Origin of the sequence: Advenella kashmirensis W13003 (assembly GCF_000506985.1) — a bacterium.
GTDB classification, from domain to species: Bacteria; Pseudomonadota; Gammaproteobacteria; order Burkholderiales; family Burkholderiaceae_B; genus Advenella; species Advenella kashmirensis_A.
Genome location: NZ_KI650979.1, coordinates 288,358 through 346,028 on the forward strand (window position 1 = coordinate 288,358; position 57,671 = coordinate 346,028).

Annotated in this window: 45 protein-coding genes, 1 tRNA gene, 3 pseudogenes and 2 riboswitches (2 of these 51 only partly in view); of the genes and pseudogenes, 31 read left to right on the plus strand and 18 right to left on the minus strand. The window is 54.8% G+C overall.

Annotation, left to right across the window (positions count from 1 at the left end):
* The 3 genes from gcvP to gcvT all read right to left on the minus strand — a co-directional run.
* Positions 1–825 carry the 5' end (the start) of an aminomethyl-transferring glycine dehydrogenase gene (gene gcvP / locus W822_RS25565; protein WP_024003340.1) on the minus strand. 2,052 nt of this gene lie to the left of the window's left edge, so 825 of the gene's 2,877 nt are visible here — the first part of the coding sequence; its start codon is at positions 823–825; its stop codon lies beyond the left edge, outside the window.
* A 94-nt stretch (positions 826–919) separates the two neighbouring features.
* Positions 920–1,291 (minus strand): glycine cleavage system protein GcvH, encoded by a 372-nt coding sequence (gene gcvH / locus W822_RS25570; RefSeq protein ID WP_024003341.1) that lies wholly within the window; start codon positions 1,289–1,291, stop codon positions 920–922.
* Between the two features lie 73 nt (positions 1,292–1,364).
* On the minus strand, positions 1,365–2,528 hold the full coding sequence (gene gcvT / locus W822_RS25575) for a glycine cleavage system aminomethyltransferase GcvT (RefSeq protein WP_024003342.1): 1,164 nt from the start codon (positions 2,526–2,528) through the stop codon (positions 1,365–1,367).
* A 64-nt stretch (positions 2,529–2,592) separates the two neighbouring features.
* Positions 2,593–2,742: riboswitch (glycine riboswitch) on the minus strand.
* A 10-nt stretch (positions 2,743–2,752) separates the two neighbouring features.
* Positions 2,753–2,857: riboswitch (glycine riboswitch) on the minus strand.
* A gap of 455 nt (positions 2,858–3,312) precedes the next feature.
* On the opposite strand from gcvT, the gene W822_RS25580 reads away from it, so the two are divergent.
* Entirely contained in the window at positions 3,313–3,645 is a 333-nt protein-coding gene (locus W822_RS25580) for a GrlR family regulatory protein (RefSeq protein WP_024003344.1), read from the plus strand.
* A gap of 220 nt (positions 3,646–3,865) precedes the next feature.
* Here W822_RS25580 and W822_RS25585 read toward each other — a convergent pair whose 3' ends face one another.
* The 7 genes from W822_RS25585 to apbC all read right to left on the minus strand — a co-directional run bounded on the left by W822_RS25585 (position 3,866) and on the right by apbC (position 19,282).
* A complete protein-coding gene (locus W822_RS25585) occupies positions 3,866–5,485 on the minus strand; it encodes a Fic family protein (RefSeq protein WP_024003346.1) in 1,620 nt (539 codons plus the stop codon).
* A gap of 368 nt (positions 5,486–5,853) precedes the next feature.
* Positions 5,854–7,056, minus strand: coding sequence for a BaiN/RdsA family NAD(P)/FAD-dependent oxidoreductase (locus W822_RS25590; protein WP_024003347.1), 1,203 nt, complete (start codon positions 7,054–7,056; stop codon positions 5,854–5,856).
* On the minus strand, positions 7,049–9,313 hold the full coding sequence (locus W822_RS25595) for an arginine/lysine/ornithine decarboxylase (protein WP_024003348.1): 2,265 nt from the start codon (positions 9,311–9,313) through the stop codon (positions 7,049–7,051). Before W822_RS25595 ends, W822_RS25590 begins: the two co-directional genes overlap by 8 nt.
* 36 nt (positions 9,314–9,349) lie before the next feature.
* Entirely contained in the window at positions 9,350–9,913 is a 564-nt protein-coding gene (gene dcd, locus W822_RS25600) for a dCTP deaminase (RefSeq protein ID WP_024003349.1), read from the minus strand.
* Positions 9,914–9,997: 84 nt separating this feature from the next.
* On the minus strand, positions 9,998–16,372 hold the full coding sequence (locus W822_RS25605; protein ID WP_024003350.1) for a translocation/assembly module TamB domain-containing protein: 6,375 nt from the start codon (positions 16,370–16,372) through the stop codon (positions 9,998–10,000).
* On the minus strand, positions 16,372–18,156 hold the full coding sequence (locus W822_RS25610) for an autotransporter assembly complex protein TamA (RefSeq protein ID WP_024003351.1): 1,785 nt from the start codon (positions 18,154–18,156) through the stop codon (positions 16,372–16,374). The genes W822_RS25605 and W822_RS25610 overlap by 1 nt, the downstream gene beginning before the upstream one ends.
* A gap of 31 nt (positions 18,157–18,187) precedes the next feature.
* Positions 18,188–19,282 carry an iron-sulfur cluster carrier protein ApbC gene (apbC, locus tag W822_RS25615; protein WP_024003352.1) on the minus strand — a complete coding sequence of 365 codons (1,095 nt, stop codon included), beginning with the start codon at positions 19,280–19,282 and terminating at the stop codon, positions 18,188–18,190.
* A 347-nt stretch (positions 19,283–19,629) separates the two neighbouring features.
* Between apbC and W822_RS25620 the strand changes: the two genes are divergently transcribed.
* Positions 19,630–19,917 carry a hypothetical protein gene (locus W822_RS25620; protein ID WP_024003354.1) on the plus strand — a complete coding sequence of 96 codons (288 nt, stop codon included), beginning with the start codon at positions 19,630–19,632 and terminating at the stop codon, positions 19,915–19,917.
* A 200-nt stretch (positions 19,918–20,117) separates the two neighbouring features.
* On the plus strand, positions 20,118–21,224 hold the full coding sequence (locus W822_RS25625; RefSeq protein WP_024003355.1) for an NADH:flavin oxidoreductase/NADH oxidase: 1,107 nt from the start codon (positions 20,118–20,120) through the stop codon (positions 21,222–21,224).
* Here W822_RS25625 and W822_RS25630 read toward each other — a convergent pair.
* On the minus strand, positions 21,203–22,150 hold the full coding sequence (locus W822_RS25630; protein ID WP_024003356.1) for a LysR family transcriptional regulator: 948 nt from the start codon (positions 22,148–22,150) through the stop codon (positions 21,203–21,205). The two genes, W822_RS25625 and W822_RS25630, sit on opposite strands and share 22 nt — an antisense overlap.
* A gap of 155 nt (positions 22,151–22,305) precedes the next feature.
* On the opposite strand from W822_RS25630, the gene W822_RS25635 reads away from it, so the two are divergent.
* The 8 genes from W822_RS25635 to lysM all read left to right on the plus strand — a co-directional run bounded on the left by W822_RS25635 (position 22,306) and on the right by lysM (position 30,450).
* The gene (locus W822_RS25635; RefSeq protein ID WP_253272211.1) at positions 22,306–23,706 is read left to right on the plus strand and encodes an MFS transporter; all 1,401 of its coding nucleotides are present in this window, start codon (positions 22,306–22,308) and stop codon (positions 23,704–23,706) included.
* A gap of 48 nt (positions 23,707–23,754) precedes the next feature.
* Positions 23,755–24,342 (plus strand): chromate transporter, encoded by a 588-nt coding sequence (locus tag W822_RS25640; RefSeq protein WP_051401572.1) that lies wholly within the window; start codon positions 23,755–23,757, stop codon positions 24,340–24,342.
* On the plus strand, positions 24,339–24,872 hold the full coding sequence (locus tag W822_RS25645) for a chromate transporter (protein ID WP_024003359.1): 534 nt from the start codon (positions 24,339–24,341) through the stop codon (positions 24,870–24,872). Before W822_RS25640 ends, W822_RS25645 begins: the two co-directional genes overlap by 4 nt.
* A 137-nt stretch (positions 24,873–25,009) precedes the next feature.
* A complete protein-coding gene (gene metG, locus W822_RS25650; protein ID WP_024003360.1) occupies positions 25,010–27,109 on the plus strand; it encodes a methionine--tRNA ligase in 2,100 nt (699 codons plus the stop codon).
* A 75-nt stretch (positions 27,110–27,184) separates the two neighbouring features.
* On the plus strand, positions 27,185–27,793 hold the full coding sequence (locus tag W822_RS25655) for a class I SAM-dependent methyltransferase (RefSeq protein ID WP_024003361.1): 609 nt from the start codon (positions 27,185–27,187) through the stop codon (positions 27,791–27,793).
* Between the two features lie 108 nt (positions 27,794–27,901).
* A complete protein-coding gene (gene trmB / locus W822_RS25660; protein WP_024003362.1) occupies positions 27,902–28,708 on the plus strand; it encodes a tRNA (guanosine(46)-N7)-methyltransferase TrmB in 807 nt (268 codons plus the stop codon).
* A 21-nt stretch (positions 28,709–28,729) separates the two neighbouring features.
* Positions 28,730–29,668, plus strand: a complete 939-nt coding sequence (pip, locus tag W822_RS25665; protein ID WP_024003363.1) for a prolyl aminopeptidase — start codon at positions 28,730–28,732, stop codon at positions 29,666–29,668.
* 347 nt (positions 29,669–30,015) lie between these two features.
* Positions 30,016–30,450: a peptidoglycan-binding protein LysM gene (lysM, locus tag W822_RS25670; RefSeq protein WP_024003364.1), complete on the plus strand. Its 435-nt coding sequence runs from the start codon at positions 30,016–30,018 to the stop codon at positions 30,448–30,450.
* A gap of 90 nt (positions 30,451–30,540) precedes the next feature.
* On the opposite strand, the gene W822_RS0123080 is transcribed toward lysM, so the two are convergent.
* Both W822_RS0123080 and ffh read right to left on the minus strand, forming a co-directional pair.
* Positions 30,541–31,263 (minus strand): methyltransferase family protein, encoded by a 723-nt coding sequence (locus W822_RS0123080; RefSeq protein WP_024003365.1) that lies wholly within the window; start codon positions 31,261–31,263, stop codon positions 30,541–30,543.
* A 137-nt stretch (positions 31,264–31,400) separates the two neighbouring features.
* Positions 31,401–32,825: a signal recognition particle protein gene (gene ffh, locus W822_RS25675; protein ID WP_024003366.1), complete on the minus strand. Its 1,425-nt coding sequence runs from the start codon at positions 32,823–32,825 to the stop codon at positions 31,401–31,403.
* A 115-nt stretch (positions 32,826–32,940) separates the two neighbouring features.
* Between ffh and W822_RS25680 the strand changes: the two genes are divergently transcribed.
* The 3 genes from W822_RS25680 to ampD are packed head-to-tail and all read left to right on the plus strand — an operon-like array spanning position 32,941 to position 34,701.
* Positions 32,941–33,792 (plus strand): cytochrome C assembly family protein, encoded by an 852-nt coding sequence (locus W822_RS25680; protein ID WP_024003367.1) that lies wholly within the window; start codon positions 32,941–32,943, stop codon positions 33,790–33,792.
* Complete coding sequence (locus tag W822_RS25685; RefSeq protein ID WP_024003368.1) at positions 33,792–34,052, plus strand: PP0621 family protein; 261 nt, start codon at positions 33,792–33,794, stop codon at positions 34,050–34,052. The genes W822_RS25680 and W822_RS25685 overlap by 1 nt, the downstream gene beginning before the upstream one ends.
* A 25-nt stretch (positions 34,053–34,077) precedes the next feature.
* Positions 34,078–34,701 carry a 1,6-anhydro-N-acetylmuramyl-L-alanine amidase AmpD gene (gene ampD, locus W822_RS25690; protein WP_034279707.1) on the plus strand — a complete coding sequence of 208 codons (624 nt, stop codon included), beginning with the start codon at positions 34,078–34,080 and terminating at the stop codon, positions 34,699–34,701.
* A gap of 113 nt (positions 34,702–34,814) precedes the next feature.
* Here the strand turns inward: ampD and htpG are convergent, their stop codons facing one another.
* Positions 34,815–36,728: a molecular chaperone HtpG gene (gene htpG, locus W822_RS25695; protein WP_024003370.1), complete on the minus strand. Its 1,914-nt coding sequence runs from the start codon at positions 36,726–36,728 to the stop codon at positions 34,815–34,817.
* 238 nt (positions 36,729–36,966) lie between these two features.
* Here htpG and W822_RS25700 point away from each other — a divergent pair.
* Positions 36,967–37,051, plus strand: a tRNA-Leu gene (locus W822_RS25700).
* Between the two features lie 68 nt (positions 37,052–37,119).
* On the opposite strand, the gene W822_RS46275 is transcribed toward W822_RS25700, so the two are convergent.
* The gene (locus W822_RS46275) at positions 37,120–37,518 is read right to left on the minus strand and encodes a transposase (RefSeq protein WP_081724248.1); all 399 of its coding nucleotides are present in this window, start codon (positions 37,516–37,518) and stop codon (positions 37,120–37,122) included.
* A 354-nt stretch (positions 37,519–37,872) separates the two neighbouring features.
* On the opposite strand from W822_RS46275, the gene W822_RS25705 reads away from it, so the two are divergent.
* The 5 genes from W822_RS25705 (at position 37,873) to W822_RS46280 (ending at position 42,291) form a co-directional block, all read left to right on the plus strand.
* Positions 37,873–38,097 carry an antitoxin VbhA family protein gene (locus W822_RS25705; RefSeq protein ID WP_024003371.1) on the plus strand — a complete coding sequence of 75 codons (225 nt, stop codon included), beginning with the start codon at positions 37,873–37,875 and terminating at the stop codon, positions 38,095–38,097.
* A gap of 149 nt (positions 38,098–38,246) precedes the next feature.
* Positions 38,247–39,290 (plus strand): SIR2 family protein, encoded by a 1,044-nt coding sequence (locus W822_RS25710; protein WP_024003372.1) that lies wholly within the window; start codon positions 38,247–38,249, stop codon positions 39,288–39,290.
* Positions 39,287–41,038 (plus strand): ATP-binding protein, encoded by a 1,752-nt coding sequence (locus W822_RS25715; RefSeq protein ID WP_024003373.1) that lies wholly within the window; start codon positions 39,287–39,289, stop codon positions 41,036–41,038. The genes W822_RS25710 and W822_RS25715 overlap by 4 nt, the downstream gene beginning before the upstream one ends.
* Positions 41,039–41,203: 165 nt before the next feature.
* On the plus strand, positions 41,204–41,875 hold the full coding sequence (locus W822_RS25720) for an HNH endonuclease signature motif containing protein (protein ID WP_024003374.1): 672 nt from the start codon (positions 41,204–41,206) through the stop codon (positions 41,873–41,875).
* Complete coding sequence (locus W822_RS46280) at positions 41,872–42,291, plus strand: hypothetical protein (RefSeq protein ID WP_155848064.1); 420 nt, start codon at positions 41,872–41,874, stop codon at positions 42,289–42,291. Before W822_RS25720 ends, W822_RS46280 begins: the two co-directional genes overlap by 4 nt.
* Before the next feature lie 642 nt (positions 42,292–42,933).
* On the opposite strand, the pseudogene W822_RS46770 reads toward W822_RS46280, so the two are convergent.
* Positions 42,934–43,068 (minus strand): annotated as a pseudogene (locus tag W822_RS46770) (transposase); the annotation flags it as partial.
* Between W822_RS46770 and W822_RS46580 the strand changes: the two are divergent.
* The 10 genes and pseudogenes from W822_RS46580 to W822_RS46285 all read left to right on the plus strand — a co-directional run.
* Positions 43,048–43,197: a hypothetical protein gene (locus tag W822_RS46580; RefSeq protein ID WP_024003376.1), complete on the plus strand. Its 150-nt coding sequence runs from the start codon at positions 43,048–43,050 to the stop codon at positions 43,195–43,197. The pseudogene W822_RS46770 and the gene W822_RS46580 sit on opposite strands and share 21 nt — an antisense overlap.
* A gap of 66 nt (positions 43,198–43,263) precedes the next feature.
* On the plus strand, positions 43,264–43,545 hold the full coding sequence (locus W822_RS46655) for a hypothetical protein (RefSeq protein WP_031242012.1): 282 nt from the start codon (positions 43,264–43,266) through the stop codon (positions 43,543–43,545).
* Positions 43,546–43,932: 387 nt separating this feature from the next.
* Positions 43,933–44,328 carry a nucleotidyltransferase family protein gene (locus W822_RS25730; RefSeq protein WP_024003378.1) on the plus strand — a complete coding sequence of 132 codons (396 nt, stop codon included), beginning with the start codon at positions 43,933–43,935 and terminating at the stop codon, positions 44,326–44,328.
* Positions 44,318–45,415: an ABC-three component system protein gene (locus W822_RS25735; protein ID WP_024003379.1), complete on the plus strand. Its 1,098-nt coding sequence runs from the start codon at positions 44,318–44,320 to the stop codon at positions 45,413–45,415. Before W822_RS25730 ends, W822_RS25735 begins: the two co-directional genes overlap by 11 nt.
* Positions 45,408–45,899: an ABC-three component system middle component 2 gene (locus tag W822_RS25740; protein WP_024003380.1), complete on the plus strand. Its 492-nt coding sequence runs from the start codon at positions 45,408–45,410 to the stop codon at positions 45,897–45,899. The genes W822_RS25735 and W822_RS25740 overlap by 8 nt, the downstream gene beginning before the upstream one ends.
* On the plus strand, positions 45,896–47,728 hold the full coding sequence (locus W822_RS25745; protein ID WP_024003381.1) for an SMC family protein: 1,833 nt from the start codon (positions 45,896–45,898) through the stop codon (positions 47,726–47,728). The genes W822_RS25740 and W822_RS25745 overlap by 4 nt, the downstream gene beginning before the upstream one ends.
* A gap of 143 nt (positions 47,729–47,871) precedes the next feature.
* Positions 47,872–48,270, plus strand: a pseudogene (locus W822_RS25750) (helix-turn-helix domain-containing protein); the annotation flags it as partial.
* A 92-nt stretch (positions 48,271–48,362) separates the two neighbouring features.
* Positions 48,363–49,400, plus strand: coding sequence for an IS21 family transposase (gene istA, locus W822_RS25755; protein ID WP_024003383.1), 1,038 nt, complete (start codon positions 48,363–48,365; stop codon positions 49,398–49,400).
* Positions 49,397–50,179, plus strand: a complete 783-nt coding sequence (istB, locus tag W822_RS25760; RefSeq protein ID WP_024003384.1) for an IS21-like element helper ATPase IstB — start codon at positions 49,397–49,399, stop codon at positions 50,177–50,179. The genes istA and istB overlap by 4 nt, the downstream gene beginning before the upstream one ends.
* A 77-nt stretch (positions 50,180–50,256) precedes the next feature.
* Positions 50,257–50,361, plus strand: a pseudogene (locus tag W822_RS46285) (IS21 family transposase); the annotation flags it as partial.
* Positions 50,362–50,837: 476 nt separating this feature from the next.
* Here the strand turns inward: W822_RS46285 and W822_RS25765 are convergent.
* Together W822_RS25765 and W822_RS25770 are read right to left on the minus strand one after the other, a co-directional pair.
* The gene (locus W822_RS25765; RefSeq protein ID WP_024003386.1) at positions 50,838–53,765 is read right to left on the minus strand and encodes a TIR domain-containing protein; all 2,928 of its coding nucleotides are present in this window, start codon (positions 53,763–53,765) and stop codon (positions 50,838–50,840) included.
* Positions 53,766–55,532: 1,767 nt separating this feature from the next.
* A complete protein-coding gene (locus W822_RS25770; RefSeq protein ID WP_081724249.1) occupies positions 55,533–56,435 on the minus strand; it encodes a LysR family transcriptional regulator in 903 nt (300 codons plus the stop codon).
* A gap of 168 nt (positions 56,436–56,603) precedes the next feature.
* On the opposite strand from W822_RS25770, the gene W822_RS25775 reads away from it, so the two are divergent.
* On the plus strand, positions 56,604–57,671 hold the 5' portion of the coding sequence (locus W822_RS25775; protein ID WP_024003388.1) for a multidrug effflux MFS transporter. The gene runs 138 nt beyond the window's last position; the window shows 1,068 of its 1,206 coding nt (coding positions 1–1,068); the start codon lies at positions 56,604–56,606; its stop codon lies off the right edge, out of view.

The window sequence follows — 57,671 nt, forward strand, 5'->3', positions numbered from 1 at the left end:
ACCAAAGCCCAGCGGCACGCCAAAGCGCTGCGCAGAGCCCACGGCAATGTCGGCACCCCATTCGCCGGGGGCCTTCATGATGGCCAGGGCCAGCAGATCGGTGGCCACCGCCACCACGGCACCCGCCGCGTGCGCGTCTGCTGTCAGTTGCGTATAGTCACTGACGCCGCCCAGGCTGTGCGGATACTGCAGCAACACGCCAAAGCATTCGGGCAGGCCTTCGGCTTCATCGGCCACCTGCACCTTGATGCCCAGGCCTTCAGCCCGGGTTTTTACCACTTCGATGGTTTGCGGATGGCAATGCGAAGAGACAAAAAAGACATCGCTTTTGGACTTTGCAGAGCGGCGTGCCAGCGTCATGGCTTCAGCTGCGGCCGTGCCTTCATCCAGCAAAGAGGCGTTGGCAATATCCAGCGCCGTCAGATCGGCAACCATGGTCTGGAAATTGAGCAGCGCCTCCAGGCGACCCTGGGAAATCTCGGGCTGATACGGCGTGTAGGCGGTGTACCAGGCCGGGTTTTCAAGGATATTGCGCAAAATCACATTGGGCGTGAGGGTACCGTAATAGCCCTGGCCAATGTAATTGCGATAGAGCGCATTTTTTTGCGCAATGGCGCGCAACGACGCCAGCATATCGGCTTCGCTGCGAGGGCCGTCCAGCGCCAGTGGCGCCGCATTGCGAATGCGGGAAGGAACAATCTCGTTAATCAGTTCATCAAGGCTTTCTGCGCCAATCACAGACAGCATTTCTGCCTGCTCGGCCTCAGACGGCCCGATATGGCGTCCGACAAATTCCTGGGACGCCGCTTCGTGTGTGTGCAACATAATCTGGGTAATCCGGTGGTAATCAATCGTGCCGGCGTTGCCGCCCTTCTCAGGCCCGCGCGGGGCCGCCATGGCGGACAACGTTGGCGGGTTGTCAGGCCTGCGCTTCGTAGCCGGCCGCGTCCATCAGCTTGTCTGCATCGGCAGCATTGGCCGGCTTGATCTTGAAAATCCAGTTGGTATAGGAATCTTCATTGACCAGATCGGGCTGCCCTTCAAGCACGTCGTTGAATGCCACGATCTCGCCGTCGACCGGCGCATAAATATCGGAAGCCGCCTTGACGGATTCAACAACTCCGGCGGTATCGCCCGCCTTCAGTTGCGCGCCCACCTGGACATCGCCCACGTAGACCAGATCGCCCAGTTGCTCCTGGGCATTATCAGTGATGCCGACAACGAACACGTCGCCTTCGGCCAGGACCCACTCATGCGAGGAGGTATATTTACGATCGGTAGGTAATTTCATTCAAGACTCCTGGAAGAGGAAAATAACCATGTTGCACACGGTCATATAGTATCAAGGTTTATGTGACGGTTTTCTATTTCTGTGACGGCGGGGCTGGCTTGGCGGTCACGGGCTTGCCGTGGCGCACAAACGGCAACGCCGTGACGACAGCAGGCACCCACTTGCCACGAATCTCGACTTCGGCGGACTCGCCTGCGGCCACGCCTTCAGGCAGACGCGCGAATGCGACCGACACACCCAGCGTTGGCGACATGGTGCCGCTGGTAATTTCCCCTTCGCCGCGGGCCGTGCGCACCTTCATGTGCGCGCGCATCACGCCGCGATCACCGAGCGTGAGGCCGATAAAGGTATTTTTGCGCGGTTCGGTTTCAATCGCCTGGCGCCCGATGAATTGGCGCTGGGGATCGTTCAGGTTGACCGTCCAGGTCAGTCCTGCCTGGGCGGGCTGGATCTGTTCGTCCATATCCTGCCCGTACAGGTTCATGCCGGCTTCCAGACGCAGGGTGTCGCGCGCGCCCAGACCGCAAGGGGTCACGCCGGCGGCAAGCAGCTGGTTCCACAGCGTTTCGGCCTGCGCGGCAGGCAGCACGATTTCGAACCCGTCTTCACCGGTATAGCCGGTGCGGGCCACCAGCGTGTCCTGTGCCACACTGGCTGCGAAAAAGGCTTTGAGCGCTTCGGTGGCGCCCTGCCATTCAGGATGCACCTGCCACACCAGCTCACGGGCCTGCGGGCCCTGCACGGCAATCATGGCCAGGTCGCGCCGGGCGTTGAGTTTGACATCCAGCTTGTGTTCGTCGATCACGCCCTGCATCCAGGCCAGATCTTTATCGGCGCAGCCGGCATTGACCACCACGCGCCAACGGTCGTCATCAAAAAAGTACACGATCAGATCGTCAATCACCCCGCCTTGCGGATTGAGCATGCAGCTATAGAGCGCCTTGCCGGAAATGGCCAGCCGGGCCACGTCGTTGGCCAGCAGCAGGCTCAGAAAGCGGCGGGCCTGCAGGCCGGTGACATCGACATTGAGCATATGCGACACATCGAACATGCCTGCTTTCTGGCGTACCGCGTGGTGTTCAGCCAGTTGCGAACCGTAGGAAATAGGCATTTCCCAGCCGCCGAAATCAACCATTTTGGCGCCTGCCGCCTGATGCGCGGCAAAAAGAGACGTACGGTGAAGAGCGGCGGCGGGAGCACTGCCGGAGGGAGTCTGGGGAGTTGCCTGAGTAGACATGCTTGCACCTGTTTGAGCGGGATTGAAGGGTCGCAGCACGCAGGCTTCACCATGAAACCGGCGCGTTTCGCCCTCTGTCCTTTTGCCTGAGAGTTACAGCGCGCATGCCGGTTCAAACAATTGGCGAGTGACTGCATTCGCCGCCAACCCCTTGCGAACCAAGCGCGTTTCCCCTTCGGCGCCTTATTGAAAAGGTCTCTCCAGAGTGCCTTACCGGCAGGGCCGGTGATTGTGCGGTACATGGACCTGAGCGATTCCGGGCGAATTGCGCCTTCGGTGGCAACACGACGACCCGGCGGGTGCCTGCTGCTCTCTCCCACGACAATTTAAAAGCATGCGAAAGGATACATGCAAACGGCAAAAAAATCCATTCGGGCAACCCCGCCAGGCATTTTTCGCGTCATTGCCCGCCAGCCAGCGGCAGGCGTGCACTGCTTCTTTTCACACCTTGCGCGTTAGCCGGAGATAGCGTTATTTATTACCTGTTAGCGCGACAATACGAACTGTTACATATTATTGTTTCAACTAAATAATTCTTCCGAAAAGAGATAGAATACACTTGACGACAAGCAGTACATCGTCTGTGACCAACCCTCACATAAATGTCATCATGCTGCAGTACACTGGCTAACCGCTGATGAACGACAGCATGAAATAATATCAATACCAGATCTGAATAAACGTTTTTCATCAACAGATTCAATGTCTGCCGACATGATCCAATGGCGGCGGACAATGTAGTCAGCATCAAGCGCCTAGCGGCAACTATATAAGGAGTACTATTATGGATAACGGTTTCTACGCAACAGTGATCGCAGATTCCAAAGCCCACGCCGGAGTGACGGTCGTCGAAGACAACAAGGTCCGGGGGGGCGATGCCCATTACCTGTATTCAGGCACGATCCAGGCCGACGGCAACGAGGAAATCGTCGCCAACCTGAAAATCAAGGCATACACTGCAGTTGACCAGTCTTTCGGCACCGACGAAAACAGTTTTGAACTGTCCCTGATGGGCGGCAAAACCGATTCCGGCTTTCGCCTGACCGGCTACTCACCCAGCGGCCGTGAAATCGTGATCGATGCCCGCAAAATCGCCAATATCGACCTGGGCTTCTAAGCCGGTAGTCCAGGGCTGACCGGTTCGGCATTCTCATTTTTATAATTTATATCGCGGCCGCCATGGATGGCCGCCACCCGAACCGGCACCAACGCCCCGTCACACATGACCTCTTGCCAGGAAACATCAGCTGGCCCAACTCCTCAACATTTGCAGCCCCTTAATTTTGCATTCAGCCCTGGTCACCCGAGCAGCCTTCGCCTGTGATCGCGCGCTGCGCTTAAACGGAACCACCGGCCGGTCGTGTGGGATGATAGCGTTCGAGGACATGACGATCAACGGGTGGATCTTCCTGAAACGCCTGTAAAACGGCCTCAGTGATTTGATTCCACACATCGGCTTCGCGTAATACCGGCATCTCCTTCGCCAGAGCATTGCTCAGTTCACCCCGATTTTGTTCAATGGAACGCAACACACGATCTGCCTGCTGATCAGGCATTTCAACAATTTCTTTGAGCGCCTGGCGCGCGCGCCCGAGACTGCGCAGATACCGGGATTGTTCGCGCATCTGTTCTGTCAGCGTGCGCATGACTATATTGGACAGAAAAATGACGTGAGGCCCCAGATCAGGATAACGCCAGACAGGATACGCCTGCTCGACACCGTCGAACTCGAAGTTGGATACAACCCCGTCGGGATAGGTCACTTGCGTGGATTTGAATGTGATATGTTCTCGCACCACGTGCATTAAGGGTTTGGAAACCTCGTCGAGCACCCGATCATAACTGCGGCGCTCTCCCGCGTCGTCCGTGATGACCGCTGACACGGGCAAAATGACAGGCTCCGGTACTACCCCATCACGTCTCAATATGTCATTGATCAGAAAGCGGTGAACCCGGCCATTGCCATCAGCCAGCGGATGAATATACACAAAACCGAAAGCCGCAACCGCGCTGCGCATCACGGACGACTGACCCCGTGTTCGTTCAAGAAAAACCTGCAGACCTTCCAGCATCACCGCCACATCCTCGGCCGGCGGCGCCACGTAATGCACGATATCTTGATAGTGGACCGTTTCTCCGACAAAAACAGGTGAGCTGCGCAGTCCCAGACGGGTGAGCGAAGTGCGCTTACCGAGTATCTCACCCTGCAATTGTGCCAGCGTTACATCAGTCAAAGGACAGTCTCCCTGTCCGGTACGACGCGCCATGACATCAGCAAATCGCTCAATACGATTGGCGCGGTCCGCTTCGCCCTCGATTTTAAATGTCGCCTTGCTTTCCCGTAACGTCATCCAGACCGCTGCCCGACGCAACAGATCTTCACCGAACTCGGCAGTGAGATTCTGGAATAACTGCGGCACATCCAGGTCGATGGCCTTATCCAGCGCGTCGGTCTTAACAAGCGTCGGACAAAAGTAGCGAGTGCCCGGCAGATTGTCCTTAATGCGCCAACGAGGCACTTTAATCACATGATCGCCTGAGGCGGCCACAAGCTTGGCGTCGTCGATCGCATCGACATAATTGCCTCCAATACGCTCTGGCACCTGCAATGCGTCTTCAGTCAGCCATTCATACAGAAAGGCTGACCGGCGGGCGTATTGCCCGGTAGGCTCTGCATCCACCCAGGCCTGAATAAACCCCGGGCCCGTCCTTGCAAACAGACGGGACAAAAATTCCAGTTGTGGCACTTCGTGACGCAGGTGGAACTGAAGATGCGCTGCCGGTTCATCTGCCGGGCGCATTGACTCCGGGTACGTTTCCAACCTATCGCCATCCACGATTTCGGTGGTCCGCCGGCTACCGATTCGGCTGTGGACCGGCAAGCGGCTGATCGGACACACCTCATACCGCTGCTCAAGCCACGCGGCGCCAATAGGATCATTCAGCAGATTACTCATAAAGTAGGTCCGGAGGTGTCGCGAAGGGATATAAAGGGACTTAGAATCAGCGTATATTGCATAAAATCAATTACGCATGAACAAAATCAATTAGAAATTGGATAATTGGTATAAATTCAATTATGACCGTGAAAGAAGGAAGCGTCAATTATCGCCATTTTTAGTAGCGGCTATAGCATAAATCAGGCTGCAAGGCCTGATATCCCATGGAGACATGGATGGTCATATCAATTTCGATTATGCATAGCATGATTTGCGCAAAATCGATTACGATTGAACAAAAACAACTAAAAATAGTTTATTTTGAATAAAATCGATTAGAAATAACAGTTACTGCATAAATTCGATTTCAACTGCGCTGTCTGGCGCTATGCCGACAGCGCCCGCCCGCAGGCCACGGCCGACGCCCAGGCCCATTGAAAGTTATAGCCGCCCAGCCAGCCGGTCACATCCACGACTTCACCAATAAAATACAGCCTGGGCATTGCGCGTGCCTGCATGGTTTTCTGGTCCAGCTCACGGGTATCGACCCCGCCGCGCATCACTTCCGCCTTCTTGTAGCCGACCGTACCGGACGGGGTCAGCGTCCAGGGCTGCGCCCCGTCTGCCAATTGTGTCAAGTGCCGGTCTGCGGTGTCGGCCAGGCGCTGTTCTGGTGGTATACCGCGGTCCTGCAGCCAGTTTTCAGCCAGCCGTCGCGGCCAGACTTCACCAAGCGCGGTCACCAAGTTCTGGCGGCTGCCCTGCTTGCGCTGCACCAGTTCCTGCGCCAGGCGACGCCCGGGCAGCAGATCAATGCGGATCGGCGTGGCCGGCTCCCAGTAACTGGAAATCTGCAATATGCCCGGCCCCGACAGGCCGCGATGGGTAAACAGCAGGTCTTCGTCGAACACGCCACGCCGCTTGCCATCGCCGGTTTCCAGACGCACGGGCACGGCCAGACCGGACAGCTCGGCAAACGGCTTCCAGCCGGCCTGATCAAAAGTCAGGGGAACCAGCGCAGGGCGGGGTTCGATAATCTTGAGGCCAAACTGGCGCGCCGCCTTCAGACCGAAATCCGTCGCGCCCAGCTGGGGAATGGCCATGCCGCCCGTGGCAATGACCAGCTTGTCGGCATGCAGGGTTCCCGCTTGCGTATCAACCGCATAGCGCCCGCCGTCCTGGCGCAGGGCAAGCACCTGCGCCTGCATGCGCCGTTTGACGCGGCCCTTGTCGCACTCGGCCACCAGCATGTCGATAATCTGTTCGCTGCTGTCGTCGCAAAACAATTGCCCCTTGTGCTTTTCATGCCAGGCAATACCATGACTGCGCACCAGGGTCAGAAAATCGTCGGGCGTGTAGTTGGCCAGCGCAGAGCGGCAGAAAGCCGGGTTGGCCGACAGAAACTGCTGCCAGGTGGTGCCGATATTGGTGAAATTGCAGCGGCCGCCGCCGGAGATCCGGATTTTTTCTGCCAGACGGCTGGCATGATCGAGCAAGACCACGCGCTGTCCCCGCTGACCGGCCACCGCCGCGCACATCAGGCCAGCCGCGCCGGCCCCGATGACGACGACATCAACAGACTCACTCATCCAGTTTCAGGCAGTCCACATAGAAGAAATCACGACCGTCATCATCCACCACATGACCCAGCCCGTGAATAAAGGTTTCAAAGCCCGGGAATTTTGCATTGAAGTCATTCGCAAACAGCAGATATTCCGCGATGGTCTTGTTAAAGCGCTCCCCCGGAATCAACAGCGGGATACCGGGTGGATAGGGTGTCAGCAGCACGCCGGTCACCCGACCCTCCAGCTGATCCAGCGGCACGCGTTCCACTTCACGATGCGCCATTTTGGCAAAAGCGTCCGATGGCTTGAGCGCCGGCTCCATATCCGACAAATACACCTCGGTCGTCAGGCGCGCTACATCATGCTCGCTGTAGGCCTCGTGGATCCGCTGGCACAGGTCGCGCAGTCCCATGCGCTCATACTGCCGGAAGTCCGCGCAGAACTCGGGCAGGATGCGCCACAGAGGCGCGTTGCGATCGTAATCATCTTTGAACTGCTGCAGCGCCGTCACCAGCGTGTTCCAGCGGCCCTTGGTAATGCCGATGGAAAACAGAATAAAGAAAGAATACAGGCCGGTTTTTTCCACCACAATCCCGTGCTCGGCCAGATACTTGCTGACCAGCGCGGCGGGAATGCCGCTCTCGGCAAAATTGCCGTCAATATCCAGTCCGGGCGTGATAATGGTCGCCTTGATCGGATCCAACATATTGAAGTTCTCGGCCAGGTCGCCGAAACCATGCCACTCATCGCCCGATTCCAGTACCCAGTCTTCCTGCACGCCGATGCCTTCCGACACCAGGCGGTTGGGCCCCCAGACCTTGAACCACCAGTCGTTGCGGCCATACTCAGAGGCCACCTTGCGCATGGCGCGACGAAAATCCAGGGCTTCGCGAATACTCTCTTCCACCAGCGCAGTGCCGCCGGGCGGCTCCATCATGGCAGCCGACACATCGCAGGACGCGATAATCGCGTACTGGGGCGAGGTCGAGGTATGCATGAGAAATGCTTCGTTGAAAATATTACGGTCCAGCTTGCGGGTCTCGGATTCCTGCACGACAATCTGCGAGGCCTGTGAAATGCCCGCCAGCAGCTTGTGCGTGGAGTGCGTGGCAAACACAATCGCGTCCTGGCTGCGCGGCCGGTCCGGGCCGATCGCATGCATGTTCGTATAGAACTCATGAAACGCGGCATGGGGCAGCCATGCTTCGTCAAAGTGCAGGGTATCGACAATACTGCCCAGCTTTTCCTTGATCATCTCGACGTTATAGATCACGCCGTCATACGTGCTCTGGGTCAGCGTCAGAATGCGCGGCGTCTTGTTCTTGAGTTCGCGGGCAAACGGGTTGGCTTCGATCTTCTTCTGAATGCTTTCGGGGTCGAACTCTTCCAGCGGAATCGGACCGATAATGCCCAGATGGTTGCGGGTCGGCCGCAGAAAAACCGGAATGGCCCCGGTCATGGTAATCGCATGCAAAATCGATTTATGACAATTGCGATCAACCACCACCACGTCATCGTTCGCCACGTTGGCGTGCCAGACCACCTTGTTGGAGGTCGACGTACCGTTGGTCACGAAATAGCAGTGATCCGCATGGAAAATGCGCGCCGCGTTACGCTCGGACTCGGCTACAGGCCCGGTATGGTCCAGCAGCTGGCCCAGCTCTTCCACCGCATTGCAGACGTCTGCACGCAGCATGTTTTCGCCGAAGAACTGGTGGAACATTTGCCCCACCGGGCTCTTCAGAAACGCCACGCCGCCGGAGTGACCAGGGCAGTGCCAGGAGTAGGAACCATCCTGAGCATACTTGACCAGCTCGCGGAAAAACGGGGGCGACAGCCCGTCCAGATAACTCTTGGCTTCGCGGATGATATGGCGCGCCACAAACTCGGGCGTATCCTCGAACATATGAATGAACCCATGCAGTTCGCGCAGAATGTCATTCGGAATATGCTCGGATGTGCGAGTCTCGCCGTACAGGTAAATCGGGATGTCTTCGTTACGGAAACGCAGTTCGCCGATAAACGTTCGTAAATTGCGAATGGCATGAGCCACGTCCTCGCGCGAGTCTACATCGAACTCTTCATCGTCGATGGACAGAATAAACGCACTGGCGCGGCTTTGCTGCTGGGCAAAGGAGCTCAGGTCACCGTAACTGGTCACGCCGAGCACTTCCACGCCCTCGGCCTTGATGGCATCGGCAAGCGCCCGGATGCCAAATCCGGACGCACTCTCCGAGCGAAAATCTTCGTCGATGATGACGATAGGGAAACGAAATTTCATCCGGTACTCCTGGCAGGCTGATTCAAACAGCCCTGATTATGTTCTTGGAAGTGTGACGCCTTGTTGACCTTGATATTTCCCGCCACGATCGCGATACGAGGTTTCGCACACTTCGTCGCCCTGCAGGAAAAGGAATTGGGCACATCCCTCGCCGGCATAGATTTTGGCCGGCAGCGGCGTAGTATTGGAAAACTCCAGGGTCACATGCCCTTCCCACTCCGGCTCCAGCGGCGTCACATTGACGATGATACCGCAGCGCGCATAGGTGCTTTTGCCCAGGCAGATCGTGAGCACTTCACGCGGGATGCGGAAATACTCGACCGTGCGCGCCAGCGCAAATGAGTTGGGCGGAATGATGCAGACATCGCCCTTGAAATCCACGAACGACTTTTCATCGAACTGCTTGGGATCGACAATCGTGGAATTGATATTGGTAAAAATCTTGAATTCGTCTGCGCAACGCACATCATAGCCGTAGCTGCTGGTGCCGTAACTGACAATTCTGCGGCCGTCCACTTCACGTACCTGACCCGCCTCGAAAGGGCTGATCATGCCATCCTGCGCCGCCTGTCGAATCCACCGGTCATTCTTGATACTCATAGACTGTGTCTCTCTGCTGGGTCTGCCCCGAAGGGAAAAGCGCCATTGTAGCCCCTGCAGCTGCAGGGGACTACGCATTTCTCATCAGTCCCGGAAAAAGCGGCGATAGATCAGTTCCAGCCCGTTGACCGTTCCGGCCTTGATATCGGCCGACAGATTCCTGAACAGCCGGTAACTGCCCCGCACTACGGTGCCGGTGCCGGCCATGGCCTGCTCCACACTGACGGTCATGCCGTTTTCAAACTTCTTGCTGGCGACAAAAAACTGCTGCGCCAGATCGCTGGACGATTCCTGGTTCACGCTCGACGCCACCGATTTCTCGGGCAGGATCGTACCCGATTCACCGATATTGCCCGAGCGGATGGAAATATCATCCAGCCCCAGTTTGCGATAAAACGGCTGGCCGCCGCCTACAATGGACGAACCCACCGAGAACAGCAGTGCGGCATCGCTGCCGCTGCTGTCCGGACCCCGTCCCATCAGCAGCCACGACAGTTTTTCCACTTCGCTGACATCGGGGTAAGAAACCAGATCGATTTTCGGCTTTTTAGCCGTACCGACCACCTTGACGCCGGCTTCCACATCGAGGCCGGTGCGCAGCGCTTCGATGTCCAGGATCGGATTGGCCAGATTACCCTGGAAGGTAATGCGGCCGCGCCGGATCTGCAGGCGCTGTCCATAGGCCTCGATCGCGCCGCCCCGTGTCCGGAACGCGCCCACACCCGTGAGCTGATTCTTTTCCTGGATCACATTCAGCGAGCCGACCAGACCAGAGTCCAGTCCCAGGCCCACGATATAGAACCGCTTGCCCAGATCGACCGTAAAGTCCAGCGTCAGATCAAGCGGCGACTCTTCCTGTACCACCTTGGTCTGCCCCGGCTTGAGCACGATCACATCGCCATCGACCGCCGGCACGCTGCCCAGAATATCCACACTGGCCCAGCCGGCATCGGCCGTGACCTTGCCCTTGATATCCACCTTCGGCAGCGGCGCATCAATATTCACGTCACCACTGATCATCACAAACCGGTCCGAACGCTGAATAATCGGGTAGTGATCGAACAGCACCCGGAAATCGCCCTTGCTGGTATTCAGATTCCATTTACCTGTAATGCCCAGCGAACCATTTTGCGCTTCGACATTGTCATCGATCCATTTCTTGGTGCGCCATTCATTGGCCTTGATGCGAATGACCGAAGGGAAACGCAGCGTGTTGATGACCACCTGATTGTCGCGCAGCGTAGCTTCCAGCGTGCCATCCAGCAAACGGATGCCATTGTCGATTTCCACAATCTTGACCTTGGACCCGGAAATCTTTCCGCTGGTAGTCCACTGACCATTGGCACGCGATTGCGCGGTCACATTCAAGGCAAGCGCCCCGCCCAGATCCAGCATATCGCCGGTCAGCGGTCCCATCCAGCTGATATCGGCCAGGTTGCCGTTCAGCGTGATTTTCGAACCGCCATTCAGATTCGGCGCCAGACCATTGAAGGCAATGGCGCCGGTGCCTTTCAGATTACCCTTGTTCTGCGTGTCAAACGCCAGATTCAGATTGGCCGTGCTCGTCGTGGCCCCGGTCTTGTTGAAATTGGCGGCAACCAGCATATTGGTCAGCCCCAGCGGGATCGGGGTGGCAGCCGGAATCATGAAATCGCCGCTGACCCGCTTGAGCGCCGTTTTACCGGTGAGCGCCCCGTCAAACGCCAGATCCCAGTCAAAATCCAGCACCAGCGACGTTTCCTGCGGCACTTTCTTTGTCCGGTCGATAATGCCGGCATTGGCATTCTGCGTCGCCTTGGCCGTGGGATCGGCCAGCGCCTGCATGTCACGGATAAACGTCGGACTCAACACAAAGCGCCGGATACCGCCTTTGGTCTGCCATTTGCCATTGCTGCCTTTGGTGCCTTCCTGGTTGATCACAATCGTATGCTTGCCCGGCAGGCCGATATTAATGGCCGAGGGCCCGGCTTCCCACGCGGGCTGTCCGCCTTCGGCAGAAGGCGCGAAGGCCAGCGACCAGGGCTTGTCCTGTTTGACCGAAATCCCGGCGTGCTGCACATCAAGCACCGAGAGCGTACCGCGCCAGCCTTCTGCGCCCTGCTCGTTCTTGCCCCAGGATCCGTCGGCAGCCAGATGAAAATCAACCGGCGCCTTGCCCAGTTCCTTCGATTTGCCCTGGGAGAACATGCCCTTGATGTCCACCGCATGCTTGCTGACCATGCCCTTGACCGAGCCGTCCACCGTCACGCTGCCCGGCAGCCCCGGCCAGAAAGAAGACAGAGCCGGCGCATTCACGTCCAGGGTCAGCACGCTGTCGGCTTCGCCGAACGATCCCTTGCTGCGAATTTTATTGCTGCCCAGAACCAGGTCGATATTGGCGGCAGGCACGCGAAAGGCGTTCAGATCAATCCCGGCGCTGCCCTGCCCACCCAGGGTCAGGTCACGCACCGCCAGATCAAGCGAACCGGCCAGAGGATGATCGTTCCAGACACTGCCCTTGTCAAACTTGCCTTTGATCGTAGCGGACTTGATCGCGGTCGGCGAGAACATATCGACATCCGCTGTCAGATCGGTCGTGAGCAAGGTTTTCGGAATGCTGTCTGCCATCAGCTTGCTCACGGGCAAGGCCCTGGAGTTGACCTGCACATGAATACGATCGGACTCCTGCTCGCCGCCTTTGGGCGAGACCTGTGCCTGAAGCGCCAGCGTTGAGCCGTCGCGCAGCGCCACATCGGCGGTGGCATCGCGCAGCAGCAGCGGGGTCGCCATATCCAGTTTCACGTCTGCTTTCAGATGAGACTTTTCACCCGTGGCAGAGGCCTTGAGCGCATAACCATCTTTGACCTCGGCGGTCTGCTGCGGCACGATATCGAACGCAATCGTGTCAAAATCCATCGGCACCGGTGTCTTGAAGGGCAGCACGCCCGTGCCGTCGGTACGACGGATATGCGCCGAACCGGTCAGCATCTGGTTGAAGGCCAGATCCCAGTCGGCATCCAGAGTAATGTCTGCGTCGGCCACTGCTTTTTGCGGCGCCTGTTTCCCGGCGACTTTGCCTTTACCCTTACCATCGGCTTTTTTCGCGATCGCAGCAGCCTCATCCAGCGCTTTGCCTGCGGCCCTGGCTGCGGCTGTGGCGGCAGCCGGATCGTCCGCCGTAAAGGCTTTCTGCAGATTCATCAGATACTGCGGATTGATCACCAGATCCTTGATCTGTCCTTTGGTTTGCCACTGCGAACCATCACCGCTGGATTCACCCGGCAGGATCTGGGCGCTGCGGTTTTCCGGCAAGTCCAGCAGGAAGCGGGATGCCGTCGTGGCCCACTGCATCGGGTGCTGACCATCGTCCGGCAAGAAGGACAAGGACAAGGGGCTTTGCTGGCCCAGCCGCAAGTCAGTGTGGCGCAAATTCAGATCGTTCAGAACGCCAACCCAGCCTTCCTGGCCGGCATTGACCTTGTCCCATGCACCCTGGATATCCAGCCCGAACACGACGGGCGCCTTGCCCAGCGCGCGACTGACCTCTTTGGCGTACATGCCGTAAAGCTGAGCATGGTGGTTGGTCACACGACCATCCACCACCGCGTTCAGCAAAACACTGCCCGGCAGTGAAGGCCAGAAACTATCCAGTGCCGGCGCGTTCACATCCAGGTAAAGCTGGCTGGCGTCCTCACCAAAACCACCGTGAGCCGTGATCCGGTTATTCCCCAGTTGCAGATCAATATCCGTGTCGCTGACACGCAGCTTATCCAGATTGGGCTTAATCGAGTGGTCCGCCTGCTCTTCTTCGGTCTGCTTATCGAATATGCCCGCAATATGCACCTTGCTGCGAATCGCACCGCGCAGCGCCTTGTCATTCCAGGTACTGCCCTGGGTAAATTGCGCGTTCACATCAATATCGGACAGTTCGCGTTTGCGCGGCAGCGTATCGGCCACCAGCGCGATTTTGCCCGTGAGCAGGGATGCAGGCGTGGCGCCGCCCGACAGCGCCTGCACATTCAGCGACTGCAGACCGATGTTGGCTGTGAGCCTGTCGGTTCCCTCGGCAACGCCCCGCGTCGTTTCAAAATCCGCATCCACGCCCGAGCCGTCGGTCAGCTTCATCTGCAGATCGCCGTCCTGTACCGGAATCACATTTGCCATATTCAGGTTCAAACGGGTATTCAGGCTGGACTTGGGTCCCTGTCCCTGCGCGGCAATGGCCAGAACAGAACTGTTTTCGTTCTTGCGCGTTTCGTTCAGATCGATGCTGAGCGTCTCGAAATCTACCGGAATTTTCTGCGCCAGCGGCACAAACCGGTCGCCCGACGTACGTCGCAGGTTGATCTTGCCTTTCAGGCCGCTCCCGGTACTCAGATTCCAGTCGCCTTCATAGCCGATATCGGGAAACGTGCCGGCGATCTTTGCCGCCAGCGCCTGGGCCGCCGCCTTTTTGTCGGCGGGGCTGGCCGGCGTGTTCGCGTCGCCCGCGTTGGCCGCCGGCGCATCGGCTGCACTCAGCCTGGCAATATCATCCATCAACCGGTCGCTGATAACCAGGTTGCTGAACGACCCCGTCGTTGCAATGCCCTGTGCATTGCCGCGGGCCGCGTCCAGCTTGAACAGCGTTTCGGATTCACCCGGTAACGTGACGCCCAGCGCACCCGGTCCGGCAGACCACGCGGTCTGCACGCCGGTAGCGTTCGGATTGAATAATAACGGCAAGGCATCCTGATTGCGCAATCGGATGCCCGCATGCGTGAGATTTAACGCAGCCAGATCGCCTTCCCAGCCATCAGTGTCATCAGTCAGCCTGTGCCACTGGCCGTTGACCTTGAGCGACAGATCCAGCGGCGCCTTGCCCAGTGACTTGAACTTGCCCTGGTCGACCTTGCCGCTGATATCCAGTACATGCGAGGCGATGGTACCGGCCAGCGTACCCGACACTTTGGCCGTTCCATTGACGCCGTCGGCCAGTTCTGCCAGTTTCGGCGCGTCGACGCTCAGCCGCAACAGGCTTTCCTGCTGGCCGAAACTGCCCGATGTGGTGATCCTGTTTTCACCCAGTTTCAAATCCACATCCGCCTTGCGAATGTTCAGGCGATTCAGATCGACCGTACTCACGGTCGTGCGAATGGCATCTGAATTTGCGGCGTCCTGTTGCGCTTTTTCCAGCGCATCCTCGCCGCTGCGCGTCAGCACGGTCTTGCCTTCTGCCTGCGCCTTGCGGGCCGCTGCCGCTTTGATATTGTCGCGTACCGCCTCACCCATCTGCTCGCCGTCTACCACCTCACGCTGGGTGATAACGCCTTGCGAGTCAATATCCAGATCCAGATCAGCCGACAACGGTTTGCCCTGGAAACGACTGGCACCATCGACCGTTCCTTTCAGTTGCAGGCCCTGCAGATTGGACATCCCCTTCACATCGGCCACAAAGCTCAGATCCGAAGTCAACGTGGAATCGGCCGCGCCGCCCTGCCCCTTGAGCGTCAGACCCTGGCTGGCAAACGAACCGGACAGGCGATCAGACTGGCCCGCGCCCTGTTTTTCCTGTTTATCGGCCTTCAACTGCAAGCCGGCGTCTGCGCCCAGCTTCAGATTCACATCGGCGTGGTTCAATGGCAGGCCATCGCCCATCAGGCCCAGATTCAGGTCTGCGTCGACCTGTGCGCCCTGCCCACTGCCTTTGAGCACCACGCCCAGTTTTTCCAGGTCGCCCGCGACCTGCGTATTCAGATCAAACGTACAATCGCGCTGTTGCAGCGCGCCGGTCAGCACACCACCGATCTGCACAAACTGGCTCAGGCACACCGGCGATTGCCGGTTCTGCGTAGCCAGCTTCGCATTCAGATCCAGCTTCATGGGGTACGGGCTTTTGATGGATTCAATTTCCAGCGTACCGGCCAGATCGACCTCGGTCTGCGGATGGGACACATGCAGACTCTTGAGCGTGCCCTTGGCATGCTGGTCAATAATCAGCAAATCCGCCAGACTGAAGTTGCTCAGTCCCACCGGCAAGCCGGATCCATCGGGCATCAGCAGCGCAAAATTGCCTACATCCAGCCGGTCCACCTGGATGCCAACCGGAATACCGGGCATTTCAAATGGCTTGGATTCGGCTGGCGAGGGCTCGGGGGTTTCCAGCGGCAACAGCTTGACATCCAGGTCAGCCACACTCATCTGCTCCACGCGCAGCGTGCGCTTGAACAGTTTGAGCCAGTCTACTTTCAGGACGGCTTCCTTGCCCGTAATCTTGATCTCGGGCGTATCGATCAGCAGACGATCCAGCTTGATCCCGCTCCACAGCGTGCCCTGCACGTGCGTCAGTTCACCGCCCACCTGGCCGATGACCGTATTGAGCAGCCAGCGGCTGCCCGGATTGGTTCCCATGAACCAGAAAACAAAGGCGCACAATCCGATCAGGATCGTCAGGACAATCGGTTTCCAGCGAAGATACCAGCGCAAATATTTCATTTTCATCAGAACGCCACTCCCAATGAAAAGTGCAGCCGGATACTGCGATCGCGTTGTCCATAGGCCAGGTCAAGAAACAGCGGACCGGCAGGCGTCTTGATTCGCGCCCCAACGCCATAGCCGACGTTCAGTTTCATATCGCCGAAAGACTCTGCTGCATCACCGGCATCAATAAACACGCCCATGCCGAAACGATCATCAAAATAACGCATATATTCAACACTCACCACGGCCAGCGACCGGTCTCCGACCACCGCGTCATCGCCTACGGTCTTGCCGATCGCATTGTATTTATAGCCCCGAATCGAACGTGCCCCGCCGGTGCGGTAGCCGAAATCATCCGGAATACGCATGCCGCTGGAGCCAAACACCTGCCCCACTTCACCGCGCATCGTAAACACATCGCGCCGTCCGACTGGCCACCACTGCTGAGCACGCAGTCCGACGCGACTGAAGGGCTCGCCCTTGTCCAGGGTCACCCCTGCGCCCAAACCCAGCGCAATCAGATTGCCTTCGCGCGGATCATATTTGCTGTCGACATCCCGGCGCAGAAAATCCCAGGTGGCCACCAGCGAAGGCAGCCGATAGCGGTCCTCGCCCTCGCGCTTGACCGAATCATAGGCCGCCAGCACCCCCCAGTTCGACTCGTAATCGACCCGGCTCGATTCGTCCAGCTTGAACTCCAGTCTGCGCTTCCAGCCCAGGGCATAGCGCATGACATCTTCTTTCTGAATGTCCGAATGACGGAACATCACCCCCACGCTGTCCTTGCTGCCATCCAGGTTCGGCGGCAGGTGGTAGTCCAGAAAGGCGCGCTGAATCTTGGAGTTGACCGCCGCACCCGTTTCCATGATCAGCGGCTGGCCAAACACCACATTCTGCTTGTAAAGAATCTCGGCGCCCGGCCCGACCGCATCATCAATCCCCAGCGAACCGGACAAAGAACGTGCCGGTGCTTCGGACACCCGCACCGCCACAGGCAATTCCACTGCATCCTGCGCGTAGACTTCATCGCCTGGCGGTTTTTTCAGCGTCACAAAGGCGCCGCGAAAGAAATTGGTCGACTGGATCTGCTGCTGCCAGGTATCGAGCTGGTCCTGGGAAAAGCGCTGGCCTGGCGTGTACTTGATATAGCGACGGATCAGGCTGTCGGGAACGCGGCGCAGCCCCACCACTTCTGTATGACCCAGCGTCACCGCCGGGCCGCTGTCTACCGTCGTTTCGGTCTCTACCGTCGCGGTTTCAGGATTGACCACCGCCTGCGAATGCGTCATGCGCGCCAGATAGAAATCATGGGCAGCCACACCCTCAAGCATGGCTGATTTGGCGTTGCTCCACTGCTCGTTCAGAAAATCCTTGTCTACCGGCAAGCCCCAATCTTTGCGCAACTGGGTAACGCGATCGTTAAAGCGCGGTGTCGCAATACTGCCGGTAAAGTTATTGGTAACCGATTTGACTTTGGAAACGCGCCCCGGATCAACTGAAATATCCCAGGTTTCGCCCCCGATGTCCTCGCCGATTTCCAGCGTCACATCGGGTGCAAAGTAACCACGCGTTGCCAGGGCAGACATGACCGCCTCACGCCCCTTGCGGCGGATACGATCGGCTTCGCCAGAGTCCTGGTCATCGGCCATGCGCACGACGGCGGAAATGCCCTTGTTTACAGCGTCCAGCGCTTCAGGCCCCAGTCCGCTGGGGTCGATAATCACTTCCGGCTTCTGTGCCGACACCTGGCCGATACCGGCCAGCAAGATAACAGTTGTAAGAAAACAAACCTTCTTCAATCGCATCGGTCCACTTGCTCATTTATATTGTGGGCGTTTATTTCTTCAGATTTTCCACCACGACGGAAGGAAAACGGCCCGCCATATCTTTGGGTAACGCCGCCACGCCCATGGCCACCCGATAAGCCAGCTCATGATAAAGCCGAGCCGCCTCGCTGTCCGGGTCCGAAGCCACTGTGGGCGAACCCGAATCGGTCTGTTCGCGAATGCTTTTGGCCAGCGGCAAGGCGCCCAGCCAGGGCACATTCAATTCACTCGCCATCCGCTTGCCGCCATCCTCGCCAAAAATGGCTTCGGCATGACCGCAGTTCGAACAAATATGCATGGCCATGTTTTCAACGACGCCCAGAATGGGGATATTCATTTTCTCGAACATGCGCAGGCCCTTGCGCGCATCCAGCAGCGCGATGTCCTGTGGCGTGGTCACAATAATCGCACCCACGACCGGCACCTTCTGCGCCAGCGTCAGGGCAATGTCCCCGGTGCCGGGCGGCATATCCACAATCAGATAATCCAGGTCAGGCCAATTGGTCTGGCGCAGCAACTGCTCCAGTGCCTGCGTGACCATGGGGCCGCGCCAGATGGCCGGCGAATCGGCCTCGATCAGAAAGCCGATGGAGTTGACCGTAATGCCATGCGCCCGCAAAGGTTCCATGGTTTTGCCGTCATTGGACACCGGTTTGCCCGACACGCCCATAATCAGCGGCTGGCTTGGACCGTAGATGTCCGCGTCCAGAATACCGACGCGCGCACCGCTTTGTGCCAGCGCAATCGCCAGATTGGCGCTGGTCGTGCTTTTGCCGACCCCGCCCTTGCCGGACGCGACGGCAATAATATTTTTGACCGACGCAATGGGCTTCAGGCCACTTTGCACGGCATGCGCCCGGATCGTATCGTTCAATTGCAGCGTGACCTGCTGCGCGCCTGCACCTTTGGCCGCGGCTTCAATTTGTGCGGCCAGCGCCTTGCGGCCTGCCGCATCGGTCAGATAGCCCGGCTCAGCGCGGATAGTGACCGCATCGCCCGTGACCGTGAGATCAGATTCTTTCAACACCGGCAACACAGGCAGGGCGGTAACCGGATCCGTCACACTACGTAACGCATCCAACAGGTCTTTTGACGACAGACTCATTTCAACTCGCTGTAATTCATACTATTCATAGAGGTAATGCGCACAATGATAACGTTTAATGGGCCTTCTGATTGTTAAAATCTGTGTGGAGCCGGGATATCGCTACCTGTTTCGCACGGTTTCAAAAGAAAAGCCGGCCTCGCCTTCAGCCCTGCAGCGGCGTCCGCGGCCTGTGGCAGCGGCTCCAGGTGGCATCCGCTGCCACTGAACACGGCACCCCGGCTCTTGAAATTTTGACAAAAGCCCTTAAGATAGAAAAAACAAATCAAGCAAAATCAATTGCTTGTGTACAATAGACTGCACTGGGCTTCTATTGTCATTGCCCTCTTACAAGGACTGCATCCCTTATGAACGATTTTCTGGACCGGTTTTTCAAAGCGCTGCTTTTTGGTGTCATCACCATCGCCGGGCTTGTCATGGCCGCCGTCTTCCTGGTCTCTGCCGCCATCGCGGTCGGGCTGTTCTACATTATCGCGAAAGTGCGCGGCAAGCCGTTTGTCGCCCGCGAATACTGGAAAACCACCTCAACCCGCGCCCGTCAAACCCATACCGAGTTTTCCGAGAAGTTCAAAAAACCCGGCAATTTTTCACGCAAACCCGATGTCACTGATGTCGAAATGCGAGAAATCAAATAACACAGCAGGCGCCATCCGGCGCAGCCAATAACGCTGTCATTCCTCGCCCCTGCCCGACAATGGTCCGGCAGGGGTTTTTATTTCATCCTGATATCACAAAAAATGATAATTAAAATAAAAATATAGCATTTGAATTATTTGATGCGCAGCATCATAATCTTCTCACAGCAGTTTTCACGCACACCAACAAGAGATTGAACATGCCCAACCTGTTTTCTCCTTTCACCCTGAAAGACGTCTCCCTGCGCAATCGCATCGCAATTCCGCCCATGTGCCAGTACAGCGCCCAGGACGGCCTGAGCAATGACTGGCACCAGATTCACTATGCCGGTCTGGCACGCGGCGGTGCGGGCCTGGTCATTGTCGAAGCCACGGCCGTATCACCCGAAGGACGGATCTCGCCGGAGGATCTGGGCTTGTGGAGCGACGACCATATTGAAGGACTGGCGCGCATTGCAGCCTCCATCAAGGCCGCCGGCGCCGTGCCCGGTATCCAGATCGCCCATGCAGGACGCAAAGCCAGCGCCAACCGTCCCTGGGATGGCGATGACCATATCCCCGAAAGCGACCCCCGCGGCTGGCAAACCATTGCGCCGTCGGCCATTGCGTATGGCGAGAACCTGTCCAGAGTGCCCAGGGCCATGACCCTGGCCGATATTGAACGCGTCAAGGCCGATTTTGCCGCCGCCGCACGACGCGCCCGGCAGGCCGGTTTCGAATGGCTTGAACTGCATTACGCCCATGGTTACCTTGCACAGAGCTTTTTCTCTGCTCACTCCAACCAGCGCGACGACCAATATGGCGGCAGCCTGGAAGGACGCAGCCGCTTTCCATTGGAAACCCTCGCAGCCGTACGCGAAGTATGGCCCGAGAACCTGCCCCTGACGGCACGGTTCGGCGTCATCGAATATGACGGTCGTGATGAAGACACCGTAGCCGAGTCCATTGAACTGATCCGGAACATGCGCAAGGGTGGCCTCGACCTGCTCAATGTCAGCGCGAACTTTGTGATTCCGGATGTCAACATCCCGTGGGCCACGCCAGCCTTTCTGGCGCCGCTGGCCGAGCGTGTACGCCGTGAAGCCGGCCTGCCCGTGGCCTCCGCCTGGGGCATTGACGATCCGCAGATTGCCAACCGCGTTGTGGAAGATGAGCAAATGGACCTGGTCATGATCGGGCGTGCCCACCTTGCCGATCCGCACTACACCTTCTCGCTTGCCAAAACCCTTGAGCAGCCCCGCCCGACCTGGATACTGCCTGCGCCTTACGCGCACTGGCTGGAGCGCTACCGCGGCGCAGCGGCATAATCCTGCGCGGCATGGCCTGGCGGACAGTCGAAGCAGATATCGAACAGCAACTGCCGCAACCAGCGCTGGGCCGGGTCGCGGTGGGTGCGTTCGTGCCAGGCGGCCATATTGGTATAACCAGGAATGCTGACGGGCGGCTCGAAAACCGCCAGTCCTTCCAGGCCCGTCACCAGGCGGCTGGGTAACACAGACACCATATCGCTGGCGCGCAGCAGATCAAGCACAATCAGAAAGCTCTTGATCGATACCGTGACCCGGCGCTGCCTGCCCAGTTTTTCCAGCGCCTCGTCGGTGGCCCCGCGAAAGCCGCCGCCCGTGTAGGACACCAATCCATGGTCCAGTTCGCAAAAACGGTCCAGCGTCAGATCAGCCTGCTCGCGCACCAGCGGATGCCCTTCACGCAAAACACAAACGTAATGTTCATCGAACAGTTTGCGCGCGTGCAGATCAGGACAGGTATATTCGGGCGACACCAGCGCCAGATCAATCACACCGCGCTCCAGCTGCGTCAGCATTTGCGTGTCGTTCACCAGCAGCAGCGCCACCTGAATGTTCGGCGCCAGGCGCTTGAGGGTTGACAGAAACGGCAAGGCAATGGCGCGCATGGCGTAATCGGTCGAGGCCATGGTAAAGCGCTGGGTAGCCGTGGCCGGATCAAACACCGGCGGCTGCAGCAAGGTTTGCACTTCGCCCAATACCTGCTTGAGCGGAATGGCCAGCGCCAGCGCCCTCTCGGTCGGTTCAATGCCGCGCTGCGCCCGCACAAACAGGGGATCGTCAAACGTATCGCGCAGGCGCGTCAGCATGCCGCTCATGGCCGGCTGCGTCACGCCCAGGCGTGCTGCGGCCCGCGTTACGTTGCGCTGGTCCAGCAAGGCGTCCAGCGCCTTCAGCAGATTAAGATCCAGGCTTTTGATATCTTTCATGGTTATATCACGTACGTCATAGATTGCATTTGTCTTATATCTTTATAGCATTCCTGCGCCATCTCATAAATAAAAAACACAAGCGGCGCCAGCACCGTTGACCTTAAGTTTACTTGAGGTCTTATGATGAAAGTATTCCGGTCAACAAGGCAGTCATGAAACCCCGTCCGCAACATAAGCCCAATGCACCTGACGCAACCGTATTGTCAGGCACGCCCGAGGTCTCCGATACTCCCGTCGCTTCAGATCAATCCGACAGATCAGCTACGTCAGGCGTGGTACATGCGCCGGTCGCAAGCGATACAATGCATCCGTTCGAGGCTTCTGCAAAGACCGCTGCCATGAGCCCGCGATCGCTGGTCGCCCGAAAGCTGGTCCTGCTGCTGGTGGCCACACTGACCATCATGGCCGGCATCATCATCGCTCCCTCGCTGCCTGCCATTGCGGTGCACTTTGCAGATAACGAACAGATCGACCTGTTAAGTCGCATGGTGCTCACGCTACCTTCCCTGTTTGTCGCCCTGTCGGCCCCGTTTGCAGGCATGCTCGCTGACCGTTACGGGCGCAAGCGCCTGCTGGTTACCGCCATTGTGCTTTACGGCGTGTCCGGGGCATCAGGGCTCATGGCCGACAGCCTGCCTGCGCTGCTGGCCGGCCGCGCGGCACTGGGCATTGCCATCGGCGGCATCATTACACTGAGCATGGCCCTGGTCGGCGATTATTTCTCGGGCGCCGAACGGGAACGCTACCTTGGCCTGCAACAGGCCTTTGTGCAATTGGGCGGGGTGATATTTGTCATGTCAGGCGGGTTGCTGGCCGAAGTGCACTGGCGCATGCCATTTGTCATATACGGGGCGGCGCTGGTATTGGTACCCGCCGTTATGCTCTTCTTGACTGAACCCGTGCGATACCGGCCCCGCCATGATGCAGCCGGCCTGACGACGGCTGCCGGCATGAACTGGCCGGTGGTTGCGGTTGTCTGCCTGCTGGCATTTTTGATCAATGTTTCGTTCTATACCGTGCCATCACAATTGCAATTCCATATGGAAGCGCTGGGCATTTATAACGCCAGCGGATTCGGCCTTGTCCTGGGCTCCTTCAATCTGGCCGGTGGCGCCATTGCACTGTGCTTCGGCTGGTTCAAGCGGCGTTTCACAACCCAGGCCATTTTTCTGATCGGCTTTACCCTGATGACGGGCGGCTTTGTTCTGTTGTCTGTCTCCTCGGGCTATGGCGCAATGATTGCCGCCAATATCACCCTGGGGGCAGGCCTGGGCATTGTCATGCCCAATGTCATGTCCACCGCCATCGGCCATTCCGCCCCCTTGCTGAGGGGCCGCATTTCGGGCATGGTGGCCACCTCCATTTTTATCGGCCAGTTCGTCTCGCCATTCGTCAGCCAATACTGGGTTCGCCTGGCAGGCTACGCCGATATGTTCCGCAATGTCGGCATGATCATGGCTGCGCTTGCCGTTTTATCAGTACTGGCTGCTTTACACAGCCGCCGGGGCGCCCGAAACGAACAGAAAAATAATGCAAACCCGCGCTCATATTGAGAGTACAATTCAAGTCTTATATAAGACTTGAATTGTACTGTGTGCAGCATGACCACCTCCACTCCCTCCCTGCCTGACGCCGATCCCCCCGTTGCGACCTTCACCGCCCTGTTTCGCGGTTTTGCAAAAATCGGCCTGCTCGGCTTTGGCGGCGTCGGCCCGATTGCGCGCCATGTCATTGTGCGCGAACAGAAGTGGCTGAGTGAAAAGGACTATGCCACCCTCCTGGGCGTCGGCAAAGTGCTGCCCGGGGCGAACACCGTCAACGTGGCCGTCATGCTGGGAGATCGCTATCACGGCATGCGCGGGTCCATCGTCGCCGTCAGTGGTCTGCTGGTGCTGCCGATGCTGGTACTGATTGTGCTGGCGGTGCTATACCAGTTCCTGGACCAGAACCCCTATTTCAACGCCGCGCTGCAGGGCTCGGCCTGCGCTGCGGCTGGCATGGTCATAGGCATGGGCCTGAAAATGGCCAGCAAAATCGACCTGCAGGCCCATCACATCGTGGCGGGCCTGGCCACGATTGCCCTGGTGGTGTGGCTGAAATTTTCCCTGCTGCAGGTCGTTGCAGTCATGATGCCGCTGGCCATTGTGGCCAATTTCATCCTGGCACGCCGTCACGGACACACATCATGACGACGCTGCTCGATCTGTTTTTGACCTTCGCGCGCATTTCGCTGATTGCCATTGGCGGCGCCAACGCAGCCATACCGGAAATCCGCCACGCGGCAGTCGACGTGCATCAGTGGATGAATACCGATACATTCACCCACCTGTTTGCCGTTGCGCAATCGGCGCCCGGCCCCAATGTGCTGATCGCCAGCATCATCGGCTGGCATGTCGCAGGCCTGGCCGGCCTGCTGGTCGCGACGATCGCCATGGTACTGCCGGCCTCGGTCCTGGCCTTTGCCGTGGGCCGCCTCATCAGCCACTTTACTCACCGGCGCGAATACAAACTGGTGCAGGATGCCGTGGTGCCCGTCGCCATCGGGCTGATTATTGCAAGCGGCATTGAGCTGTCGCTGTACTCGGCCTTTGATGTGCTGACCTGGAGCATGGTGATCGGCACGCTGGTCTTTGTGTACTTCACCGAAGCCAACCCCATGTGGGCGTTGCTGGTCTGCGCCATCGGCGGTGTGATTGCCTATCAGACCGGCGTGTTCTGAGCACGGGCGTTGCAACTGCCCTCCACGTCAAATACCCGCCATGCTAAGTGCGCGCCAACCCACACAAAACCGCGGTGTGCCGCAATATTCGTCTAAAATCAATCTTTTCCCTCTTTTTTGATCTGAAACAGCATCTTATGTCTCGCACGATTTTTGTTACCACGGCTCTTCCCTACGCTAACGGTTCGTTCCACATTGGCCACATCATGGAGTACATCCAGGCCGACATCTGGGTACGAAGCATGCGAATGGCCGGACATACCGTGCACTTTGTCGGCGCAGACGACGCGCACGGCGCGCCCATCATGCTCAAGGCCGAAAAAGAAGGCATTGCCCCGCGCGATCTGGTGGCCCGTTATGCGCAGGAGCGCCCGCGCTACCTGAACGGCTTTCATATCAAATTCGACCACTGGCACAGCACCGACAGCGAAGAAAACATCGAGCTGTCCCAGGCAATCTATCGCCAGCTCAAGGGCGCGGGCTTTATCAGCACCAAAACCATCGAACAGTTCTATGACCCGGTCAAGGGCATGTTCCTGCCCGATCGTTACATCAAGGGCGAATGCCCCAAATGTCATGCGAAAGATCAGTACGGCGATTCCTGCGAAGTGTGTGGCGCCGTCTATGCACCCACCGACCTGATCAATCCGTATTCCACATTGACCAACGCCACGCCGGTCATGAAGTCGTCCGAACACTTCTTCTTCAAGCTGTCCGACCCGCGCTGCGTGTCCTTCCTGCAGGAATGGACCACCGGCACCAACGCACAGGGCAACAAGCGCCTGCAATCGGAAGTGCTGGCCAAGACCCGCGAATGGCTGGGCAATGAAGAAGGCCAGGAAAGCAACCTGAACGACTGGGACATTTCGCGCGACGAGCCGTATTTCGGCATTGAAATCCCCGATGCGCCCGGCAAATACTTTTATGTGTGGCTCGATGCCCCTGTCGGCTACCTGGCATCCCTGAAGGCCTACTGCAAACTCAAGGGCATGGATTTTGACGCCCTGCTGGCACCGGACAGCAGCACCGAACAGGTTCACTTTATCGGCAAAGACATTGTGTATTTCCACGCCCTGTTCTGGCCGGCCATGCTCAAGTTCTCAGGCCGCAAAGTACCGGACGCGTTGAATGTTCACGGCTTCATTACCGTGAGCGGCGAAAAAATGTCCAAAAGCCGCGGCACGGGCATCTCCCCGGTCAAATACCTGGACATCGGCATGAACGCCGAGTGGCTGCGCTATTACATCGCGGCCAAGCTCAACGCGCGCGTGGAAGACATCGATTTCAATCCTGATGATTTCATTGCCCGCGTCAATAGCGACCTGATCGGCAAATACATCAACATCGCCAGCCGCGCCGCCACCTTCATTACCCGGCACTTCGACGGCAAGCTGGAATATGCAGGCGACATCGAGGCCATGACAACTGAAATGGCCACGCTTACCGCCAATGTGCAGCGGGACTTCGAGAACCGTGAATACGCCCGCGCCATCCGCAACATGATGGCGCACGCCGACAAAATCAACCAGGCCTTCGATGGCGCACAACCCTGGGTCATGGCCAAGGGCATCAGCACGGCAGACGAGCAGCAAAAAGCCGCCCTGCAGGACGTCTGCTCGCGCGCCATTGCCGGCTTCAAGGCCTTGTCAGTCATGCTGGCGCCCGTATTGCCGGCCCTGGCCGAGCGTATTGCAACTGAATTGTTCGGCATGAACCGCAGCTTTAACTGGACCGATGCGGCCGAACTGCCCGAGCGTATCGCGCCCTTCAAGCATCTCATGCAGCGGGTCGAGCCCGCCATGCTGGATACGCTTCTTGAACCCGAAGAACCCGCTGTCTCCGACGCCGTCGCAAACGCCGTGGCCGCTGCCCTGCCCGGCGGCGAAGCCATTGCAGATGTGATCACCATTGATGATTTTGTAAAAATAGATTTGCGAATTGCAAAAATTGTTAATTGTGAACACGTAGAAGGTTCAAGTAAGCTGTTGCGGCTTACACTGGATGCAGGTGAAGGTCGAACCCGCAACGTGTTTTCGGGTATTAAATCGGCCTACCAACCCGAGATGCTGATCGGCAAATATACGGTCATGGTCGCCAATCTGGCGCCGCGTAAAATGAAGTTCGGCCTCTCTGAAGGCATGGTGCTTGCCGCCAGCGACGCCGATGAAAAAACCAACCCCGGTATCTACATTCTGGAACCCTGGGAAGGCGCCCAGCCAGGCATGCGCGTTCGTTAGGCAACGGTCCCGTTATACAGACCGCATGCAAAGCGCCTTGCTGTGGTCAACAATAACGATGGGACGAATACATATATGGTTGAAACTTGGTGCAGAAACGGTTTTGTACGTCTGAAAAAAACCGTCAGGCGCTCACGCCCGCTCATGTTTGTGAATGAACTCGTCAACCAGCCCAAGTTTACCGGCGCCATCTGTCCCAGCTCACGCAAGCTTGGCCGCTATATGGCCAAGCACATTCCACTGAACCATGACGGCGTCGTCATCGAACTGGGCGGTGGCACCGGCGTCATCACCCAGGCCATTCTGGATCACGGTGTCCCGGCCGACAAGCTGATCGTCATTGAGTTTTCCAACGTCTTTGCCCAGCATCTGCGGCGTCGCTTCCCGCACCTGACCATCATCAACGGCAACGCCGCCGACCTGGACGCCCTGCTGCCGCCCGGCATCCGCATCAATGCCATCGTCTCCAGCCTGCCACTGATCTCCCTGCCGCCCGAAGTGCGCAGCCGGGTCCTGCATCACTGGCAAACCCTGCTCAAAGATGAAGGGCGTGCCATCCAGTTCACCTACAACCTGCGCCAGACCCAGTGGCAAGGCGCCCTCAAGGCCTGTCATTACAGCAGTGAAATCGTGTGGACCAATGTGCCGCCCGCGCGGGTCATGACATTCCGTTTCGCGGCGTAAGCAGCCCGCGCGTAGTGGGTGAATAGACTACAATGCAGGTTTAGCCGCCGCGCGCGCCGTACCCTATGGTGTATGCCGTGCGCGAGGCCTGTACCTGATCGATTCACCATGACCACCGCAGATCCAGACAACAATAAGACCAGCCCGCCTTCCGCCCACACCGACGTGTGCACGCACGAAACCGGCGACGCGCCGGGCGCGAGCGATGCCGCGGGAAGCACCGACCACGCAGGCGACAGCGACGCCCTGAAGACCCGCCACATCCGCAGCTTCGTGCATCGCCGCTCGCACATGACACCCGGCCAGAAACAGGCCGTGGAACAGCATATGGACACCTGGGCAGTGCCCTATCAGGCCAGCCTGCTGGACTATGACGCCACCTTCGGCCGGCACGCTCCCACGATCCTGGAAATCGGCTTCGGCATGGGTGAAACCACACAAAAAATCGCACAACTTCGCGACGGGGACAATTTCCTGGGTGTCGAAGTTTTCAACGCAGGCGTGGGCGCCCTGCTCAAGCGTATCGAAGAGTCCGGCGTCACCAATATCCGCATCATCCAGCACGACGCCGTGGAAGTCGTGCAGAACATGATCGCGCCCGACAGCCTGGCCGGCGTGCATATCTACTTTCCCGACCCCTGGCCCAAGAAACGGCATCACAAGCGCCGCCTGGTACGTCCTGAATTTATTGCGCTGCTGGCCAGCCGCATTCAGCCGGGCGGCTACATCCACTGCGCCACAGACTGGGAAGACTACGCCGTTCAAATGCTGGAGGTGCTCAGCGGCGAACCGTTGCTGGCCAACACGGCGACAGACTACGCCCCCAAGCCCGACTACCGCCCCCAGACCAAATTTGAAACCCGCGGCCTGCGCCTGGGCCACGGCATTCGCGACCTGGTTTTCAAACGTAAATAAATCATTTCAAGGACCATTTGCATGTATCCTCCCATCGAACCCTATCAAACCGGCAGGCTGGACACCGGTGACGGACACCAGGTGTACTGGGAACTCTGCGGCAATCCTCAAGGCAAACCGGCAGTATTCCTGCACGGCGGCCCCGGTGCCGGCTGCGGCGTGCACCACCGGCAACTGTTCGATCCACAGCGCTACAACATCCTGCTGTTCGATCAGCGCGGTTGCGGCCGCTCCACGCCCCACGCCAGCCTGGAGAACAACACCACGGCGCACCTGATCGCCGACATCGAGCGCCTGCGCACTGAAGTACTCAATGCAGAGCAGATGCTGGTCTTCGGCGGCTCATGGGGTTCCACACTGGCCCTGGCGTACGCCCAGGCCCATCCCAAACAGGTCAGCGAACTCATCGTGCGCGGCATCTTCACCCTGCGCAAGGAAGAACTGCGCTGGTTCTATCAGGAAGGCGCATCCTGGCTGTTCCCCGATTACTGGGAAGACTATGTGGCGCCGATCCCGCTGGATGAGCGCGACGACCTGATTGCCGCCTACCGCAAGCGCCTGACCGGCGACGATCATGAAGTGCAGATCAATGCGGCGCGCGCCTGGAGCCAATGGGAAGGCCGCACCATCACGCTGTATCCGGACCAGTCCAATACCCAGAACTACATTGCCGACCACTTCGCACTGGCCTTTGCCCGCATCGAAAACCACTACTTCACCCATGCCGGCTTTATGCAAGAAAACCAATTACTGGACAATGCCCATCTGCTCAAGGACATTCCCGGCGTCATTATCCAGGGTCGCTACGACTGCTGCACGCCAGCACGCACTGCGTGGGATCTGCACAAGGCGTGGCCGCAGGCCGAGTTTCACATGGTGCCCGACGCAGGGCATGCTTTTAATGAACCGGGGATTCTCAAACTGCTGCTGGAAGCGACAGACAGGTTTGCAGGAAAATAATTCTGCTTGAAATAAAAACCAGCGCAGCTGAACAGACCGCGCCCGACAGGCGCGGTTTTTTCTTGCCTGCACTCCGTTTCGGCTGCGATCGGGTGGCCGAATGCCATGTCGGCTTTGCCGGTTCCCAAAGCCGTATTTGCCCGACACGCAGCAGCTCGCCCCCGCAGGTTCACCGACCAATCAGCGAACATGCCATCAATTGAACGATATTGATAGACAATTGACGACTTCTAACATTTATTAACCTTCAGGGTCTTCCGTTTGTCATGTATTCAATGAATAATATACAGACGCACGCATCGTGCGATATCGACGTTGTCATTCAACGATAACAAGGAGTCATAACAATGGGTATTCTCAGTTTTATCAAGGAAGTCGGCGAGAAAGTGTTCGGCGGCAGCGAAGCGCAGGCAGCCACGCCAGACGATCTCAAAAAAGAACTGGCCAAGCACGGCCTGAATGCTGATGGCCTGGATATCGCCGTGGATGGCGACAAAGTCACGGTCAAGGGCAATGCCGCAAGCACGGCAGACGCTGAAAAAATCGCCATCGCCATCGGCAATACGCAAGGCGTGGCTTCGGTAGACAACCAGCTGACCGCCGCCTCTACCGAGGAAGAGTCCAACTTCTATACGGTCAAATCCGGCGATACGCTGTCCAAAATCTCCAAAGACCAGTACGGCGATGCCAACCAGTACCAGAAAATCTTTGAAGCCAACCGTCCTATGCTCAGCCATCCGGATAAAATTTATCCCGGCCAGGTGCTGCGTATTCCCAAGTAAGCGCTCTGAAAGTCAAAAACCCTGCGACATAATTCCGCAGGGTTTTTTTTTGGCTATTTGCTTAACGCCGCAATGACAGCATCCGAGGCATCAGAACAAATGCCCGATCACCGGCAAAATACCATCCTTGTGCAAATAGTTCAGCAAGATAAAGAACGGACCGGCCAGCAGAAAACACAGCGCTTCGCGCACCGTACGACCCAGCGCCCTCGTGGAAATGTCCAGGTTTTCGGGATTATTCCAGTGACGCAGCGTCACGCCCAGGCGGGGCACATACCGCTTATAGTGCCGGTAAGGCTCGCCAAAAATCATCTCCAGCGTTTCTTCTTCCTGGGCAATCACCCAATTGAATACCAGATAAATCAGGCCGCCGCTGATCAAACCCGTCAGCAACGAGCCTGACAGCAGCCCCATACCGGTCACACCCAGGATGGAAAAAACATACAAGGGATTGCGGGTGAGCGAATACGGACCATGCGTCATCAGCTCGGTATTTTTGCGGCCATTCAAATAAAGTGACGACCAGATCCGACCCAGGGCGCCGGTCAGAATCAGCACCAGGCCCACTGCCTGAATCAAGTCATGAACCAGCGCCAGATTGCGCCAGGCCGAATCGGTAAAAAGACAGACGCCTGCAATAATGAGGCCCGAGGCCACCAGCAGCACGCGACGGATGCGCTGCACGCGGCTCAAACGCTTGAGCAGGGCAAAAACAGCTGAATCGGGCGAGGCAGGTGCAGCGCGCGGACCGCTGGCCGATCGGGAATCAGCCGCACCGGCAATCGTGTTTTCGGTAAATTCGTTTACAGACATAAGGGACGCTCATAAAAAAATGCATCGCGCAAACTCTTGCGCGTATGCATCTTTATAACCATCCGTCTATCAAATTATTGTTGAAAAATTCGATGATATTTGGCGCGCCCACCGGGCGCCGGGTGTATCCGTTTGTATTATTTCTTGAAATTGCCGAACGCGCCCATCCCGCCGCGCAGCCCCTTCATGCCACCCATGGCGCGCATCATTTTGCCCATGCCGCCTTTCTTGAACTGCTTCATCATGCCCTGCATCTGTTCGAACTGCTTGAGCAATTTATTGACTTCCTGCACCGGCACACCTGCGCCCGCCGCAATGCGCCGCTTGCGCGTGGCTTTCAGCAACTCGGGCTTGCTTCGCTCCAGCGGCGTCATGGAATTCAGAATGCCTTCCGTGCGGCGCAACTGCTTTTCAGCCTGCCCGCCCTGAATCTGGCCAGCGGCCTGGGCAAACTGCGCAGGCAGCTTTTCCATAAGCGAACTCATATCGCCCATTTTTTTGACCTGCTGCAACTGCTCGCGGAAATCGTTCAAATCAAAGCGGTCACCCGTCTTGATCTTGGACGCCAGCTTTTGCGCCTCGGCAATATCGATATTGCGTTGCGCCTGTTCCACCAGCGACACAATGTCGCCCATGCCCAGCACCCGCTGCGCCATCCGTTCCGGGTGGAACACTTCCAGGCCATCCAGTTTTTCGGACACCCCGATGAACTTGAGCGGCTTGCCGGTTACATGACGCACCGACAGCGCGGCGCCCCCTCGGGCATCGCCATCCAGCTTGGTCAGCACCACGCCCGTGAGCGGCAGCGCCTCGCCGAATGCCTTGGCCACATTCACCGCATCCTGACCCTGCATGGCATCGACCACGAACAGCGTCTCGACCGGCTTGATCAGCCCGTGCAGCATGCTGATTTCCTGCATCATGGCCTCGTCCACACCCAGGCGGCCGGCCGTATCCACAATCAGCACTTCATAATGGTGCTTGCGGGCGTGATCTACCGCAGCCAGCGCGATATCGCGCGGCTTCTGGTCTGCAGCCGAAGGGAAGAAATCCGCCCCCACCTGCCCGGCCACGGTGCGCAACTGCTCGATCGCCGCAGGACGATAAACGTCGACACTGACCACCAGCACTTTCTTTTTGGGAACCTTGCGACCGTTCTGGATCAGCTCGCCGGACACCAGCAGGCGCGCCAGTTTACCGGTGGTGGTGGTTTTACCCGCCCCCTGCAGACCCGCCATCAGGATAATCGCCGGCGGCGTGGTGGTCAGGTCCAGCTCGGAGGCGCCCTCGCCCAGATCGCCGCCCATGACGGCGGTGAGCTCCTTGTGCACCACGCCGACCAGCGCCTGGCCGGGGCTCAGGCTGCCGGTGACATCAACCCCCAGCGCGCGCTCCTTGACCTTGGCCACGAATTCGCGCACCACCGGCAGGGACACATCGGCCTCCAGCAGCGCCATGCGCACTTCACGCAGCATCTCCTGGGTATTGGCTTCGGTCAGACGCGCTTCGCCGCGCAGGGTTTTCATGGCCCGGCTGAGCCGGTCGGTCAGATTATCAAACATGGAATTTCACTGAAGTAAAAGGGATTGGGCAAAACGGCTATACTATAGGCCTGCAGACCGGATCGCACCTATGCAGATCCGCTGATTGCTCATCCGGAAACACACATCATATTTTATGTCTTACGACATTGTATTTCACTCTCTGGCCACCGTGGCCTATCTGCTGCTCAGTTTACTAATTTGGCGGCCCCTGCTCGGCGGGCAGGCCCCTGTTCTGGCCGACGGCGCCTCACGCTGGCTGCTGGCGCTGGTCCTGGTCGTGCATGGCGTGGCCGTGCACCTGGCCATGCTGCACGAGAGCGAACTGCGCCTGTCCTGGTCGGTGGGCTTATCGCTTACCATCTGGCTGGGCATGCTGGTGTTCTGGCTGGAAAACCTGGTCAGCGACATCGGCGGCCTTAAACTGCTGCTGTTACCCATTGCCGGCGTCATCTGCCTGCTGGCCGCCCTCTTCCCGGGCCACGACAGCCTGGTCATCCCCGTCGCGGACGCCTATTTCCAAATTCACCTGCTCATTTCCATCGGCGCCTACAGCCTCATCGCCATCGCCGCCATCCAGGCGTTCCTGATGACCTCGCTGGACCGCTACCTGCACCAGCCGGTCAAAACCCGAGCCGAACGCTCGGTCTTCGCCCTGGCGCTCGAAGAACAGCCGCCCCTGCTGGTTCAGGAAAAAATCCTGTTCCGCCTGATCTGGATCGGCTTTGTGCTGCTGACCCTGTCCATCATTACAGGTGTGGTCGTTTCCATGAGAATCAATGGCGTCATGCTGCCGTTTGACCACAAAACCGTCTTTACCATGATGTCCTGGGTGGTCTTTGGCCTACTTCTGCTGGGACGTGCCATGCGCGGCTGGCGCGGCCGCTTTGCCCTGCGCTGGACCCTGGTGGGCTTTGCCCTGCTCATGATCGCCTACACCGGCACCCGCTTCATCTTCGACGTTCTGCTGCACAAAGGAGGCGCATAATGCGATTTGTCATCACCATCGTCCTGCTCTGTGTACTTTACCTTGTGCTGCGCCACTTCCTGCGCAGCTTCATTCGCAAACTGAGCGACAACGCAGCGACCCAGGCCGCCCGCGCCCAGGGCACCGCCACCGCCAGCCTGCCCGAAGAAAACATGGTGCAATGCGCCCACTGCGGCGTCTACCTGCCCGCCTCCGAGGCCATCATGCAGAACGGACAACCCTGGTGCAGCCAGGAACACGCCAAACTGGGCATGAAATGACTGTTATTTGGTAGAGCAATTTGATATGGCAACAACAGAAGACCTGAAACTGGATCGACACGGCTGGCTGTGCCCGCAGCCGGGCGTGCGGCACGTTCGCTCACCCAACCAGGATCGCCGTCCCCTGCTGGAAAACATCTCCCTGCTGGTGATCCACAACATCAGCCTGCCGCCTGGGCAGTTCGGCGGCAAATATGTACGGCAACTCTTTACCAACACCCTGCGCGCCGACGAACACCCCTTCTTTGCACAGATTGCTGATCTGCGTGTGTCGGCCCACTTCTTTATTCGCCGCAGCGGGCGGATTATCCAGTTCGTGAGCTGCGACCGGCGCGCGTGGCATGCGGGCGTGTCGCGCTTTGACGGGCGGGATCGCTGCAATGACTTTTCTATCGGGATTGAACTGGAGGGGACGGATTTTGAGCCGTTTACCGATGAACAATACCTGCAGCTGGCGGCACTGACTACTGTGCTGCGCAATCGCTATACCTTGAAAGCAGTGCGCGGACATGAACATATTGCCCCCAAACGCAAGACCGATCCGGGGCCGTATTTTGACTGGCATTGGTATAAGCGGCTGACTGGATGGGACTGGCGACAGATGCCCGAAGGCATTGCGAGCCAGCGGCTGGTGCGCGTCGGCTCGTAAGACGACAACCGCCCCACAGAATAAAAAAGCGCCCGCAAGCGCATTTCAAATGCAATGCGGCGATCCCATAGGACCGCCGCTATTCACTTAATGACCGGTTTCCCGGTCAGCCTTCAGCTCTTGAGAAGCAAACCATTCAGACGCTTCACATACGCAGCCGGATCGGCAATCTGCGCGCCTTCGGCCAGCATGGCCTGATCCAGCAGCACGTGCGCCCAGTCATCAAACGCCTCGCCTTCCGTGCCCTTGATTTTTTCAATCAGGGCGTGCTCAGGATTGATCTCCAGCACAGGCTTGATATCCGGCGTTTCCTGGCCAGCCGCTTTCAACAGGCGCAGCAAATGCGGGCTCACATCGTTCTGGCCAACCACCACGCAAGCGGGTGAATCCACCAGGCGATTCGTGACCTGCACTTCTTTCACAGACTCGCCCAGGGAGGTTTTCAGCCGCTCCAGCAAGGGCTTGAGAGACTCGGCCACTTCTTCCTGCTTCTTCTTCTCTGCCTCATCCGTGAGCTTGTCCAGATCCAGGCCACCCTTGGCCACAGACACAAAAGACTTGCCATCGAACTGGCGGAAATGCGAGAGCATCCATTCATCCACGCGGTCTGACAACAGCAGCACCTCAATGCCTTTCTTGCGGAAAATCTCCAGATGCGGACTGTTCTTGGCCGCAGCAAAAGTATCAGCCGTCACATAATAAATGGCTTCCTGCCCTTCCTTCATGCGGGAAATATAGTCAGCCAGCGTCACATTCTGAATGGCATCATCGTTATGGGTAGAGGCAAAACGCAGGAGCTTGGCAATACGCTCCTGGTTGGCCATATCCTCGCCCGTGCCTTCCTTGAGCACCTGGCCGAACTCGGTCCAGAAACCGGCGTAGTCTTCTGCACGGTTTTCTGCCAAATCCTCCAGCAGGCTCAGGATACGCTTGGTCGAGCCTTCGCGAATAGACTTCACATCGCGGCTTTCCTGCAGGATTTCACGAGAGACATTCAGCGGCAGATCGGCCGAATCAATCACCCCGCGCACAAAGCGCAGGTAGGACGGCAGCAACTGCTCGGCGTCATCCATAATGAAAACACGTTTGACATACAGCTTCACACCGCGGCGCGCATCGCGATCGTACAGATCAAACGGCGCATGCTTGGGCAGATACAGCAGTTGCGTATATTCGCTGCGGCCTTCAACGCGGTTATGCGTCCATGCCAGCGGCTCTTCAAAATCATGGCTAACGTGCTTGTAAAACTCGGTGTACTGCTCGTCTGTAATATCGTTCTTGGCACGGGTCCACAGCGCGCTGGCCTGGTTAATGGTTTCCCATTCGTCTTTCTTAACCTGCTCGCCCTTCTCGGAATCGTACTCTTCCTTCTGCATGAGCACAGGCAGGGAAATGTGATCGGAATAGCGACGCAGCACCTCGCGCAGCTTCCAGCCACTCAGGAAATCATCCTCATCGGCGCGCAGATGCAGCGTCACGCTGGTACCGCGCTCGGCCTTTTCCGTGTCGGCAACCGTGAACTCGCCCTGCCCTTCGGATTCCCAGAACACAGCCTGATCGACCGGCTCGCCCGCGCGGCGGCTGACCACCGTGACCTTGTCGGCCACGATGAAGGAAGAATAGAAACCCACGCCGAACTGGCCGATGAGTTGCGCGTCTTTCTGCTTGTCGCCCGACAGCTGGGAGAAGAACTCCTTGGTGCCGGACCGGGCAATCGTACCCAGATTGGCCACCGCCTCGGCCTTGGTCAAACCGATACCGTTGTCAGCAATGGTGATCGTGCGCGCATCCTTGTCATAGCTGACGCGGATTTCCAGATCGGCGCCACCTTCGAGCAATTCGGGCTTGTCGATCGCCTCGAAACGCAGCTTGTCGCAGGCGTCTGACGCGTTAGAGACCAGCTCACGCAGGAAAATTTCCTTATTGCTGTACAGGGAATGAATCATCAAATGCAGAAGCTGCTTCACTTCTGTCTGGAAACCCAGCGTTTCCTCTGCTTTCTTCACGGTAGTATCGGATTGACTCATGGTAGTGATCGGGTAAATTGATTGGAAAATGGTGAAAAATGGGGCAAAACGGCCTGTTTTGAGGTGATTTTGCCCTCGTATCTGGTAGTAGTGGGGATAGTGGGAGGGTTTTCAAGGGGGAAAGTGGGGTTTTGAGGCGGGAATGGGGAATTTTTTTGTCGTGGGGCGTGGGAGTGGTGCGTGGGGAAGAATATGGGTATAATTCCGCTCTTATCTCTGCAACATACCCTCCATACCTGCCCGGGTGGTGAAATTGGTAGACGCAGGGGACTCAAAATCCCCCGCCGCAAGGCGTGCCGGTTCGATTCCGGCCCCGGGCACCATTGTAAATCAAGAACTTACAATGGAATTTAGACATTTCGGCTCTACACCATAAACGAGGGATGGGTACTCACCAAACTCTGTGAATCACTCCATTCCAACCGCATTGAGCTAATACTCGTAAGCTGTAATTCTCAAAATTCCTGAACCCATACGCACGACGCGAGAGCATTTCCATTTTAGTATGGAAGCCCTCGGTGATGCCATTTGACTTAGAGAACCGCCACACCCTCACAATAGGCTCCAGCCACGACTTAAGCGTGCTGGCCAGCACCCGCGCCGGGCTTTGGGCAAATTGCTCCAGCAGTCCCAGAAACTCGGGCAAGAGCTGCTTGACCCGCTTGCGCCTGACGGTTGCGTCCCGCTTCCGTTCTTGCCGGACTGGCTGAGGCCTCAGGTCCCGCCCTTGATACCTCTTCCAGCCAGAATCACCACACGCATGCTGAATTGCGCCATAGACAGCGCGGATGACGAGTCAAGGGGTAGGTTCGGCCCGCAGGCCTACGGGCGAGGACACGACCCCTTGACGCGGCAGGAGTGCCCACACGCTGCGCCCCGGGGGAGGTGTTCAGGGCCATCGGCCCGTAACCCCTGCCCCCGAGGCTCCCGCCGGCGAGGGTGGAGAGCCCAGAGAGGCAAAGCCTCTTTGGGAAGTACACTCACCAACGGGAAGCCAGTATCGCTGTCAATCGGGAAAACCTATTGATAGGCAGAAAAGCAAGACAATTTCTGCGTGAAACCTTTTCGCCTATTTTCTGGACGAAACACCAAAAAAAATATCACATCTTGTAAACTAACGTTACCTAAAGCACGGGAGACAACCATGGCTGAGATGAGTTCGCACGAAACAGAACTAAGTAAAACGATATCCGGTGCCGAGCGCGACCGGCGTGTAGCGGCCGTCCATTACGCTCGCGCATCAGTCGGTTTGGAGGGGTTCTCGCTCAGTGCAGCAGATGAAGAACATGCTCAACGGTTCATCAACGGGGACATTGACCTCGAAGAATTTGTGCAACCGCGTAGTGCCTTGGCAAGCCCAAAAGCTTAGTCATGACGAAGAAAATATAGGTGGTTGAAGCTAGTGTAGGATAGGCTTTCGCCGGGCTCTGTATTACACAATCATTTAAAAACTTTGACGTGGGCGTCAACACGATCTTTAGCTAGTTTAAATAAGACCTTCAAGGACGAGAGGACCGGATGGAGCTTCATAGCGTCAAATTACGCCTTCAAGAGCACCTCAGCGATGGAATGGTTACGGTGGTTGGTTCCGGCCTCTCCTGCGCTGAGGGCCTTCCGGGGATGGGGGAACTAGCAAATTACTTGCTCACCAATATTGGTTCTAATTTAGAAGAAGATGATTCGACTGCGTGGAAAGAGATAGGGCGATTAATTTTGAGCAAAGGCCTGGAGGCGGCGCTCTTAGCGATGCCTCCAACACCTGCCCTCGAAACAGCCATTTCTTCTGCTACGGCAGAGCTAATATCTGAGCGTGAACGATCGGTTATATCTGAGGTATTTTCTGGAAAGCGAAAACTGCGACTTACTCGACTGCTTTCGCACCTCGTTAAGCCGCCCTCTGGACTAACGATTGTCACTACAAATTATGACCGGTTAGTAGAAATCGCCGCGGAAGAGGCGGATCTGGGGGCTGATACGATGTTTACCGGGCGCTTCGCCGGCCAGCTAAACGAAAATGAAAGCCGGATGAGCTTCTGTCGGGGAATCACTATGAAACCCCGGAGAGCGGCCTCTTTACAGTTCAGACACAGAGCTATCGTTTGCAAACCTCACGGAAGTCTTGACTGGTACGCAAGAAACGGGCGTCCGGTATTCTATGCCGGAGAATTAACTGGAGTCAGCCGCCTAATAATAACGCCAGGACACAATAAGTTTCGTAACGGCTACGAAAGCCCTTTTGACCACCATCGGTCCAAGGCAAACGAAGCAATTGACCGAGCAAGTCGATTCTTAGTCTTGGGGTACGGATTTAACGACGACCATTTAGAAACGCATTTGTCGCCCAGCATCAGGGCTGGCAAACCAACATTGATGCTGACGCATTCGTTATCTGCCGTGGCAAGAGATTTTGCATTCAAATTCCCGAGAGTTATTGCTCTTGAGCACGCCCAGAAATCTGGAGTCACCGGCACGAACGCCATAATTGAACAGCAAGAGTTTTTCTTCCCAAATATTGCAATATGGGATGTTGATTCCTTTGTTACGGAGGTACTTGAACCATGACAGCCACACCCGCAGCACTACAATTTTCCGAAGCTGAGTTGCTTGGCCGAGTGTCTTCGGTCGATACAAGCCAAGTCGCCGTCGATGTATCTAACTCAGTGTTATTGACCAGAATAGGTATAGGTAACCTAATCGCAATTAAGGGTAGTACCGAGCGCGAATTCCTAATTGCAATTACAGAACGGGTCACACGCATCCTAAGCGATGCGCTACCTGACCAATTGCCTGCGGATGGCGAGGACTTACCACTAACAGCTGTACCTACCGATGCGGTAAGAGGCGCATTGATTGGAACTTTTCGCACCGTAGATGGGGAAAAGAAAAATACGTTTAAACGCGGCGCTGATAGTTTTCCACAGATTGATCGCGAGTGTTATGTCATAGAAGGTGCAAATCTTCAACGATTCATGGGAATACTTGGCGCCGACTACCCGCCGAACGAAAGACTAAAGCTGGGAGCTTTTGTTGCTGATAGAACCGCAGAGGCTATTGCCAGTGGCGATAAGTTTTTCCAAAGACATGCCGCGATTCTGGGAAGTACTGGTTCGGGAAAAAGTTATGCAGTGGCATTAATTCTCGAGCGGGCAGCCCAGCTCAAGTACCCTAATATCCTTGTGTTTGATATGCACGGAGAGTATGCACCGCTGTCGGATGAGAGCAAGGGCGGCTTTGCCAGCAGACTGCGCATCGCAGGCCCCGGGGACTTGGCTCAGCCAGCCGACGACGCGTTGTTCCTTCCCTATTGGCTGTTGAATCGAGATGAGATGCTGTCAATGATTCTCGACCGTAGCGATCAAAATGCGCCCAATCAAGCTTCTAGGTTCACGTCTCATGTACGCACTTTAAAAGAGCGAACGCTCAAAGCAGAAGGCAAAGATGACGTAGCGCAAACCTTTACTGTTGACTCTCCAGTTCCGTACGAGATAAAGGACCTACTGGATCTCTTAAACATAGACAATACCACCAAGGGCGTCGGCAAAAACGGTCCTGTTAAAGGTGAATGGGAAGACAAGCTGACGAGATTTATCTCTCGCATGGAAGCAAAATTGGAGGATCGACGGTATGGATTTATGTTCTCCCCGCCACCCCCTGCAATCGCCTACGATTGGCTCGCCGGACAAATTGCAAAATTGCTTGGTTCGAACGGAGGAAAGGGCATAAAAATAATCGACTTCTCAGAGGTGCCATCAGATGTCTTACCGGTAGTCACAGGAACTCTTGCTCGACTACTCTATGACGTGCAGTTCTGGATGGCCGGACGTGATCGCACGCCGGTCACATTGCTTTGCGATGAGGCTCACCTCTACCTTCCGGTACGTGACGATGCTGATGCTGTTCAGCGTCAAGCCTTGGGGGCTTTCGAGCGTATTGCCAAAGAAGGCCGGAAGTACGGCTTTTCATTGTTAGTCGTTAGTCAGCGCCCGTCAGACGTTAGTAGAACAATATTAAGTCAATGCAACAACTTTTTGTCTTTGAGATTAACCAACGATGCAGACCAGGGAGTAATTAAGCGCTTGATGCCCGATTCCTTAGCCGGCTTGACTAGCGTGCTCCCTTTACTAGATACAGGCGAAGCCTTAATGCTAGGCGACGCGGTTCTACTACCCTCTCGTATCAAACTGGACTTGCCCACCATAGTTCCTGATAGTGCAACCCGAGATTTCTGGAAGGATTGGGGAACACAAGCTCCAAATGTTGCAGCTCTGACTAAGGCTGTAGAGTCACTACGTAGCCAAACGAGAAAATAAATTGTTTGGGTCGCAAAATTTATCCTCCTCGCCAAATGAAAGCCACATGCGATTGTGGAAGATTAGGAACTCACTGTTATCTACTTTATTCATTACTAGGGCAGCCATATGGATATCTACTGTAGACATCCATCCGGCACTTGAAGCATATGGAGTCGCTTAACCATGGCAATTAGTGACAACACGGTAAAGCTGCTCTGGGGCCGTGCAGCCGGAATTTGCTCAAATCCTGGCTGCCGGGAAGATCTGACCGTCCTGCTCGAGGGTATTCGTGGCTTCAATGTTGGCGAGATGGCTCATGTTATTGCCAGTAGCCCTACTGGCCCACGAGGAGTGGCCGGCGGAGGAAGTGATGAGTATGAAAACCTAATTCTTCTGTGCCCAACGTGTCATCGTACGATCGACAAAGCTCCATCGGGAACCTACTCAACGGAAACGCTTCATTTATGGAAAAGATCTCACGAGGCTAGCATTCGTTCCAATGGCATGGCAAAAATTTTTCAGAACTCTGAAGAATTAAAGAAACACATAACATTCCTACTTGCTGAAAACCATGCGCTGTGGGCCACTATAGGGCCGCAATCCTCAGTGGCAAAAACAGATCCCGGATCAAACATGAATGAAATTTGGACGTTGCGAAAACTTGATACGATCGTCCCCAATAATATTGAAATCATCAATACAATCGGCGCAAACTTTAGGCTACTCAGCAAAGCAGAAATATATCTATTTTTCTTATTTAAAAATCACGCTAAGGCCTTTGAGCAACACCAATACACTAGGTTAGACAATTACCCACTCTTCCCCCAAGAGTTTGAGAAAGCGATGCAACCATGAGCCAGAACGGAAGCAATACTTGGAATGTGAGCTTTGCCCAGATTTCATGGCTCGAGCGACTTATTCGAAGCCACGGAAACTTTCTCAACCTCAGCCGGCATCACGATATCGCGTTCGAATTAGATCGACGTCAACAGCAAGATCATCTTTCCATAATATGTCTCAACGAGTACGCGATGGGGCTTACCGCAGTACATCGTGTTATCCATGAATTCGGAAAGCCATCAATTATTTATATTGGTGGCGGGTGGTGCGGTTACACGGAGCAAGCAAAGGAATTTTGTCTTTCTGAGCGTATAGGACTTTATGTCACAAATGAAATGTCGGGTGCTCTTTGGGCCAGCGAATATTGGGGATATCATCAACGAGACCAGAAAGGCAATCCAAACTATTACTTTAGTCGAGAGCAGGCTTAGTTCTGTCTATGGTTTCGGATCCGCGTTTCGAGGAGAAGAATTTCAGGACATTGACATACTCGCCGTACTCGGCAAAAAAACCGGTTCCATGATAGAAACTTACTATGCTTTGCGGGAGGTGCTTGTGAGCGCAACGAGAATGTACGGCGCTCCAATACACTTGACGGTACTCACAGAACCTGAGTTCGAGTCAAGGCCTCTCAAGTGTATGAAAGAGCTTGTCCCTTTGTGGACTAATGAGAGCTAGAAATCTCTTCCAGCAGCTTCAAGGCAGCTAAAGTCGGAGCTAGTGACCAGCGTGATTGTTACTCGCTTCACACTGATTTTTTCAGTTAAGTACAGGTACAGTACAGGTACAGTGACCAGTTTTCAGCCAGTCAGGCAAAATACGCTAACCTACTGATTTGAAACTAGTTTTACCTATTTCAACCTACGCTAGAATTCGCCCCATTTCCCTGTATGAACACTGTAAATTACCGACTCAAAATCCCCCGCCGCAAAGCCTGCCGGTTCGATTCCGGCCCCGGGCACGACAGTTAAATCCCTAGGAAATACAATGATTTAGCGCGATTCCCATTCTTACTCCGATACCGGGGGGATCTTCTAAAATTGCGGACTCTACACCATAAACGGGGATGGTACTCACCAAACTCTGTTAATCACTCCATTCCAACCGCATTGAGCCAAGACTCGCAAGCGGTAATTCTCAAAATTCCTAAACCCATACGCACGACGCGAGAGCATTTCCATTTTAGTATGGAAGCCTCCGGTGATGCCATCGATTTGGAAAAACGCCACACCAAAGGCTTTATGGTTCTTCAGATCGACCAGCGTGGTCGCGTAGCCGTCCTTGCGGCTGAAGAAATGCTCGTCGATGCCCAGTATCTGCGGGCACGATCGGCCTGACAGCTTCGAGACTTTCTGCTTAACGAAGGACTGATACCAGCGCTCGACCGCGGCGCTGCCGATGCGGTGCGCACAAGTCAGCTTGCGCTGGCTGACGCCGCCGTCGTGGGCCTCAAAGACCTCCAGGTGGTGCAGTGGTATTTAGGCAGGCTCAGTAGACACGCTCTGGTGCACAATCATCAATCGATTACCCTGGCGGGTGTGCTAGAACGCGCGCTGGTAGGTCGCCTTGATCCGGACCGTCTTGTGCCGGCAATGCAGGCAGGGTGGGCGCTGTCCAGGCCGGGTCCAGACGTGAATATCTCGAAGGTGTTGCACGCGCTCGACTACAACACCAGTCAATCCTAGTATAGAATTTACGGGGGACATCAGTATTACTTCCATTAAGCCATGTTCTTGCTAAAACAAGTTTAATGAATACCGCTTGTCCCCCATTTATGATGAAGAGCTAAGAGCTACGCGGACAGGAGCTACAGTCGCGAATAAGGTGATGAAGTCAGGAAAGATGGTTGAGCAGGCAAAGGCCAGATCTTTGGGTGCAGAGTACACGTAAGCGCCAGCTCGCAGGCCCGAAGGGGGAGGACGGGCCGTAGGAAGGCTGGCGAAGCCTAGAGCAGCGCGGTCTGCATATACACAGAGACGCCATGGTTTGATTAGGTGAAGAGTTTCAAAAGCAACACCACTCTGTTAATTTTTGATACATTCAATTAAATATCAGTTAAAGGACAACTCACCATGCTGACTAGAGTCGATGAAGATTACCTTGCCGCACTTGCGATCAGTGATATGCGCTATGACAAAGCCAGCCGCAGCTACCCTTCGCTCGGAGCATGGCTACATCGCCCACAGCCCACTGTCCTCGCCTATAACCCGCAAGTCCATGCACAAGGATCCTTTCGTTTAAGTACGGCAATCCGTCAACCGTGCGACGACGAAGAGTACAACGGCGACTCTGTCTTCATTCTTGAGACCTTGGGCGCCGACGACCTGTCCCAGAAACAGTTGAAAACGCTCGCTGGCAACGAAATCAAGGCGTATCAGCGGTCTCAGAACATGGTAAAACCCATGCAAGGAGGACGTCGCTGCCGGATAGCCGTAGCTAACGAAACAGGAACATTCAATGATCTCTGATTCTGACCTCAAGAAAATCCAACCAAAATTATTGAATGGGGAATCATCTCCATTGCATGTTCAAGTCGGCGTACCAATTCCCAAGGTTATACGAATCAGATTTTTCAGCCCCGACGAATGGGAGGAATTCACAGAGGAATGGGCGAGCTCTCTAAAAAGTGATTACTCCAGAGTCCGGCGCTTCGGTGGGTCTGGCGACTTGGGAGTTGATATTGCCGGTTTTTTTTCAGAACAAGGATTTGAAGGAGAATGGGATAACTATCAATGCAAGCGATATGATCACGCACTACGACCAGGAGATGTTTGGGTAGAAATCGGGAAGATTATTTATTACTCATACAGAGGTGAGTACACCGCTCCACGTAAGCATTATTTCGTCTGCTCCCAAGGAATTGGGACTAGCCTTGAAAAGCTATTGAACAAGCCAGCGGAACTGAAAGCAAAAACGATCGAAAATTGGGATAAATATTGCCTCAACGGAATCACCTCAACAGTAACCATATCACTAACAGGTGGCCTAAAAAGCCATCTAGACGCCTTTGACTTTTCAGTGTTCACATCCCGATCGCTAGTTGAAATAATAGAGGGACACTCCAAAACTGTTTTCCATGCTGTTCGCTTTGGTGGAGGACTCCCTGCCCGTCCAAATCCTACTACACCTCCACCCATACCTACCGAAAACGAAAGTCGCTACATTCGCCAACTCCTCGATGCTTATGGGGACCATCTGGGAACACGCTTGCATGACACAACAGCGCTGAATTCACACGACATTATCAAACGTGACTACCTACGGCAACGTGAACGTTTCTATCACGCAGAATCCTTAAAAAACTTTGCGAGAGATACGGTACCGGAGGGTACATTTGACTCGTTACAAGACGAAATTTATCATGGTGTCATTGATATCTGTGAAAACAGCCATCCCACTGGATTCGAAAGAATGAAGGCAACGGTAGCACAAGCATCAGCTGTCGCAGGGACTTCAAATCCGCTGGTTTCTTCGATAAAAACCCAGGATCGACAAGGAATTTGTCATCAACTTGCAAATGATGACCGCCTAATTTGGATGCCGAAAAATGACTAGTTCTATATACCCAAGTCCCTTTAATAGCCCACTCGAAACAGGGATACGTTCGCTGGCGATCCTTGTTGCTTCATTTCCAGTAGCATTTGATCTGCAGCGGCTGGTTGAGATGGACTATCTAGTGGTCCATTCAGGAGATGCTGACGGTCCACAGAGCCTTCATGCGCCTCTTCCATTGCGCGCAGGAGAGCTTCTAGTGAGACGCGGTTTAATCGAAAAGGGTTTAACCTTAATGATGAGCCGCGGTCTCGTGCAGCGCGTGCCGGCTAACGACGGTTTTAGCTATCTTGCTGGAGAAAGTGCTGCACCCTTCGTTGCTTCCTTAACTTCAAGCTACTCTCATCAACTTAAAGAACGTGCGGAATGGGCTGTAGGCAGATTTCAGGATATAAAAACGGAGGAAATTCAACGCATAACACATAGTTTTTTCCAGCAATGGTCAAGCCAATTCCAAATCATTAACTCGGGCCGGAGGCCTCATTGAACGATAATTATATGCAGCTTCGGAAAATTTTGTTCAGAGGCCCAAGCCGTGAGGCGAGCCTAAGCTTCGCACCTGGAGTAAATGTAATTTGTGGTGCGTCCGACACAGGAAAATCCTTCCTCGCTGAATCGATTGATTTCATGCTTGGCGGCTCGGAACTTCGAGGAATTACCGAATTAGCAAAATATGCCGAAATAGAACTCGACCTTAGTATCAATAATGGTGAAAATTGGCGCTTTCGTCGATCCACATCCGGTGGAAATTTTAAGCTAATCAATCTTGCCAAACCAGATTCGGATGAGGAAGTACTCAAACAGAACCATACTCACGGAAAAACTGACAATCTTTCGGGATTTTTGCTTGAGAAAATTGGACTTTTGGGGACAAAAATCCTAAAAAGTAGCGTCAAATCGACGACCCAAAGTCTTAGCTTTAGGAATTTGGCCCGACTTATCCTTGTGCAGGAAGACGAGATTCAGCAAAAAGGATCGCCGTTTTGGAGCGGGCAGTTCACGACCAAAACAGCGGAATTAGCAACTGTCAAACTCTTATTGACTGGTATAGATGACTCTTCTGTGATCTCAACCATTGAAGTCGGTAAAAATAATACGGAACAGGTCGCTCTGATTGATGAGCTGCTCACAGATATCAAGATAGAAATCGAAGATATAGGAGGAAATCGTGACGAGCTTGAATCCCAGCTTGAGCGACTCGAGTCGTCAATTAAAAGTCATCGAGATTCGCTCAATGTCGTACAGCAACGACTGGATAGCTTCCTGGCCCAAAGGCGTCGAGCGCTCAACGAGCGAACTGATACGCTAGATCGCCTAAGCGAAATTTCCGATATGTTCTCACGGTTCAATTTGCTTCAAGAGCATTACGTCGTTGACATACATCGTCTTGAGGCGATCCAAGAAAGCGGCTCAATGTTTACTCATGTTGACTCAGTTCCTTGCCCACTTTGTGGTGCAACGCCTAATGCACAACATCTGGAAGCCTCTTGCGAAGGTGACGTTAGTGCGATTGTTACCGCCGCTGTCGCAGAGATTGCAAAGATTGAGAAGCTGAAAGACGAATTGAATAACACTATTGCCGATCTTAAGACTGAGGAATTTGGCCTTGAAGAATTGCTAGCGGAAAAAGAGGCCACTTACCAGTCGCTAGACAAAACAATACAGCAAACAATTGGGCCCGAAGTCAATGACGTCCAGATTTCATTTTCAGAACTGATAGAGACGCGTTCTAAGATCCAAAAATCCATTGATCTGTTCACAAGAAAAGACAAACTTGAGAGTCGTAAGCGCGCATTGGAAGATGAAGGCGACACAAGAGAAGAAAAAGGCGATGTAATATCCGGGCTTCCCGAGTCAATCGCACACTCACTCTCTAAAAAAATATCGTCGATCCTCAAGGCGTGGAATTTTCCGGGCGATGGACACGTTTATTTCGATAAACAAAGTTCAGATTTTGTCATTGATGGCAAACCCCGTGGCAGCCGCGGCAAGGGACTACGTGCAATTACACATGCAGCTGTAAGCGTTGCACTGCTTGAGTTTTGTCAGGAAAAAGGCCTATCACATCCCGGATTTATCACTCTCGATTCTCCTTTGCTCGCCTACTTCAAACCGGAGGGCGAAGATGATTTAGCTCTTAAAGGCACTGATTTAAAAGATCGCTTCTATGAATATCTTGCAAAGCACCATGGCAGAGATAGCCAAGTTGTAATTATAGAAAATCAACACCCACCTGAGAGTATGAAAAATCGCCTTACTGTGACCGTGTTTACCAGCAATCCTAACGAAGGCCGCTTTGGGCTACTTGAAAAGTGAGCTACTTGTATCAACTCCATATTTCTATGTCTATGCCGATTTTACCCAAGATTGTTGCGCGCAAGTAATAATGAGCCACTCCGCGCAAAGTAAAACTGAGCCACTTTCCCGTAAAGTTGACCTTTTGTGCGCGAAGGCCGACGATGCTTCAGAAGGACCAGTGGATGTCTATCCATGTACTCAAGGCCCAGGGTTTATCACTGCGCGAGATCTCGCGTCGCTTGGGCATGTCTCGCAATACCGTATCTCGGCATCTGGCCTCGCCAGAGACGGCGCGTTACAAGCCGCGTGAAGCGCGGCCAACAAAGTTGGAGCCGTTTCACACGTATATAGTGCAACGCATGCAGGCAGCCGAACCCGACCAGATTGCCGCCCCGGCGCCTCTGAGAGAACTCAAGGCGCAAGGTTATCAGGGTCAACTGCGTAGCGTTCAGGCGTTCATGCAGGCACATCGCCCGGTACCGGCCCCCGACCCTGTTGTGCGTTTTGAGAGGCCACCGGGTCGCCAGATGCAATGCGACTTTGTCGCGTTTCGCCGCGGTGTCGTCGGCACTGTAATAATGACCCCCATCGGCAAATGAATTTTGACCCCTGTGTATTTCTCTGCGGTATCCGAACCCAAGGAAATCGCAGAATGCTGTCACAGGAAACATCAATGGAAGTACAGATATTGGCCAAGCAAGGACTTGGCATTAAAGAGATTGTTCGGCGCACAGGTTTAGCGAGGAACACCGTTCGCAAGTATGTGCGGCAGCCCGATAGCCGGCCACAGTACGCTGCTCGTGCGGCCAAGCCAACTAAACTATCGCCATTTGAGGACTACATCTGCTCTCGGCTTCAAGACGCATTGCCGGACTGGATTCCCGCCGCAGTCCTGTACCGCGAGATTCGGATGCAGGGCTACACAGGTGGTGAACGCCTGGTCAGGCAGTATGTCTGTCAGTTCAAGCCAGCCGCTAAGGAGGAACCGATTATTCGCTTCGAGACCGAAGCGGGTCGTCAGATGCAAGTTGACTGGGCGGTATTTCGGCGTGGTAGAAACAGACTATCTGCGTTTGTCGCCGTTTTAGGCTACCGCAGAATGAGCTTTGTGCGCTTCGTGCAAGACGAGCAATTCAAGACGTTGATCGATTGCCATGAAGCCGCATTTGACTATTTCGGCGGTGTGCCCCGCCAGGTGCTCTACGACAACATGAAGTCTGTGGTGCTCGCGCGAGATGCCTATGGCCAGAGTCAGCACCGCTTTCATCCGGGATTATGGAACTTTGCCAAGCATCACGGGTTCATACCGAAGTTGTGCGCGCCTTATCGCCCGCAGACCAAGGGTAAGGTAGAACGCTTTATTCACTACCTGCGCCATAGCTTTTACGTCCCCTACAGCTCGATGCTTAAGCCAGCGGGCCTACAAGTTGATGCGCCCGGGGCCAACGAGGCGGTGCGCCGTTGGCTATTGGAGACGGCCAACTGTCGTGAACACCGAGGCTTGCGGGCTCGGCCTGTTGATCGGTGGCAAGCCGAGCAGGAACAGTTGCAGCGGCTACAACCGCCTTGGGGTCAACCTAAACCCAGTGTGCCAGCGTATTGCGGTTCGAGTCCACACATACGACTGGATCGGCTGCCTTTGCATCACGATCTATCCGTCTATGACGCCTACCTGACGGAGTCATTATGACTTTAGCTCCAGAGCGCATTCATAGTCTGTGCGAACAGTTGAAGTTGGCGGCGATCGCCACTGACTGGCCAGGCTTGGCCCAATCGGCAGCACAAGCCGAACAACCGTATGCCGACTATCTTGAAGCCGTGCTGCGTGCTGAATGCCAGGCGCGTCGTGCGCGCAGCCAGCAAACGATGACACGGATGGCCGGTTTCCCAGCCATCAAGACACTGGATTCGTTCGACTTTGCTGTGGCGACAGGGGTGCCCAAGGACGTCATCCTGCAGTTGGCCTCACTGGCGTTCATTGAGCGGCGTGAGAACATCATGCTACTGGGCCCCAGCGGCGTCGGTAAAACGCATCTGGCCATTGCCTTGGGATACTTGGCAACGCAGGCAGGACTGAAGGTCAAGTTCATCGGTGCAGCCGACCTGTTGCTGCAGCTGGAAACAGCTCAGCGCCAAGGACGTTACAAACCGTTCCTGCAACGCTCCATTCATGAGCCAAGCTTGCTCATTGTCGATGAAATCGGCTACTTACCTATGACGGGCGATCAGGCCAACTTGTTTTTCCAGGTGATCGCTAAACGCTATGAGGCAGGATCAGTCATCATCACGTCCAACTTGCCATTCGGTCAATGGGGTGACTTGTTTGGAGGAAACGACGCTTTAGTGTCTGCCATGCTGGATCGGCTTTTACATCATGCACACATCGTGCAAATCAGAGGAGAGAGCTACCGCTTGCGGGAAAAACGTCGTTCGGGATTGCTGAGGGCCCACAAACCTGAGCAAAAGTAGGGGTCATTATTCGATTGCCGATTTCGGCAATAAAGGGGTCAAAATTCAATTGCCGTTGACAGCGGTAGCCATCCCCTTATGCCTTTACGGCTACGGTGGGCTACAGCCGATGGCGGTGGATCAGGTTTGCCAGCACACTTGTGGTCTGCCACCATGCATTGTTCGAGAGCCTAGGCGGTGTACGACCTAGTTCCAGCAGCAAAAGGCCCTTGCATATCTACCCAACCCACTGCCCTGCCGTGCTGCGGGGATAGTCGATGACTGTAGCCATGGCTATGATTCTGTCTACCGGAGTAGGATTGGACCCAAAAAAATCATGTTCGGTCAGCTCGCGGACTAAATGGTCTCTACCTAAGACAAGTGTCAACGCTTCAATCAGAGTTGTCTTGCCCGTATTGTTGCCCCCCCACCAAGACAGCGTGTTTGCCGGACCGCACAAAACCCGTTTTCATTCCTTGAAAATTGTCAATTTTCAAGCTGGCTATTTGCATTTCTATTTTCTCGTGAAAAAGGTGTACAACCACAAACTTCTTACCTCAACTAGGGAAGATGTAGCCAAGCACCTTATTTGACTCATCGTTCAGGTGTGCGAGAGCCAACATGGTTAGCGAGCGACGGGCACAGCCAAGAGCAACCTCCTCCGACGCTTTCCTGAAGATCAACTTACCTCCGCTATGAAACGCTTCAACTTTGCATCAGGATAACCGTCGCTCACAAACTTACGAACGCTCGGCTTAAAAGCAGGTGAAATCTCGTAGAAATCAGCGACTGTCTTTGCCTTAGTGTGCAGAAAGTACCCTGCAGCCAGTAGCCGATCAAACTTATCTGCAGCAAGGCCTGGAACCTTGTTTGAGAACTTGATGAACTGTCGTTTATTGTCAATGAAATGGTCACCGCGGAAAAAAGAACGGAGGAAGCGAGATATCTCACTATGGATCATTGCCTTTTCTTCGGCTTTGCTCCCTTGTGTGACAACGAAGGCTTCCTGCAAATCCCCTGGATCGCAAGTGATGTCAATCATCGACGGTTCGAGCTGCGTATTTTTGATCGCGATATCTGCGCAGTCTTCGAAGGTCGAGTACATGAACTTTGTTTTGCTAAATCGACAAGCCATCAGATTTCGATACCCATGAAATCTCGACCGCGTGACAATCAGATTCGAGAAGTCCAACGTTGGAAACGAGCCTTTAATATAAAGGCCATTCAGCGTACGCTGACATTCTTCGTAACCGCATAGACCGTAGAAGGAAAGGAGCTTTTCCGTCGTCTCCTGAACTGGTAGTTTGTGGATCGCAAAGTAAACGTGCAGCAAACCTGCGATCGCAGCCTTCGCCCGTTCGCTATCTACTCTAGTGCTTTTTGACGACGATTCCGATACCGCTTCGTCACGAAGCTTCGGTATTATTGCAGCGAGGGCTTTTTCGACCCCTAAGAGGTTCGTCCTGAAGAAGCGCTTGAGATCCTCCCCCTCCTCGTTGTCTGGTATTAACCGCGAAAATGCGAGAATAGTGCTTTTTTCAAGGCTCGTGTGCATGAGTCCACGAAGCATGAGAAGCACCTCGAGGTACGAACTCAAGAACGAATAACGCAGCTCGATGTCGTCCCCTTTTACCACTAGCAGCGGATTCAATTGGAGTTTGGAGGCAATCGAACTCGCACGAGCTTCGTATAAAATGTTGAGCCGCTCGAACATCTGCGAAGCTGGCCAACGTTTTCCAAAGTCGATTACGAGCTCCGAGATAAGTTCAACCACCTCGGCTTCTGGAATTTCTACTTCATGCCTTGTTTTCTCGCGACGCAAGACAGAATAAATTATGTGGTCGGTAAGGTCGTTATTCGATGGATACGGGGTCAAATCATCTGACACATCGAGATCATCCGTTCGACCGTCTCGCAATTCATCTTCAACTACAGTCGTTGAGATATCGGCAAGGAAAGGGATGATACGCCCTTCGTCATCGCGAATACGGATCTTCGCGATTTGCGACATAACTTTTTCGGCCATAGATTCCGCAGAGGTATAGCTCGCAAGGCGACGGTTAACGTAACTTCGACAGCTTTCAGTGTCAAAACCCAATAGTTCGTAACGCTCAATCGCAAGCGACTCCAATCGAATGTCATCCGCGATGACATGATTACGAGTGGTTAGCAAAACGTTAGAGCTACCAAGTTGATCATGCAGATGTTTTAGAGACTCCAAGAATGCGCCAACATCGAATCTCTCCTGAAAGAGTGAGGTCAATTCATCTAAACCATCAATGATAACAGAGAGGTTGCCGCAAACGACAGCTAAATCAAACGTCGACCGTTCAAAGAGTTTTCCGTGTCCTTGGTACTTGGCATATAGTTCATAGATATCGTAGATACTCTCCACGCGAGATTGAGCGAGGCCGCGCTCAGCAACATATTTTTTTATTGACTCGGCTTGTATGAGGACTACCGAAGAACGAAGATCTTCTCGAAAATGTAGTCTCTGGGCCACAGATAAACAAAGAGACGTCTTTCCCATTCCTCCTGGAGCCACGATCAAGTGGGCAGCTACCTTCGAGGGCTTTTGTAAAGCCTCGACCACGTGGTCCAGTGCAGGCTCTACGCGAATAGACTCTCCATTTTCATTGCTGATGTAGGTCAGTGCTTGGTTAGTGTAGTTTTCAATTGGGCTCGGCTGGTCAATTTGCTTGAGCGAAGCATCAATGCAATAGTCCCAGATGTACTCTTTGTAAGTGCATTCGTGGACCCGTGTCGAGAGCCCTACCTCATTGAAGGTACGTGCGATGAGATCTTGCTCTGGCCGACCAACGCGCGGTCGCAGGACAGTAATATCGCCCGGACGAATCTCGGCCTTCAACAGTTGCTGCGCCGCATGCTGAGCACTCTGCTTGATGTTGCCACTCGGATGCAGTGCAAGAAAGTAGCCTACAGCCGGAGACTTTGTTTCCCACAGCTCGTATTTCACCCGGTGATTACCGGAGAAATCAGTGCCAGCGGCTCCGGTAACCAGCGCTCGGCGGTTGGGGTGATTGACTTGGATGAGTTCTTCGACCCTGGTGAAGTCATAGGCCACCTCACTGAGGGTAGTGAGACTGCGACGCTTCTTGGGACGTTGTGCCGTGGCGCGGCCTCGCAACAAGGAAAGCAGTTCTTCAATACTCTTGGGAAAGAGTGCATCATCCGTAAAGTCAAGACGAAAGTGGCCTTTCAAATAGCGTGGTGTGGAATCCTGCTCTCGCTGCATAACGATCAGCTTGCTTCGTTTTTCCCGCACCATCCCTTCCCAATGCACAGCGCTTGCTAGAAAGGTTTCAAGCCCTACGCCGTTTATACGGTCGTCGGCCTTCTCCTTGTACTTAGTTGTGGCCACCACCAGCACGTAATCTGCGTCATGGATACCAGCTTCCATAAAATAATTTTTGTCGACTAGGCTATCTAGGTCATAACCATCCCAAGCGACCGAAATCTCTTCGATTTCCTCCAAAGTATCTGCCAACTTCTTGACCCACGCCCTATGCTCTAAACTATCCCAGCTGTAGGAAATGAAGATTTTTATGTTTTCCATTTTTCTCTCTTTGAATTCTCTCTTTTCCATAGCGGAAACTGGTTGCACACCCAACACATGCATTTCAGAAACGTTTACAACTCAATAGACCGGTAACTGCAACAGTCAAAAAAGACAGCTCAAACGCCAAACAAGACTGCCCATCTCTCTAATTTTCTTGTTGCAGGATTCGCCATGCCTCAGTGAGGCCATTATTAGACACAATCCCTGCACTCACAGCACCAAGCGAGTGAGGTTCACTCAGTGCCATTGGTTTAGCCCCTAACCACTTCCGAACAAAAAAAATTCATTGATAGCCCATTGCTCTTATTAATGACCGCAGGAGGCGCAATTTCGGAAAGATATCTAGGCGCCACAACACGTTCGCCAAAAATACTTGCCAGCGCCCTTCCATCGCCATCATGCATATCGCACATAGATTCGAGAATCGGATCGGTTCTCTTGCCAAGTAGAACATAATTTATCTAAATGTGACTAATTTTAGCCATATCGCTCAATTATTAAAGCCGCGAAGCATAGGGATTATCCACAATTCCCTGAGATATACCTCATTTTGACGTTGTTGCTGCCACGTTGGTCACCACAAATTCACACGCATCGATAGCTCACCACACGCTTGCCGTTGGCGTAGTTGCTACCTCAATCCGCTTTACTTTTGGAGTTTCTATGATCCCGTACAGCCAGATCTATCGCCCTCGCTCGCCCGTTGCTATCGGTAGACTCAAGCCCGAAAGCAGAACTTACTAAGCAACATAGACAAAATCAATGTGATTCTATTGTAGAGTGACCATGTCATCCCGACTTTGCTTTTCACTATTTTCCTTTGCCCTCGGCTGCCACTCTACCAACGAGCCATTACAAAACTTGCCCTGCAGCCTCCTTAATCGCTACATAAATCGCGGTAATAAGTGCGGTAATCCCCCGCACCTCCCGAAGCAGCAACGCGTCCTGCCTTCTTATCAACAATCGGTGACAGGTTAGCCGTACCTGATGATCCATTTGAATAGAAAAATGTTACCTTTTTAATAAAAACCACATCATTTTGAAGACATAAGCTACCTAAACCGATAAATTTGCCAAATTTATTCCGCCCTTGGTAGCTTTATGCATCAGTACCCTTTGGGTAGTCTATCGCAGTCTCAAAAAAACCAGCTCAAGTATGTTGAGCTGCGGCTCCGCTTCCTAGGTGAAATACGCCGGCCAGGCCTGATGCAGCGCTTCGGCATTGCCTCGGCGGTGGCCTCACGTGATTTCGTACTCTACAAAGATCTAGCCCCTCAAATCATTGTCTACGATGACAAGATTAAGCGTTATCTACTGGGGCGTTCTTTCGAGCCGCTGTTTCCTATACCCAACCCAAAGACTCCTGTCAGCGACGAGGACCTGGAAGGGGCAGTCCGCATCAGCGAATTAAATGCAATGTGCTGTTGTAGCAGTTCTCTAATTATTAGTACTGGAGGACTTACATACCGCCGATACAATGTTACCTGCTATCGCCAAATTTGTCGAGCACCCGGCTAGCTCCAGAAGAGTAGCATTCACCCGGGCTGATAGCCGACAACACAGTCGGCTTAACTCAATAATCGTTAGACTGTATTCACATGTAAGACATTGAATACATCGAAAGGGAAATTAAGCACTTACGGCTGTAGGTGACCGAGTTTGTACCCTGAATTAATCAGGAGAATCAACGCGTGAAATCACTCGTGAGCAATAATGGACAAGTAGCACTTTTTTCCACACAGATCTTGAAATCATAGTCTCGGTTGTTCAGTCAGTTCGGGATACACCGAATGATTACGCATCACTACCCATTCCGATAATCGATCCCGCCAGCATATCTTTCGTTTCATGCAAACTGTCCCTAATAAAATTCGCTACTGCTCGAATTCTCGGCACCTCAATACTATCATCGTGCAATATGAGATAGATATCCTGGCTAAGATAATTTTCAGGTCCATCAATTCGAACGAGTCCTGGCGTGTGGTCACCAACCAAACACGGTAAGTAAGCATAGCCAAGCCCAGCTTGAGCCGCAGCAACCTGTCCCTTCAGTGAGCTTACCCGGACACTGGATTCGCGCCAATAACGATGGGCCATAGCAGCCCTGGCGATTGGCAACGATTGACAGTTTTCCGACCACCCGATAACTCCAAGATTAATTTCCTGTCCGTCCGAGATGATCTCTCCCGAAAGATAAAGCGCATGCCGAAGGGTTCCTAAAGTCCGAACCTTGAAAGGCCCACGCTCAGGCATAGAAACCCGAACAGCTAGATCAGCTTCACGCGCATGCAGTGGGACAGGTTGAACATCCGTCTGAAAATCAATATTAATCAGCGGGTAACGCGCCAGGAAATTTGGCAGACGTGGCAACAGGATCAGGTTCGCAATATTCTCACTTGTTGCAACGCGAACCGTGCCCGTTGGTTCTTCCGCAGCGGCCTCAAGTGACGAGGACAGCGCGCTAAACCCATTTTCAATCGAAGTGCAAGACTCCAGAAGCACCCTCCCCTCCTTGGTCAGGGCATAGCCAGTAGGGCTACGGGCAAAAAGCAATTGACCAAGTTCAAACTCAAGGTTCGCCAGTCTTCTTGACAGCGTGGCCGGACTCATGCGCAATGCATTTGCCCCAGCCGTTAGCGATCCAGCGCGAGCTGTTGTAATAAAACACTTTATATTGTCCCAATTGATTGTTCGCATGCCGTATTCAGTGTCATTTGATTGCCAATACGCCCAGATATTTTAGCGATTTTCAAAAATGAAAAAGGGTGTGCGAAAGATAGCCATAGAAATTTGGCTTATCGGCAAATAAACTTATCCAGTAGCAGCAGGCGATTACGCTACCGCAAGAAACTGGAAAATTCTGCAATGACTGATATATCGACTACCGAGACTCAAAACATCAGAGCAAAAGGATCTGATCACTTTTACGCCTTTCTCATCGTCGCCTTGGCGCCGATTGGTCAGATGGGAATCGACATTTTCACCCCGTCACTCCCTCTCATCACCAAAGAGTTCGCATCCACTCGCGAGTTCGTTCAATTGAGTGTTTCACTCTATCTTGCTGCCTTTTCAATCGGGCAACTTTTCTATGGCCCCCTTTCCGACAGCATAGGACGTCGTCGATCTTTGATATTAGGACTAATACTATTCCTGGCTGGCTCCCTAATAGCCATTACCGCAGCAAACATAAACATTTTTATAGTAGGCCGTCTGATTCAAGGCTTCGGTATTACATGCGCATCCGTCTTGATGCGGGCAATTGCAACCGATATGTTCAAGCCACCTCAACTTGGAAATGTGCTCACCTATATGGTCGTCGGATGGGGAATGGGGCCAATTATTGCGCCCGTTATTGGTGCGGCTTTGCAGGAAACGATCGGATGGCAATATTCATTAATTTTCCTGGCAATCTACGCCGTCATTCTTCTGCTGCTTATTGTGTTTGTCATGAAGGAAACAAATCGAAATTTAGTGCCGTTTAGCCTGACGAAGATTACGTCAGGCGTTTGTGAGATTTATAGTAATTTTCGGTTCATTCTCATTTTTCTCTCGATGGGCTTTTGTTACGGGGTGATTTTGTGCTTTAACCTCGTTGGCCCATTCGTTGTTCAGGAAGCGATGGACTATAGCCCCAGCACCTTCGGCGTACTCGCACTGGCTATGGGCCTTGTGTACTTCCTCGGTGTCCTGTCGAATCGTGTCATGCCTGCCTCCGTCACAGCAGCAAGAAAATTCTCCATTGCTTCCCTGGTTTGCGTCGTGGCGGCCACGTTACAGTTTGTTCTTGCTCTACTGATCGACTTAAACATTTGGACGCTTGCTGTCCCTTTTGCTCTAGTTGTCTTCTTCTGCGGAGTCATGTATCCGAACCTGATGGCAATGGGAGTTTCTGCTTTTCCCCATATTGCGGGTCTTGCAAGTTCCATTTTGGGA

Coding starts and splice junctions, on each gene's coding strand:
- gcvH (WP_024003341.1), bottom strand. CDS start 1,291: ATGAAATTACCTACCGATCGTAAATATACCTCCTCGCATGAGTGGGTC.
- gcvT (WP_024003342.1), bottom strand. CDS start 2,528: ATGTCTACTCAGGCAACTCCCCAGACTCCCTCCGGCAGTGCTCCCGCC.
- W822_RS25580 (WP_024003344.1), top strand. CDS start 3,313: ATGGATAACGGTTTCTACGCAACAGTGATCGCAGATTCCAAAGCCCAC.
- W822_RS25585 (WP_024003346.1), bottom strand. CDS start 5,485: ATGAGTAATCTGCTGAATGATCCTATTGGCGCCGCGTGGCTTGAGCAG.
- W822_RS25590 (WP_024003347.1), bottom strand. CDS start 7,056: ATGAGTGAGTCTGTTGATGTCGTCGTCATCGGGGCCGGCGCGGCTGGC.
- W822_RS25595 (WP_024003348.1), bottom strand. CDS start 9,313: ATGAAATTTCGTTTCCCTATCGTCATCATCGACGAAGATTTTCGCTCG.
- dcd (WP_024003349.1), bottom strand. CDS start 9,913: ATGAGTATCAAGAATGACCGGTGGATTCGACAGGCGGCGCAGGATGGC.
- W822_RS25605 (WP_024003350.1), bottom strand. CDS start 16,372: ATGAAAATGAAATATTTGCGCTGGTATCTTCGCTGGAAACCGATTGTC.
- W822_RS25610 (WP_024003351.1), bottom strand. CDS start 18,156: ATGCGATTGAAGAAGGTTTGTTTTCTTACAACTGTTATCTTGCTGGCC.
- apbC (WP_024003352.1), bottom strand. CDS start 19,282: ATGAGTCTGTCGTCAAAAGACCTGTTGGATGCGTTACGTAGTGTGACG.
- W822_RS25620 (WP_024003354.1), top strand. CDS start 19,630: ATGAACGATTTTCTGGACCGGTTTTTCAAAGCGCTGCTTTTTGGTGTC.
- W822_RS25625 (WP_024003355.1), top strand. CDS start 20,118: ATGCCCAACCTGTTTTCTCCTTTCACCCTGAAAGACGTCTCCCTGCGC.
- W822_RS25630 (WP_024003356.1), bottom strand. CDS start 22,150: ATGAAAGATATCAAAAGCCTGGATCTTAATCTGCTGAAGGCGCTGGAC.
- W822_RS25635 (WP_253272211.1), top strand. CDS start 22,306: ATGAAACCCCGTCCGCAACATAAGCCCAATGCACCTGACGCAACCGTA.
- W822_RS25640 (WP_051401572.1), top strand. CDS start 23,755: ATGACCACCTCCACTCCCTCCCTGCCTGACGCCGATCCCCCCGTTGCG.
- W822_RS25645 (WP_024003359.1), top strand. CDS start 24,339: ATGACGACGCTGCTCGATCTGTTTTTGACCTTCGCGCGCATTTCGCTG.
- metG (WP_024003360.1), top strand. CDS start 25,010: ATGTCTCGCACGATTTTTGTTACCACGGCTCTTCCCTACGCTAACGGT.
- W822_RS25655 (WP_024003361.1), top strand. CDS start 27,185: ATGGTTGAAACTTGGTGCAGAAACGGTTTTGTACGTCTGAAAAAAACC.
- trmB (WP_024003362.1), top strand. CDS start 27,902: ATGACCACCGCAGATCCAGACAACAATAAGACCAGCCCGCCTTCCGCC.
- pip (WP_024003363.1), top strand. CDS start 28,730: ATGTATCCTCCCATCGAACCCTATCAAACCGGCAGGCTGGACACCGGT.
- lysM (WP_024003364.1), top strand. CDS start 30,016: ATGGGTATTCTCAGTTTTATCAAGGAAGTCGGCGAGAAAGTGTTCGGC.
- W822_RS0123080 (WP_024003365.1), bottom strand. CDS start 31,263: ATGTCTGTAAACGAATTTACCGAAAACACGATTGCCGGTGCGGCTGAT.
- ffh (WP_024003366.1), bottom strand. CDS start 32,825: ATGTTTGATAATCTGACCGACCGGCTCAGCCGGGCCATGAAAACCCTG.
- W822_RS25680 (WP_024003367.1), top strand. CDS start 32,941: ATGTCTTACGACATTGTATTTCACTCTCTGGCCACCGTGGCCTATCTG.
- W822_RS25685 (WP_024003368.1), top strand. CDS start 33,792: ATGCGATTTGTCATCACCATCGTCCTGCTCTGTGTACTTTACCTTGTG.
- ampD (WP_034279707.1), top strand. CDS start 34,078: ATGGCAACAACAGAAGACCTGAAACTGGATCGACACGGCTGGCTGTGC.
- htpG (WP_024003370.1), bottom strand. CDS start 36,728: ATGAGTCAATCCGATACTACCGTGAAGAAAGCAGAGGAAACGCTGGGT.
- W822_RS25705 (WP_024003371.1), top strand. CDS start 37,873: ATGGCTGAGATGAGTTCGCACGAAACAGAACTAAGTAAAACGATATCC.
- W822_RS25710 (WP_024003372.1), top strand. CDS start 38,247: ATGGAGCTTCATAGCGTCAAATTACGCCTTCAAGAGCACCTCAGCGAT.
- W822_RS25715 (WP_024003373.1), top strand. CDS start 39,287: ATGACAGCCACACCCGCAGCACTACAATTTTCCGAAGCTGAGTTGCTT.
- W822_RS25720 (WP_024003374.1), top strand. CDS start 41,204: ATGGCAATTAGTGACAACACGGTAAAGCTGCTCTGGGGCCGTGCAGCC.
- W822_RS46280 (WP_155848064.1), top strand. CDS start 41,872: ATGAGCCAGAACGGAAGCAATACTTGGAATGTGAGCTTTGCCCAGATT.
- W822_RS46580 (WP_024003376.1), top strand. CDS start 43,048: ATGGAAGCCTCCGGTGATGCCATCGATTTGGAAAAACGCCACACCAAA.
- W822_RS25730 (WP_024003378.1), top strand. CDS start 43,933: ATGCTGACTAGAGTCGATGAAGATTACCTTGCCGCACTTGCGATCAGT.
- W822_RS25735 (WP_024003379.1), top strand. CDS start 44,318: ATGATCTCTGATTCTGACCTCAAGAAAATCCAACCAAAATTATTGAAT.
- W822_RS25740 (WP_024003380.1), top strand. CDS start 45,408: ATGACTAGTTCTATATACCCAAGTCCCTTTAATAGCCCACTCGAAACA.
- istA (WP_024003383.1), top strand. CDS start 48,363: ATGCTGTCACAGGAAACATCAATGGAAGTACAGATATTGGCCAAGCAA.
- istB (WP_024003384.1), top strand. CDS start 49,397: ATGACTTTAGCTCCAGAGCGCATTCATAGTCTGTGCGAACAGTTGAAG.
- W822_RS25765 (WP_024003386.1), bottom strand. CDS start 53,765: ATGGAAAAGAGAGAATTCAAAGAGAGAAAAATGGAAAACATAAAAATC.
- W822_RS25770 (WP_081724249.1), bottom strand. CDS start 56,435: ATGCGAACAATCAATTGGGACAATATAAAGTGTTTTATTACAACAGCT.